The organism is Collinsella sp. AF37-9, from assembly GCF_003475115.1.
Taxonomy (GTDB): Bacteria; Actinomycetota; Coriobacteriia; order Coriobacteriales; family Coriobacteriaceae; genus Collinsella.
Genome location: NZ_QROQ01000015.1, coordinates 3321 through 55829 on the forward strand (window position 1 = coordinate 3321; position 52509 = coordinate 55829).

Genomic DNA, 52509 nt, shown 5'->3' on the forward strand with positions numbered 1-52509 from the left:
ATTCATGCCATGTCAAAAATGAAGCGCCCGCTTGCTGGGGGAGCAAGCGGGCGCCTGTGAGCGAATATGTTTGCGGCGAGAGCCGTAATGAGCGGTTGGGTTGCGACTAGTTGGTCGTACCGGAATCGTCGCCCGTGCTCGTGCCTGAACCCGAACCCGAGCCAGAAAGTGCAACCGTCAGCGTAATCGTGCTGTCGGTGGACTGCTTGCCGGTGGGGGAGACGCCCGTGACGGTGGCGTTTTCGTTGCCACTCACGGGGTTGCCGTTCTGATCGCAGAACGCGATGTTGTAGAAGCCGGCGTTGTTGAGCGCGGTGACGGCGGCGGAAATGCTCTTGCCGTACAGGTTGCCCGGGACGGTGGCCTTGCCGGACTTCTTGGCAATGACGACGGTAATCGTGGCACCGGGCTTCTGCTTGCCGCTGGGGTTCCAGCTGATTACGGTGCCCTCGGTAACCGAGTCGTTCTCCTGGTAGCTCACGTCGACGCCAAAGCCTGCCATATCGAGGGCGTTGCGCGCCTGGGCCTCGGTCATGTCGGTCAGGTCGGGGACGGACGTGGTATCCGGGCCGCTCGAGACCTTGTACGAGATGGTCGTGCCCTTCTCGACTTCCTTACCGGCGTCGGTGCCCTGCTCAAAGACCTGGCCCTCATCGGCCTCGTTGGCCTCCTCGGTGGCGTTGCCCTTTAGGCCAACGCTTGCCAGTGCCGCCTCTGCCTGGTCCTTGGTTAGACCGACAAGCTGGGGAACCTCAACCTTCTCGGAGGGCTTGGGGCCCTTGGAGATCACCAGGTTCACCTTGGTGCCCTTGGCCTTCTTGGTTTTGCCGTTGGGCGTCTGCTCGGCGACCTTGCCCTCGTCGATATCGTCGTTGTAGCTTTGGTCGATGGTGCCGACCTCGAGGCCGGCTTCCTTGATCTGCTCGACGGCAGTCTGCTGGTCCTTGCCCAGCACATCGGGCACGGTGACCTGCTCGCCGCCAAAGAGTCCTGTGGCAAAGGCCACCACGATACCGATGACGGCAACGGCTGCCACCACGGCGGCGATGATCTTGTTCTTGTTGGATTTGGGCTTTTCGACCTCGTAGGAGCCGGTGGAGCCCGAAACCGAGCTACGGGCGGTATTCTGGCCGCTCACGCCCGAGACGGGACGTACCATGGCGCGCGTCTGATCGGAAAGCTCGCGAGTCTTGGTGGCGCCCAGTTCACCGGGTGCACCGATGATGCGCGTGGGCTCCGAGATGTTGACGGCACGGCCCGACAGGTAGCTGTTGAGCACCTGACGCAGCTCGTCGGCGGTCTGGAAGCGGTTTGCCGGGTCCTTCTCCATGCACTTGAGGATGATACGCTCAAGGTCGGCGTCGACACCGGAGTTGATCTGGCTCGGCGGAATAGGCAGCTCGTTGACCTGCTTGAGTGCGACTGAGATGGCGTCATCACCGTCAAAGGGCACGCGGCCGGTGGCGCACTCGTACATCACGACGCCCAGCGAGTAGATATCCGAGGTGGGGCCGAGGTCCTGACCACGGGTCTGCTCGGGACTGACGTAGTGGGCGGTTCCCAGCACGTTGTTGTCTTGCGTGAGGTGGCTGTTCTTGGCGCGCGCGATGCCAAAGTCCATCACCTTGATGTTGCCGTCGGGCAGCACCATGATGTTCTGCGGCTTGATGTCGCGGTGGATGATCTCGTGCTTGTGGGCGACCGAAAGCGCGGAGCTGATCTGCGAGCCGATCTGGGCGACCTTCTTGGGGTCGAGGGCGCCGTGGCTCTTGATGCCGCTCTTAAGGTCGGTGCCGCGCAGGTACTCCATGACGATGTAATAGGTGTCGCCGTCCTTGCCCCAATCGTAGACGCCCACGATATAGGGGGAGGAGAGACCGGCTGCTGCCTGGGCCTCCTGCTTAAAGCGTGCGGCGAAGGTTGCGTCGCCAGCATACTGCGGCAGCATGATCTTGACGGCTACCGTGCGGTCGAGGACCTGGTCCTGCGCACGGAAGACGGTCGCCATGCCGCCTGTCCCCACCTTATCCTTGAGGAGGTATCTTCCCCCGAGGACCCTCTGTTCCATTCCTGCTCCTAACATAACTATTCGCTCAACGATGTGTGTAGTACCTACGATGTGGCCGCTGGGGCCGTGTGGCGCGTTGCCGCTAACTCTTCGGCCGCGGCGCGCCTCGGGTGTCCGATTCAATCATGGGCATCACGCTCCCTGTGCGGCGAGCGCCGCGGTCAGGACGATGCCGGCAATCTTGGCCGCCTTGACGTCGTGTTTGTCGTAATCCTCCAAGGCCACCGAGATGGCGACCGTGGGTGAATCGTAAGGTGCAAAGCCAACGAACATCGAGTTGACGTTGGTGCCGCCGATCTCGGCCGAGCCGGTCTTGCCGGCGACCTTGACGCCGGGGACCTGGGCATCGGTGCCGGTACCGGACTGGACGACGGCGAGCATGGCCTGCTTGACCTGGTCGGCCGTGGCGGAGCTGACGGCCTGACCCAGCGAGCGGGACTGCGTGGTCTTGACCACAGTTCCGTCCGGGGCGAGTACCTGGGCTACAAAGTACGGGTCCATGACCACGCCACTGTTAGCGATGGCGGCGGCAATCACGGCGTTTTGCATGACGGTGGTCTGCGGGCCGGGCGTGTGGTCCATGCCGACAGGCTGGCCGGCGCCGGCCCAAGCGGTCTCCCACTCGGTCATGAGCGACGGGTCTGCCATGATGGAGGCCGCGGAGGTCAGGTCCTGGCCGAGCTTTTGGCCGTAGCCAAAGGCGTTGGCAAACTGCACGAGCGTGTTTGCGCCAACTTCGTTTGCCACCTGGCCAAAGACGACGTTGGAGGACACGGCAAAGGCCTGCTGCAGGCTGATGGTGCCGTAGCTCTCGTTGGCATAGTTGGTGACCGGTGCGTTGCCGATGTCCATGGAGCCGGGCGCCTGGTAGGTGCTGGTAAGGCTGGCGGTGCCGGTCTCGAGTGCCGCGGAAAGCGTAACGACCTTAAACGTGGAGCCCGGCGTGTACAGCGCGTCCATGGCGCGATTGTACATAGAGCCGTCCTCGCCGCCGCCAGCCTGCAGTAGGGCGTCGATGTTGGTGTTGTCGTAGGTGGGCGAGCTGGCACATGCGAGCACCGCGCCGGTACGCGGGTCGATGACCACTACAGCGCCCTTAAAGCCCTTGAGTGCCTGCTCGGCCGCCGTCTGGATGCGCGAGTCGATGGTGAGCTTGGCGGTGTTGCCCGGCTGGGTCTGGCCCGCGAGCGACGCGATGGCGTTGTTCCAGCTGGAGTAGTCCTTAGAACCGGTGAGCGTGTCGTTCATGACGCTCTCGATGGCGGTGGTGCCATACTGCTGGCTCACGTAGCCAACCACGTGCGCTGCCAGGTTACCGTTGGGGTAGGAGCGTACGTAGGTGCCGTCCTCCTGCTGCAGCGACTCGGCCAGCGTCACGCCGTCGGACGTGATGATGGAACCGCGCTGGATGTACTTGGAGCGGGCGATGGTGTGGTTGTTGGTCGGCATGTCCTGATAGTCCTTGGCCTTGATGACCTGGACATAGGTGAGGTTGCCGATAAGGATGGCGAATAGCGCCGTAAAGGCGAGCACCGCACGGGTTAGACGGTTGGCGAGCGCAACGCGGCCGAGCACACCGGATTCAGGCGTGTCGAGCAGGCGACGGCGCATGCGCGAGCCGACGGAATGGCTGCCGCTGCCGTAGGAAGACGAGGTGGCAAAGCGCGTGCCCGTCGGGGCGGCGGCAGATGCGACCTGATCATCGGTGATGGCGGCCATAGTGCCGGTGCCGGTAAGCTCGGCCTCGCGTCCGGTCGCTTCGTCACCGGCGCGCAGCAGGAGCGCGACGATGATAAAGCTTGCCAGCAGCGAGGAACCGCCCTGGCTCATAAAGGGTAGGGTGACGCCGGTCAGCGGGATCAGGCGGGTAACGCCGCCCACGATTAAAAAGGCCTGGAAGCTGATGGCGGCCGTAAGGCCCGTGGCGCTAAAGGCGGCGAGGTCGGATTTAGCGCGGGCAGCCGTGGTGAGGCCACGCACGGCAAAGAGCATAAACAGGATGAGCACGGCGCCGCCGCCCAAAAGGCCCATCTCCTCGCCGATGGCCGAGAAGATAAAGTCGGACTCGACGACAGGGATGTTGTTGGCCATGCCGTTGCCGATACCAACACCGACCAGACCGCCATCGGCAAGCGAGAAGAGCGACTGGACGATCTGGTAGCCCTGGCCCTGGGCGTCCTTAAACGGATCGACCCAAACCTGGAAACGCACCTGAACGTGAGACAGGAACTTGTAGGCGCCCACGGCTCCAACGGCTAAGAGCGCAAGGCCGATAACGACATACGAGAATCGTCCCGTGGCAACGTAGAGCATCAGCAAGAAGATGGTGTAGAACAGCACGGCCGAACCCAGATCGCGTTCGAAGACGACGACGAGCAGGCACACACCCCACACGGCAAACAGCGGCAGCAGCAGTCGCAGGCGAGGGATCTTAAGACCTAAGATCTTGCGGTTGGAGATGGAGAGCAGCTCGCGGTTCTCGGCCAGGTACCCGGCCAGGAACAGCACGATAAAGACCTTGGCGAACTCGCCGGGCTGGATGGTAAAGCCCGCGATGCGAATCCACAGCTTGGAGCCCGAGATCGTGGTGCCGATAAAGATAGGCAGCATCAACAGAATGATGCCGATAATGCCAAAGGTGTACTTGTAGCGCATGACTACGTCGAGGTTCTTAACCAACGCGAGCGTTCCCACCATCAGGGCCACCGAGACAAACAGGATGATGAGCTGTGAGATGGCGAGAGCGGGGGCGAGACGCGTCACGAACGTGATGCCGATGCCCGAAAGCACAAAGACAATGGGCAGGATGGCGGGGTCGGCACCGGGCGCCAAGATGCGCACGGCAATGTGGGCCGCGGCAAAGGCGGCAAAGAGGCCGATCGGTACGGCGAGCGTCTCAAAGGAGATGGCAGCGCCCGCGGTGAGGACGTACATCGCATACAGCAGGATGACGGGGAACGCCGAGGCGATGAGCAAGAGCAGCTCGGTGTTGCGGCGACTCATAAGCGGCACTCCCTTTCTAGTTCTTTTCGGAGGCTTCGGCCTCGGCGGACTGTTCGGCGGTTTTCTCGGAATCTGATTCGGAGGTCGATCCCTGGCCGGTGTTGTCGCGAATCGTTTGCGCGTCGATCACCTGGCGGGTCTGCTCCTCGTCGATCTGGTGGCGGTACTTGGATATCGTGTCCTGCGCATCGTCGACACTTGTTTGCGGAATGCCCGCCTTGAGGCGGTTTTGCGTGTCTTCGGGCAGGTCGGACAGCTTGATACTGGTTTCGCTTTCGAGCCAGTGGAGCTTGAGTCCGAGCGGCTTGCCGGGCAGGCCGCGCCAGACGGCGACATTGCCCTGGTAGGTACCCAGGTAGTACGAGCCGGTGACACCCGTGTAGGCCCAGATGGCAGCCGCCAGCACCAAGACGAGACCTAAGACGACGCCGATGGTGACGTTGCGGCGACGCACGCGCTGCGCCTCGCGCATAACGCCATCGTCAACCAGGTCAACGACTACTACGGTCACGTTGTCGTGGCCGCCGGCGGCAAGCGCCGCGTCCACTAGGTTGTCGACGCAGATTTGCGCGGTTGAGGACTGCGTGGCGATGTTCTCGATATCGCTATCGGGAATCATGCTCGAAAGGCCGTCGGAGCACAGGATCAGGCGGTCGCCTTCCTCGATATGCAGAGTGAAGTGGTCGGCATACATGGCGGGGTCCGAGCCCAGCGCACGGGTGATGACCGAGCGGTTTGGGTGGACGCGAGCCTCGTCTGCCGTAATCTCACCGGCGTCCACGAGCTCCTCCACGTAGGAGTGGTCGCGGGTCACGCGGATGAGCGTGCCCTCGTGGAGCAGGTAGGCGCGAGAGTCACCCACGTGGGCGATGGCGAGCGTGTCGTTTTCGATATAGGCGCAAGTGGCTGTGCAGCCCATGCCGGGCTTGCCCAGGCCGTTCAGGGCCGCCTCGATTACGGCGGCGTTGGCTGCCTCGACGGCTGCGGCCAGGCGTGCTGCGTCGGCGGACTGCGGGGCCGTCTTGGCAATAGTCTCGACGGCAATGGAAGAGGCTACCTCGCCGGCGGCGTGACCGCCCATGCCGTCGCATACGCAAAAGAGCGGCGACTGCACCAGGTAGGAATCCTCATTGTGCGGGCGTACGCAGCCAACGTCAGAGCGGGCGCCCCACATGAGTTGCGTGGTGGTGCCGGCATCATAGGTCGAGTCGGTCTCGATGCGCTCCTCGGTCAGGGGCTCAAAGCTCATGGTCGACCCGGGGTCTTTGAGCTTGGCCTCAACGGCGGCAACGTCGATCTCGGCTGTGTCACCGGGAGAGACGGTGTCGGTCTCGGCGTTTGATTCGGAATCGCCGGTGTCCGGGGAGTCGGGCTCCTCGGAAACGCGGGCGGTCGGCTCGTCATCTTGCGGGCTGACGTCTATAGGCTCGGGCGCCGGCGTAGACGCGGGCGCAACCTCGGATGCCGGGGCTATGGGAAACGCCGGCGCGGCGGGCTCGGGTGCCGCAAACACCGCAGCGCTCTCGTTGATTGCCGCGGCGACGGGCTCTGCAAAGTGAGCCGGCGCCGGGGTTGCTTCGGGCGCTGTGGGCTGTTCCGCAGCATGTGCGCCGATGGGCGCCGCTACGGCATCCTCTTCGTCCTCGTTATCGGCGAGATCCGAAATATCATGCGTTACTTGCGAAAGAGGCAGGGAGAACACGGTGTCCTCGGGCTCCACGGGTGCGGAGCCCGCCGGAGCGGCGTGGGCCGGCGCAGCTGTGGCGGCGGCCGGTGCCTCGGTCATAGTTGCGGACTTGTTCTCCTCGTCGATCATCGACGGTTCACCTTCATGACCACGTCGCCAATCTGGACTTCGTCGCCCTCACGCAGCGTCGCGGGCTCCACGAGCTGGCGGCCGTTGACGAGCGTGCCGTTAAGCGAGTTGAGGTCCTCGATGATGAGCGCCGGGCCCTGCAGCGAAAAGCGCGCATGCGAGGCCGAGACGAACGGTTCGTTGATGCAGATGTCCGAAGACGGAGAGCGACCGACGATGACGGGGCCGAGCATGTCTACGTGGATGCCGCGGATACCGCGCGGGCCCTTGTCCACATCGATCGTCCAGATAGCCGAGTCGCGGCGCTGCCCGCGCACGAGTCCCACGCCGGTCTTCATGACGGCGAACAGGAAGATATAGAGCAGGGCGACCAGGACGATGCGGCCTGCAAAAAGAACGATATCGATGTTCATAAGCGACTATCCCCTAAATTCAAAGGTACTCAGGCCAAACGTCAGCAGATCGCCGTTGCGCAGCGGGCAGCGCGTAATGCGGCGGTTGTTGACGAGCGTGCCGTTGGTGGAATTGAGGTCCTCGATCGACCAATCCGAGCCCGTAAAGGTGAGCTGGGCGTGGCGGCGCGACACGTTGGGGTCGCGCAGGGCAATGTCGGAAACTGAGCGCTCGCGACCGATGGTCACCTGTGCGGAGGTGATGCTATGGCTCTCGCCGCTCACGACGTCGACGAGCTGGGCGAGCGGGCGCTGCGGGGCGCGAGTGCTCGCCATGTTGGAGGCGATACCGGCTGCGGCGCCTAGGCCCACGGCGGCACCGGTCGCGGCGGCTCCGCCCATGCCGGCAAGCGCGTCGCGCGAGACGGTCTGCGGCACCGGGATGGGTGCTGCGGCGGGGTCGGGGACGCTAGGCGCGAAGGGATCTGCTACGGCAAGCGGGTCGGGAGCGGCGGCACGAGGCGTCGGCTGCTGCTGGGGCATGGCGGCGGGGCGCTGCTGCTGCGGGGCAGCAAACTGCTGCTGGCCGGCGCGCGGGGCGCTGGCGGCACGGCTTGCCGCGGAGTTGTTTTGGCCCAGACCGTTTTGATAGGCGCGCTCTTCTTCGTACAGGCGGCCGAGCGTGGGGGCATCGACGTTCTCGGCAAAGACCGAGAACTTGCCGGCACGCAGCTGCGGATCGATCATAAAGCGCACGAGGGGCTCGCCGACAAAGACATAACGGCGCTTTTCGGCCTGCGCCTTCACGAACTCGCGGACCTCGCGCGAAAGCTCGGGGTAGAACGGGGCGAGCATGGGGTCGTCGTCGGCGGCGATCAGGATGGTATAGAGTGCCGGCGCCGTGTTGACGCCATTGATCACCAGAGTCTGATCCTCCATGTCGCGAGCGGCCTGCTTGGCAAGCTTCTTAAAGGAGAACGGGGCACGGGTGGCACCGAAGATGCCGGCCACGTGGTCCTCGAAGATGTTCAGGAAGTTCACGAAAGATCACTCTCCGTATAGGTTCTTTGGTATCCGAGCAAATATAGGCATATCCCAACGATTATAGAGGATAGGATTCCCGCAACCGCCGCCTTGGCGATGACCGCGGCTGCAAGGCTGGCAATTTCCATATGGTGTGCAAGACAGGACGCCGCTGCGCAGCCGATGCCGGTGACGGCGATGGCGGCGATTGCGGCAAGGTTTGATCCCTGATCGGCACGCTTGGCATGGGCATTGAGCAACGCGGATGATGCTGCGGCAGTTGCCGCGACCAGCACAAAGGCAGCCCAAAGGAGCGGGTCTCCCAGCGCTGCGGCAACGTTACCGAGCCCCAGCACGCCTTCGGCTGAAAGCGCGATCGTGGCCAGACGGGCAAAAAGCGCGCCCATGCCCGTTGCCGCGGCGGCGCTTGCCGGGCCGAGCCAAAATGACGCGACGCCGGCGGCGACCCCAGCTGCCAGGAAGGTATTGCCGGTCAGACAGCCAAGCGCGAGTGCACAGGTGAGCGCGGCGCTCGCGGCAGCCTCGGTGCGACCCCAGGCGATCCACCAACCGGACATGGCGGCAGCAAAGATCACCGCGACGGGCAGCATCGACAGGATGCCCTGTGCCTGCATGGTGGCGTTGGCCATGAGCACCAAAAAGCCCACAGCCGAGATGGCCGAGCCAATCTGGGGGGCCAGGCCAGCCGCCGCTCCGATCGCGATGGCCGCAATGACCAGGCCGGGAAGCGCCGCGACCCCGGCCGTTTGCATCAGCAAAAAGCTAAAGGTGCCGCACGTTAGCGCCGAGATAGCGCGCATGGTGTAGTCGCGCGCATGGCTCCAGCGCGTGCCCGCCCAGCCGAGTGCGGGGTCGACCTCGATGACGTCGTCCTCGTAGTGCGACGGCTCGATATCGTCGAGCTCCTGCTCGTCATCCGAAAGTTCGCCAACCATTTGCTCCAGGCTGCGACGGCCTTCGCGCACGCTGCCCAGACCGGCAAGGAGCTGGTCGCAAAATGCCTCGATGCTGTTGGGGCGGTCCTGCGGCATGGGGGAGAGCGCGCTCATGAGCGCGGCCTCGGCTCCCGAGGGAAAGTGTGGTATCAGCTCGCTGGGATAGGTGGCGCCGCCGATGATGCGGCCGAGCGAGTCGGCGGGCGTGGCCGCCATAAAAGGAGCGCTGCCGCACAGGCCCTCGTAGATCACACAGGCGAGGGCAAAGACATCGGCGCGCTCGTCGACCGTGCCGGTCTCGATATCGAGCTGCTCGGGCGGCATGTAGCCGATGGTGCCGCCGCGTGAGCCGCCAAAGCCGCCAGCAGACGACAGCCGCGCCATGCCAAAGTCGGTGAGCTTTACATTGCCCGAGTGGTCGATGAGCACGTTGGCGGGCTTGATGTCCAGGTGGAGCACGCCATTACTGTGGGCGAAGGTGAGCGCCTGGCCCAGGGCATCGGCAATGGCCGCGGCCTCGTCAAAGGTGAGCGAATGGCCGTCCGCGCGGTGCAAAAACTCGGCCAGCGACATGCCATCGACATATTCCATAACCAGGTAGGCATAGGCTGTGTCGTGCGTAAAGTCGATAACCTGCACGATGTTGGGATGTTGAAGCATGGCGGCAGTGTGCGCCTCGCGCAGGACATCCATGATGTCGCTAGCGGGCATGCCGGCACCGTTGATAAGGGGGATGCGTTTAATGGCGACGCGGCGGCGCAGGTGCGTGTCGCGGCAGATCTCGATGGAGCCAAAACCGCCGGTCGCAAGTGTCTCGAGCGGCTGGTACCGCTTGAGCAGCTCGCGAGAGCTGGTGCCCTCCAAAGGAACGTCCGGCGAGAACCGGGCGGTATGTTGCGAGAAAAGCGGCATGGCCAACCCTCGTGCGTTTAAAGTTCGTTTGCGAGCGGCGGGCGCGGGGCCGAGCCGTTCGCGGTGGCATAGATGCTGCTAGTGTAGCACGCTCGGGCAGATGGCGAGGATAGCGGGATGCGAGGTGGCCCGATCGATTCGGCCCGTTTCGGCTCGTTTGGAAAGCGCATCTCAGTTTTCAGCCAAATTATGGGATGCGCTTTCCAAATGGGGTGGGCTGCGGAAACTGCATCCCAGAATATTGCCCTGGAACGGGATGCGCTTTCCGAACCGGCGTCCAAAAGGAAACCGCATCCCGCTTTGATGTGGGGACTGCGAACAAAAGCCGGACCGTGATCTGGCGCGGATTGGAGTTCGCCTGAATCATTGATGCTGGCTGGTGTGAGAACAGAGATAAACGAGCGGCTCGAGCGATATAATGACACGCTATGGAGGCCGTATGCTCTTTTCCCGCCGTTCTGCTACATTTGCCTGCGCCATTGCGCTTGTCGTAATGGCGGTCACCCCTTATCACCGGTTTTCATCTTCAATCGGCCTAGCGTCAGGTGCAATGACCTGGCTCGTTATCCTGGGCGCATGCCTCGCGGCGTTTGTTCATGGTGCTGCGCTATGCAAGGGGGGAATGAGAAGGCCGAGGCATCTCGGTGCCATCGGTGTTTTCCTTGGTGTTATTGCAACGGTTCCCGAATGGGCCGACCTGGCTTTCTATGCTCGCGGAGACTCTATTCCAATCGTGTTTGCACCGATTTGGTTGTTACATGGCGTTTCGTGTGTCTCGTGCTTTGTTGGGTCGCTGCTTCTCTCATATGTTATTTGGGGCACGGCGGACTCTCCTTTGACGCAGAGGTCGACACGGACTGACGAAAGGGAAACTCGTCACCCGCAGGACGCGATTTTTACAGAAACAATAGCCGTCATGTCTTGCCTGCTGTTTTGCTGTCGAGTTTCATGGAGAGTCGTTCCCGAGCCATGGGGGATGCCCCCTGTAACGGCCGCGTCAATTGGCCTTGCGCTTTTAATTCCGTTGGTCTATCTCGCATTGACTGTGGCCCCGCCGTTTTGCCGCCCTCGTGCCTTTGGCCATGGGCGGCGCGACGTGTTTGCCTGTTCTGTGCTCGTAGCAGTTCCTATTGGTCTTATTCCGGCTGTTGAGGCGGCATACTTCGCAAGCGATGCCGTGGTCATTGCATTGCTGGCGATGGGGTCCGTTATCGCTGCTGCCTTCGTATGCATGTTGCTAAGGGGGAAACGGGACAACAATTCGGATATCGCCTGTGCGTCCGACACATTCGATGCGGGGGTGTTTTCCCCTGCCCTGTCGCCTAGAGAAGAGCAGTTTGTTCGACTGCTGCTCAAAGGGAAAACGCCGGCGGAAATTGCCAAGGAGACGGATACGAAGCCATCGACGGTGAGAACAACGCTTCACCGAGCATACGGGAAGGCGTCGGTTGCGGGCTCACGCGAGCTCGTGGCGCTGTTTGCGGGTGAGGGCGATACTGTAGGGCATGAGCTACCGCAGCGGCATGCTGACGATATAGTGGCATCAGCTCGAACGCGCCGGCTGTTTCGATACCTGCTCACATTATTCTTTATCCTCCTTGCGGCGGGGCCCTTGGTAATGGCGGATAGCGATTGGGGGTCCGGTGTTTCGCGGGCTGTCGCCTTTTCCCTCTTAAGCTACGCATTGGGTCTCGGACTGCTTCTGTCGCTATGCTACGCGGGTGGAAAAGCGAATCGTGGCGCTGCGCTGGATAGAGCGGGTGAAGCGATTTGGCTCGGAAGCCCGTACGTATGGGCGGTGCTATCTGCTGTGGAATGGTCTTTTATCTATATCGCGGCATTGATGTGCATACGCGTTCCGTTGATGGCTGTGCCGGTCCTGTTTTGCGGCGTGGCGTCTACGGCTTCGCTCGCTGTTGGGCTGCGTCCGTTTAAGGTGCATGCCCATGCTCGGGCTATCGTGCCGTTGGTGTCAATGGGCATGGTTGCCTTAATCTATGCGGTCGCTAGGGGGCGAATCCATGGACTTGCGGTGCTGACGGGGGTGCTGCTCACATATATAGTGATGCGAAGCTGTCCGCAGCGCAAAATGCTTGGGATATGGATGCTTTGCTTCGGGGCGACGGCTCCTGTTTGGGCTGTCTTGCTCAATATGGTGCAGGATCTGACGGTTTTCGAGCCGTTGTTCCTCGCGTCGTTGTTGGGGCAAAGTTCGGCTGTCAATGTCGTCGTGGCAACGGTGATTGTTTGCTGGTCTGTGCCCATGTTCGTTACGCACATCGCGCTCGCCCGCTCGGTTGAGGACGAGAAGGCCGTCTTGGAGTACCGGGCGAACGGGTCCACCGAAACGGCCCGCGTGCGCCAGCTGGCCCTGCTTACGTCGCGCTCCCTTTCTGATGTTCAGTCGCAAATTTTGCTGATGACGGCAGAGGGGGCAACGACAAAGGCCATTGCGGAGGATGTCGGTTACGCTGCATCTACGGTGCAAGCGCTGCGGTCTGCATCTTACCGCCAGTTGAAGATCAAGAATAAGGCGGAGCTAATTTTATTGTTATCGCAGGTAAATAACGTGTAAACGCCTGAGCAATCAACTCAATAGCGGGTGTTTACAGACATCTTTCTCTATTCATGCGAAGGTTGCCGTGCGTCGACGCATTGTTAACCGCTTTTGATTGGAGAAGGCCATGATTAAGCCAAGGAGCGCTATTGCTCGAATCGGAGTCGGCTTGGTGATTGCAGCTGGTCTGTCCCTAGGGGTTCCCGCTGCATCGTTTGCACAAGAGGAGTTTGACACCTCTCAGGTTTCCAGCATTACTCAAAACGCCGATACGGGAATTACGACCTGTACGAACAATGCCGATAAGGCATTTAGTTTTCAATGTGCCGGGACGAGTGCAACTGGCTACCGTCAAAAGGATGATTCCTCATCGCTCTATCTGGATATCCAGGGCCATACGGGAAATCCGCTTCGGTTATATACAGACGGTGCGTATAACACAAGCGGTAGCGGCAGCATGAATTGTACTCAGGGAACGTATCGTTCGAATCACAAGGGACAGTGGGAAATGTATAACCTCGTCCGTGAGAACGGGCGATCTGCGGCGCGACTGACTGCATGGGCGGAGTCTGGCTACGGCACTGTTATTGGCGTATGGAGCCCCGACTGCGTCGGGCATTTCCACAAGCTTCCCGCATAGTTGTTTGAAATGGCTCCCTTCCGGCTTTCTGGGTCGGAAGGGGGAGGAGGACGTATGAACCAAAAGCTCGCAAGATACGAACTGTCGAAAACGATTAGACGTCCAGCTTTTATCCTTGCTCTCTTGATTGCGGTCGCAGTTGCAATAGCTGCCGCGCTGGAGCCGTGGGCAAATTTGGAAAAAGAGCGCCACAACCTTCTTTCTTTTGGTTACGGCGTTGGCGTGCAAGCCGAAAATTATCTCGGTCAAACACGTGAAAGCAGCTTCGGTAACTGGATTGTTGTGAGCGCGAACGCGCCACTGTCTGCGTCGGTGTTTTTCTATGCACTGCCCCTGCTTGCAATGTTGGCTGGATCTTGGTCGTGTCTCTTTGAGCGTTTGAGTGGTTATGACATGCAGATATGCACGCGCGTTTCCAGAAAGGCGTACGTGAACGTAAAGATGCTGTCTGCTTTCCTCTCCGCGTTTACAGTGACTGCCATTCCTCTGCTCGTCAATTTCCTGATCGTCTCGATGCTTTTTCCTGCGTATCTTCCTCGGGTCGATGAGTCGACTTACGTAGGACTTTACCTGCATAGCTACTTCTCCGGTCTATTTTATTCGCATCCTTTGTCATATGTGCTCGCATACACGCTGTTCGATGCTGTCACGCTCGGGACTTTATCCATGGCTGTAACTGGCTTCTCAATTTTGTTTCGTAGCAGAATCAAAGCGATAATTGTCCCGTATCTGCTAATGGTTGCGTGGCATTTTGCAAATGGCTGGATCTTCGGCGTAATGGCTTGTGTGGGGTTTAACTGCAATATCCTCAACAGCATCAGGTCGGAATCGCTGAATAACTGGCCAGACATTCGAGCCGGTTTTGCGGAAATCATATTATTGACCCTTGCTTCGTTGGCTTTTTCTGGGGCGTGGAAAAGACGCGAGGTGGTCTGATGCTGTTTAGGCTGGTCGCCGCGGACCTGAGGACCGTTTTGAAGAAGAACATCATCACTTTTATTGCAATTGCGGCAGTGACCGTTGCGAACTTGGTGTACGCCTACGGATTGTCTTCTGTGTATGGGGTTAGAACGGATACCTTGGGGTTTGCGGATAATCTTGCGCTCGTGTTTGCCGGATCTGCTCCGTTTGAGCCTAGGCCCGGGGTCATGTTTGTGCCTCCGCTAGGATGGCTATTTCTCATTCTGCTTATTCTCTATACAACACTCGACTATCCGACCGAATCGTTGCACGGGTTTGGTTTGCAAGCGCTTGTTCGATGCCGGGCAAGAACCCTTTGGTGGGTCTCGCGTTTTATCTTGGTGGCGGCAGTAACGGCATTTTCACTGCTCGTGGTGGTTTGCTCTGTTGTGATTTGGAGCTTGGTGGTGAGCTCCTCGTTCAGCGCGGTCATTCATGGTGAGTCGCTTCAACTGGCTAATTTGGCGCCGTGGTTTCTCAAAGCTGCCGAGGCAGATGCGCTGCCGTTTTTCATAGGTCTCTTATTTGCTTTTGAGGCGCTTGCGTTTGCGCAGGCAGCGGTTGGGTTTGTGCTTGGGTCGTCAGTCTCGTTTGTGGTTTTAATGAGCTACCTGATCTGCTCGGCATATGCACGACATTGGGCGCTATTGGGTAACGCCTTGATGCTGTTGCGCTGGGGTGGAATTGTCAAAGAGGGAATCGCGGCGGGCTCGAGTGTCTTGTCATCAATTGGGCTTATGTCGTTATGCCTATCGTTGGGTGGACTGTGGTTTCGAAGGGCCGACCTTATAGAAAAGGGGGACAAGATATGAGTGTGATCGTAAGGGGCGTATCGAAGCGCATGGGTAAAAACGATGTCCTGCGCAACGTGTCCATCGAGGTTGACCCTGGGACTGTGGTCGGGCTTCAGGGGATAAACGGTTCGGGTAAGACCATGCTCATGCGAGCGGTTTGCGGGTTGATCAAGCCTACCGAAGGCGAAATCTCTATCGATGGCCAAAGGCTTGGGGCGGACATCTCGTTCCCGCCGAGTCTGGGGATGTTGATCGAGGCGCCTTCCTTTTTGGGATATCTGTCTGGCTACGACAATCTGAAGCTCATCGCTCAGATCAAGGGCGTTGCCACCCCCGAGGACATTCGCTCTGCCCTGCGGCTCGTGGGGCTCGATGCAGACGAAAAAAAGAAGTTCCGAGCATACTCGCTTGGGATGAAGCAGCGTCTGGGGATAGCTGCGGCAATTATGGAGAAGCCGAAGCTGCTTGTTCTCGATGAGCCAACGAATGCCCTCGACGAAGCGGGCGTTGAAATGCTCAAGCGCGTTGTGGCGATGGCGGCATCAACGGGTCGTGAGGTCCTTCTGTCCAGCCATGACGGAGAGGTGCTCGAGGAACTGGCCGATCGGGTTTACTGCATGCGCGACGGTGCCGTTGTGAAAGTTCGGGAAAGGTCGTGAGCGCGATGAAGAAGACCCTGTGGACGAGAAGATCGGCGCTCGCGCTTTTTTGCTGTGCTGCTGCCGGCCTTGCGGGCATGAGGGTGAGCGTCGTTAACGGGAACCGGACGGTCATTCCTGAGAAATATTACGCGGAGGGCGAATGGCTCTCGATGGATGGAGCGTTTCTGGGGTCGAAGGATGTGGTGACTGATGGGTATTCGTTTTGCATAGACGGGGCAGAGTTGCTCACGCCGCGCGAGTATCTCAAACGAGCACATGACGATTATTCAAAATATGGCACCGTGGATACGAAAACGAGACTGAAGGATGCCGACATCACGTGCGTTATCGCCGTAAAGATGCGTGTCAGAAATAGGGATAATATCGACGGTGGAATCAAAGCGTATGTTTGGCATCTGGTTCCGGAGTCTGCGCCAAACTATGATTTTGTAGTCAATACCGATCTGATAACGCAAGCCATGCCGGTCCTTGGCGGCTCTGCTGCGTTTGCCGTGGAGGTTGGGGCAGAAAACGAGTTGCTCGTCCCATTTATGATGCAGAACACCAACGACTATTTCGAAGGTTACGAGACCGTCCGTTTTGAGAAAGCATTTCCCGGGACTTACACGATGAAGATGACCGATCTGCCGGAGCGGAGGCTCTTAAGGTTTGAAGTGAAATAGCTCGAGAGCAAGGCAAAACGGGTCCATTGGCGGTACGCGCGCCCGATTCCAGGCGCCCCGGCCCGGAATCGGGCGCGGGACGAGGCGCCTTCGGTGTCGGCCGGCCTACCGCTTCTTCTTGCTCTTCTTCTGCTTGCGCTGCTTGCCCTTGGTCTCCTGGGGCTTGTCGCCCTGTTTTGCTTCGGCAGCGGCCTTTTCTGCCTTCATCTTCTTGCGTTTGGTCTCGATGCGGAGTTTTTTGTTGATGCGCGCCTTAAGGAAGGGACCGAACTGCTCGGCATCGCCGCGGACAAAGGTGTCCTTAGGGATCGTCACGCCCTGGTCGGCGAACATGGCCACAAAGATGCGCTCGCCGTCGAGCACGTGGTCGAGCTTTTCAAACGGGAAGAACTGCGACTTGCCGCTCGTGCCCCAAACCATCAGGCCGTCCTCGTTGGCGGCGACGCGGCGATAGCGGCCACCCATGGACTCGTCGGCCTCAACGGCGTCGATAAAGTCGCGGGCGAGGGTGTGGTGCAGGTTTTTGCTCCACCAGGCCAAAAAGGCGCCGAATACGATCAAGACGACGCCAAACTTGATCCAGTTGCCGCCGGCCACCAGCATGCCGATGCCGATGAGCGCGGCAATTGCCGCGGCGACATACAGCGAGCCGCGACGCCTGGGCGAGGCGACCAGGCGGGCGAAGTCGGTGACGAGGTCGTTTTCGTATTGGTACTCGTTGAGGTACAGGATGCCGTCGTCGGCTGCGGCCTGCTCCTCGAGCGCGACCTCGACCTGGTCGGCTGCTTCGGAGGGAACGAGGTTGCTCTCTGCGTCTGCCATGCTCTTTGGACTCCTATCGCGGCGGGCTCGCCGTACGGGTTATTATGGAATGCAGTATGCCGTGCGACCGCATGGCCGCCGCGGCAACAAGACTCAGTATACCCGGGGGAGCACCCATGGAATCGTTGTACCGAAAGTATCGCCCGCTCACCTTTGACTCCGTGGTGGGCCAGCAGCATATCGTCTCGACGCTCGAGCACGCCATCACCGAGGGGCGCCTGTCCCACGCCTACCTGTTCTGCGGACCGCGCGGCACGGGCAAGACCACCATGGCGCGCATTCTGGCCAAGGCGCTGCTGTGCCGCAATGCCGAGGCGGCGCGCGCCGAGGGTGCAAGCGGCTGCATGCCCGACGGTACTTGCGAGGAGTGCGAGCTCATTGCCGAGGGTAACCACCCCGATGTCTACGAGCTCGATGCCGCCTCCCGCACGGGCGTGGACAATGTGCGCGAGGAAATCATCAACTCCGTCAACTTTGCCCCGGTGCGCGGCAAGTACAAGATCTATATCATCGACGAGGTCCACATGCTCACGACGGCGGCGTTCAACGCGCTGCTCAAGACGCTCGAGGAGCCGCCGGCACACGTGATCTTTGTGCTGTGCACCACCGACCCGCAAAAGATTCTGGAGACCATCCTCTCGCGCTGCCAGCGTTTCGATTTCCATCGCATCGGCAACGAGGATATCGAGCGTCGCCTGGCATACGTGTGCGAGCAGGAGGGCTTCGATTACGACGATGAGGCGCTGGCTATCGTGGCGCGCCATGCCAAGGGCGGTATGCGCGACGCGTTGTCCACGCTGGAGCAGCTGAGCGTCTTTGGCAACGGTTCTGTGCATGCGGACGACGCCCGCTCGCTTTTAGGCGAGGTTTCGGACCAGATTCTGGGCGAGTTTTCCCGCGCCATTGCCGATCGCGATGTTGCCGAGCTCTATGGACTGATCCGTGCGCAGGTCGAGGAAGGAAACGACCTGCTGGAGCTGACGCGCGACCTGGTGGCGCATGTGCGTGACGTGTACGTTGCCTGCGTTGCCGGTGCCCGTGCCGAGCTGTTTGAGGGCGGCTCCGAGCAGGCCGAGGCGCTTGCTGCCGAGGCCGCTGCCTTTGGCGAGCATCCTGCCGACCGCCTGGCCCGTGTGCTGACGGTGCTCGACGATGCCGCACTGGAGATGAGGGGCGCGAGCGACGTGCGCCTGGTGCTCGAGATCGCCTGCACGCGCCTGGCACGTCCCGAGGCCGATTTAACGATTGAGGCATTGGCCGAGCGCGTGGCCCGCTTGGAGGCCATGGTTGCCAACGGCGCCGTGCCGGCGAGCGTGGCTGCTGCTCAGGCCGCCGCGCCTGCAGCATCCGTACCCGCTGCTGCCCAACAGCCGACGCTCATTTCGGGCGCTCGTGCTGCCGCTCCGGCGGCATCCGCTGCCCCCGCTGCTACGTCCGCGCGCCAGGGCGGTATGCCTTGGGACCGTGGTGCTGCTGTTCCGGCTGCCCAGCCTGCGTCCCGTTCTGCGTCCGTGTCAGCTTCCAAGCCTGCAGCGCCTGCACCTCAGCCTGCGCCGACTCCGACGCCTCAGCCCGTTGCGGCTCCCGCGCCTGCCACCGCTCCGGCACCTAAGCCCCAGTCCAACAATGCCGCCCAGGTTGCCGCCGCCGGTACTGCCGAGACGCCCGCGGTCGAGGATGCCGGAGAGCTGCAGCGCAAATGGGCCGAGGTTGTCGAGCGTGTCAAGGCGCGTCAGGCTTCCTACGCGGGGCTTTTGCTCAATGCCCGCGCCACGGCTGACGACGGCTCCAGGCTCACGGTCTCGTTCCCCGCGGGCTCGACCTTTGCCATCAAGATGCTTGGACGCGCCGACACGCAGTCGGTGGTCCTGCCGACAGTCAGTGCGGTCTTCGGTCGTCGTACCGTCGACTATGTCCTGGATGGGGGTGGCACGCCGGCTCCTCAACATGAGGAGCATTCTCCATCTGCACGGGCTGCGGTATCTGCGGACCCGCAACCCGTGTCCTCGGCGGCCCCTGCATCCTCGAGCGCCAGCGCGACGCAGCCAAAAGCAGCACCGATAGCGGCGCCGACCCCGTCGGCGCCTAAGCCCGTCATGGCCAAACCGGCTGCTCCGACACCCGCGCCCAAGCCTGCCTCGCCCGCGCCCAAGTCGTCTGACCTGGGCAAAGCCCCCTGGCTGCGCTCCGACAACCCCGCCGGCGCTCCTGCCACGGGCAAGCTCCCGACCGAGCCCGCGCCCCGAGCGCCCGAGCGCGCGTCCGCTCCCAAGGCTCAGCCCGCCGCGCCGTCTGCGCCATGGGAATCCGAGCAGGTTCCCTACGACGATGCCATGGTTGGCGGTTTTGTTGCCGATGCTGGTGGGGACGATCTGCCTCCGTTCGACGTGCCGGGTGCGGCGTCCGCGCCCAAGTCCGCTGCAACTGCCCCCAAAGAGGAGGACGCTCCTGCAGCTCCCTGGGAGTCCAACTCCGGTGCGGGCGGCCCCTTCGGCCATCAGGGTGCAGCCCCGAGCATCCCGCAGACCGAGGACGAGGCCAAAGCCCTCATCCGCAGCGTCTTCGGCCAGTCCACCATCTTCAAGCCGGTGGAGTAGCTGCGCAGGCGGGTATACTGCTCAAGAAGAGAACCCCTTGCCCGGGCGCATCTGTATTTCGGACATGTGCAACGTGGTGCCGCGTATATCGCATTCGAGCAGACAGGCGCGTGACGGTCGGCCTAGGATGCTGAGGTCGATACGATACGTCGCATGGCTGTCCGTGTACTCGACTTGCTCGGCGTTGACGGTTGCTCCGATTGTAAATAAAGAGCCCAGTTCGGCATCGACAATCTTGGAGTCCTTTATCTTGACCTTGAACTCTTGGTAGAGGGACGGGCTGTTGTAGTAAATGGTTCGGGTTCCGTCGGTGCATTCATCGGTCGTCTCCCATTTGACGACGGGCTGGTCCGAGCTGGCTATCAGCAGTTCTGCTCCAAAAGCTATGGCATGGGTGATGATAACCAGTAATACCCAGACGACAAAGAGATAGAGAACCACATATGCAACGGGGTGTTTTGAGCGGATGTTTTGGAGTACGGCTGGGACATTCACGAGGGCACCTCCAAATCGTCATCTATGACAATCAAATTATACCCAGCCGCCATGCGTGCCGCCTCGAGCAGCGGCTCGGCATTTTGCCATGTAGCCTTGTAGCCCTACGCATAAACTGCCTGGTTCCAGCTCTGCTAGATGTAGCTTGAGATAATTATGCAACCTTGCATAATTCGACCTTGCATAATCTTGGGCGTGCGTCACGCTCAAGGACATGTATATCGACTGAGGTAGCGTGTCCGCCCCGCTTGCTTGCCCCGCGCCGTGGTACGATTTTTGAGTTTGAAAGTCCCGTCGCGCTCCGGCTGCCCTTGCAGCTTGTCGCGCGGCCGCACGTAAAGGAGCCATCATGGCCGGTATGAACATGCAGCAAATGATGAAGCAGGCTCGCAAGATGCAGGAGCAGCTTGCCGCCGCGCAGGAAAACCTTAAGTCCCAGACCGTCGACGCCTCTGCCGGCGGCGGCATGGTCAAGGTGACCGTTAACGGCGAGATGGAGCTCGTCAACCTCACCATCGACCCCGATGCCCTCGATCCCGAGGACGTCGATATGCTGCAGGACATGATCATGGCTGCCGTCAACGAGGCCGTCCGCGGTGTCAACGAGCTCGCCAACAAGCAGATGGGCGCCATCACCGGCGGCCTCAACATCCCGGGCATGCCGTTCTAAGACACGCATATATATGAGTGCCAACCATAGTCTGCAAAAATTGCTCGATGAGCTGGGCCGTCTGCCGGGCATTGGTCCCAAGTCGGCCCAGCGCATCGCCTATTACCTGCTCGAGGCCGATGCCGAGGAGGCGCGCCGCCTGGCCGAGGCTATCCTGGAGGTTAAGCAGGAGGTTCACTTTTGCAGCCGCTGCTTTAACTACGCCACGGCCGACGAGTGCTCCATCTGCCAGGATTCGATGCGCGATACCACTCGCATTTGCGTGGTGGGCGAGCCGCGCGATGTCCAGGCGATTGAGCGCACGGGCAGCTACCACGGTCTCTACCACGTATTGGGCGGCGTGATCAGTCCCATGGACAAGATTGGTCCCGAGCAGTTGCACATTCGTGAGCTGCTGGCACGCTTGGGCCACGAGGACATCCACGAGGTCATCATCGCCACCAACCCCAATATCGAGGGCGAGACCACGGCGAGCTACCTGGCCCGCACTATCAAGCCGCTGGGCGTTGAGGTGTCGCGTCTGGCGAGCGGCCTTCCCGTGGGCGGCGACCTGGAGTATGCCGACGAGCTTACGCTTGGGCGCGCCATCGAGGCCCGTCGCACGATTTAGGTGGCGAGCCTGCTCCTGCCGTATGTCTTCATCGCGACGCACGGGGTAGCCATAATTTCCCCGTGCGACTGTAAGTTTGTTGTGCAACAAAGATGCTTTGTATCCGCTTATCGCATGGATGCTTCCACTCGCATCCTTAATTTGCCCATTCGTTGCGGAACCTTTTGGGTTCGCTGATACACTCAAATATGGATTCGAATGAATGCGCCGCTCCCGAGCGGCGTGTTTTTGTTGGAGGAGAACGCATGCGGCCCGGTGGCACTCAGACAAAGCGCGGCGCCGCGGTGCGCATGCGACGCCGACTGGGCTTGGCGCCGCGGGCGTACGCACTGCTGTCTTGCTCGCTGGTGCTGGTCATAGCTGGCGTTTCTGCCTATGGCATGACCGTGCCGTCCATGATGCAGGCACATGCCGCACGCGAACCGCGCGTGGGGCATGAGGTCAAAAGTGACCTGGGGACCACGACTGGATATGCTTGGGCAAGTGTGGTCGCGCATATTGTGTTTGGCACCGGCGACGCGGACGGCGCCGAGGCCCCGGACAACGAAGTCACGCTTGCCAATGGCAAAACCATCGTGCTCACCAACACCAAGATCATCGATCGGTTGTCCAACAATAGCGTGGCGGCAACGGTGAATAAGGTCGAGCAGCAGAAGGAGCAGGACGCCCAGCAGTCCGGAAAGCCCGGTAGCTCGGATACTTCTGGCTCCGGCTCGGATTCGTCGAGTTCGGGCGGTGGCTCTGGGTCGGGTTCCTCTGCCGGAGGGTCTGGAAACGGCGGCTCGACGGGCGGCAACACTGACAACGATGCAAACTCCGGTGGCCTTTCCGCTGCTGAGGAAGAGAGCATTCACAGCTGGCTTGTGACCAAGTACAACATGCTCGACGGCTATGTTTCTCGTGCCAATGACGTGGTCTCGACCTATAACTCTACGGGAGATCCCAGGCCGTGCGACAGCCTGGTCGGGGAGATGTTTGTCATTCGAGCCGAGTTCGGTCGTCAGACATTCTCGCCCCGGTCAAAGTGGTATCAGCAGTATGCCAATCTGTGGGGCTGTTACACCAACCTATGTCAATGGGTCGGCCATTACGGCGATGATGACGTCGCGCTCGGTAACTTCAACAATAACGTGGCGGCGCTTGCCCTATGATGACCGATCTTGCATCCACCACACCACAATCGCTCGGTCGCGATCCCATGGTCGGCCTGCGCCTGGCGCGTGTCGACGGGTTTGAGCCGGCCATTGCGCTCGGTCAGGACGAACTGCCTGCCTATCTGCGTCGTTTTACGATACTGTTTGCCGACGATGCCACCATGCGCCGTGGCGGTATCGGCCGCGTGACGCGTGCCGTCAACGCCCAAGGCGAGGCCGTGGCACTCAAGCAGCTCATCTTGCCAACGTGCGATGAGTTTGACGATGCCGCCGCCCATGAGGCGCTGGTCGCCAAGTTCAAAGCGGCGTTTCGCGAGGAATACGAATGCCATCGCGCCCTTTCGGGCCTTAAGGGCTTTCCCCGCCTCTATGGCTGGGGCGAGGTCGACGGTGTGCCTGCAATTGTCATGGAATGGGTCGAGGGCGAGACGCTCGCCCGCTTGCGCTCGCGCTTTGCCGTGGACGATGCCGGCCGCCTATCGCCGCTTGTGGCGGCGCGTCTGGGTCGCGACCTGTTCGATCTGCTCTGCCGTATGAGCCTGGTGGGCGAGGGCTTTGTCCATCGCGATATCTCGCCCGCTAATATTATGGTGCGTACGGCGCGTCTACCGCTTGACCGGCAGCTTGCCGAGGGCACCTTTGACCTGTGCCTGATCGACTTTGGCTCGTCGCTGGCGCTTGAGCCTGCGTCGGCCGTGGCCGGTACCGGCGGCAAGGCGTCGTTTACGGAGCGCTATGCCACGCTGCGTCGCGCGACGGTTGCCTATGCCCCGCCCGAGATGCTCACCGACGATATTCCCGACCTGCGCGCTTTGCGTATGTCGCCGGCGATCGACGTCTATGCCGCAGCAAGCACGGTTTACGAGCTCATTGCCGGCGCCGCGCCATACGAAGCCGCGCCGAGCACTTCGGGCACCTCGGGTTCGCGCAAAAAGACGCGCGACATCGCCAGCCCCTACCGTCTCAAGATGGACACGCTGCCCGACTATCCCATTGGTGCCCATGCGCCCGGTTGCGATTTGACTCAGCTGCTTCGTCGTGAGCCCGATGTGGCGCTCGCTGCGGCCGAGCAGGCCCAGCAGCTGGGGCTTGAGCCGGATTCCGAGGAGCTACGCGATGCGCTGGCGTTTGTCGATGCCCAGCTGTTCGACGTGGTGATGGCCTGTCTGTCCAGCCATCAAAAAGATCGTCCCGAGCCGGCGGCGGTCGAGGCGGCGCTCTCGGCGTTTTGTGACCACTATGCGCAAAATGTCGGTCGTTCGCTCCGCGGCGAGCCGCTCACGCCGTGCCCCATGGATGCGTCTGGCCGCGCGGTTCGTCGCGCGCTGATGGTCGGCGCGACGGTCGTCTGTGGCGTGGTTTGGGCTGTGGTCGTGGTTTCGGCCGCGCTGCTGGCGTCGGGCGCTCGCGTGACGGCGACTTTGGGATCGCTCGTGTGGTCTGGGTCGCTACCGGGTATTATTGCCGCACTGGCGTTGGCGCTGCCAGGCATAGCCGGCGTTGCCGCGGGGGCACTTGCGCGCGATCGGCGCTCGGGCTTCCTGCAGGGTGTGCTTGCGCTTTCTGCCTGCGAGGTTCCGGTGCTGGTTGTGGCTGCATGTAGCGTATTTTCCCAACGCGCCGTGATGGGCGGCCTTGTTGCCGCTCTGGTTGCAACCTATACGCTTACGTGGTTTTTGCTTGCGATGGGCTTTGCCTTTGAACTTCCCGTTTCGGCACCGCGACGCACAAAAGTCCAGATGGCGACTCCGCTTGCCGGTGGAGCCGCAGCTGCCCGTACTTTTGGCGGACCTGTCGAAGTATCGTCCGATTCTATTTCTACGACCAAGGAGGCCTAGGTCATGGCATCTCAAGTTGAGCTCACCCCATGTGGGGCCATGTTTGACATCTTTAAGCGCGCGGCGCATCTGAGCCATATCGAGCTGTGCGGCTTGGTGCTTTCGTCCCGTCCGCTCGCCGACGGCCGCAGCCCGCAGAGCCGGGCCGCCGATCGCTCTTGGGTTTCCCGCTTTATCGTTCGCGCGCCGGTCGGCACGCTTCAGCAGCGCTACTTTGCCGAATACGGTACCTCGGCTGCGCGTATTATGTCGCAACTGGCCCTGCGCCAGCGAAATCCCATGGACTCCACGGCTGTGATCAATATGGTGTGCGGTCCTGCAGGTGAACTGATGGTACGCGCGCTCGAAGAGTGCCACCAGGACACGAATCTCTATCGCAACGCGCTCGATCGCCTGTCCCAGGCGGCGGAACTCATGCCCGCCGAGCGCGCCGAGGCCGTGCTGGTGCTGTTTGTCGCCGTCGGTTGTTCGGCGGATGTGCGGTCCTCGGTGAACTATGCCATCGACTACGCGCACGCGACCTGTGGCGGAGGCACCTCCACGCCGCGTTCGCTTGGCATGTCGATGACCGCAGGCGAGCGCGAACCCGCCCCGGCGCACCCCTTGGGCTTGCTGCGCGTGCAAAACAGTTTTGTCGTGAGCGCCCCGCGCTGGATTCAGCCGAGTGAGCAGGGTGTTGAGATTGGCGCGCTGGCCACTGGTGAGGGCGATATTACCGACGTCGGCGACGATGTCTCGGCCCGCCATGCCCATATCTGGTGCGATGCTCAAAATATCTGGCACGTCGAGGACTTGTCGTCTACCAACGGAACCGTGGTGGTAAACGGGGCCACGCGCGTCTGCATTCAGGTCGAGCCCGGCCGTTCCGCCCAACTCAATCCCGGCGACGAGCTCAAGCTCGGCGAATCCACTACCTACGCCATCCTCTTCGGTGCCCTCTAGCCAGTCCCGCCAAATGGTCCCTCCGTCCCCAAGGGATCATTTTGCTCCCGGCAGTCACCCGAGGTAAACCTTTACCGCCCGCCTATATTTGCCGAAATTACACTTGACGGCGGGGTACAATAAACCCGCATGCGGATTTCCGTTGCGGGCGCTTCCCATCGCCGGGGCGTGCCCGGGAGCATCCGGCATGCGGCCTTTGCGGCGCTCGGTCATGTGCAAGACGGGCGGTCGGGTCTGTGGGGCGCATCAACTGCCCCTCGCCTCGGCATGTCTTCTCTCCACGCCATGTACCTGCTGCTGAGCCTGCCTGCCAGATGATTGGAAGCAACAGCGTAAATCCCATCACGCCAACATCCCGGCGATCGCCGGGGCCTGTATACCTATATGAGAGGAGAGGGGTATATGGCGCGTAAGTTTAAGTCTATGGACGGCAACGAGGCGGCCGCATATGTTTCGTATGCGTACACCGAGGTAGCGGGAATCTATCCCATTACGCCGTCCAGCCCGATGGCCGACCATGTCGACCAGTGGGCGGCCCAGGGTCGCAAGAACATCTTCGGCACCCCGGTCAAGGTCGTCGAGATGGAGTCCGAGGCAGGTGCGGCCGGTACCGTTCACGGTTCGCTGGGCGCCGGTGCTCTGACCACCACCTACACGGCTTCTCAGGGTCTGCTCCTGATGATCCCGAACATGTACAAGATCGCGGGCGAGCAGCTCCCGGGCGTCTTCCACGTCTCCGCGCGTTGCGTCGCCTCCCACGCCCTGAACATTTTTGGCGATCACTCCGACGTCATGGCCTGTCGTCAGACCGGCTTCGCCATGCTCGCCGAGGGCAACGTCCAGGAGGTCATGGACCTTTCGCCGGTGGCTCACCTTGCCGCCATCGAGGGAAAGACCCCGTTCCTTAACTTCTTCGACGGCTTCCGCACCAGCCACGAGATCCAGAAGGTCGCCATGTGGGACTACAAGGATCTGGCCGAGATGTGCGACATGGACGCCGTCCAGGCTTTCCGCGACCATGCGCTCAACCCTGAGCACCCGCACACCCGCGGCAGCCACGAGAACGGCGATATCTTCTTCCAGAACCGTGAGGCCTGCAACAAGGTCTACGACGAGCTTCCCGCCGTCGTCGAGGGCTACATGAAGAAGATCAACGAGAAGCTCGGCACCGATTACGGCCTGTTCAACTACTACGGCGCTCCCGATGCCGATCGCGTCGTCGTGTGCATGGGCTCCTTCTGCGACGTGCTCGAGGAAGTCATCGACTACCTCAACGCTCACGGCGAGAAGGTCGGCCTGGTCAAGGTTCGTCTGTTCCGTCCGTTCTCTATCAAGCACTTCGTCGACGTTCTCCCCGAGACCGTCCAGAAGATCGCCGTCATGGACCGTACCAAGGAGCCGGGTTCCATCGGCGAGCCGCTCTACCAGGACGTCGTCTCCGCTCTCTACGAGGCCGGCAAGACGGGCATCAAGGTCGTCGGCGGCCGTTATGGCCTGGGCAGCAAGGACACGCCTCCCGCGTCCGCGTTCGCTGTCTTCGAGGAGCTCAAGAGGGACGAGCCCAAGCGCGAGTTCACCATTGGCATTGTCGATGACGTGACCAACCTGAGCCTGCCCGAGGCCGAGGATGCGCCCAATACCGCAGCCCCCGGCACCATCGAGTGCAAGTTCTGGGGTCTGGGTGGCGACGGTACCGTCGGCGCCAACAAGAACTCGATCAAGATCATCGGCGACCACACCGACAAGTACGTCCAGGCCTACTTCCAGTACGACTCCAAGAAGACCGGCGGCGTCACCGTCTCGCACCTGCGCTTTGGTGATTCCCCGATCCGTTCGCCGTACTACGTGACCAAGGCCGACTTTGTCGCCTGCCATAACCCCAGCTACATCGTTAAGGGCTTCAAGATGGTCCGCGACGTCAAGCCGGGCGGCACCTTCCTGGTCAACTGCCAGTGGAGCGACGAGGAGTTCGCCGAGCACATGCCCGCCGTGGCCAAGCGCTACATCGCGAACAACAACGTCAACGTCTACCTGATCGACGCTATCGACCTGGCGGCCAAGGTCGGCATGGGCAAGCGCACCAACACGGTGCTCCAGTCCGCCTTCTTCGCGTTAGCCAAGGTCCTGCCCGCCGAGGATGCCCTGCAGTACATGAAGGACGCGGCTACCAAGTCCTACATGAAGAAGGGCCAGGCTATCGTCGACGCCAACCACAAGGCCATCGATGCCGGCGCTACCGCCTTCCGTAAGTTCGAGGTTCCGGCCGACTGGGCTACTGCCGAGGATGCCGCCCCCGTCGAGCTCTCCGAGGAGACCAAGTCCGCTATCGCCCAGCAGGTCAAGAACCTGCTCGAGCCCATCGATCGCATGGACGGTGACAGCCTGCCTGTTTCCGCCTTCGTCGATTGCGCCGACGGCCAGTTTGAGCTGGGCGCCTCCGCATACGAGAAGCGCGGCGTCGCCGTGGTCGTTCCTCACTGGGACGAGACCAAGTGCATCCAGTGCAACCAGTGCGCCTATGTGTGCCCGCATGCCACCATCCGTCCGTTCGCGATGACCGAGGACGAGGCTGCCGCCGCGCCCGAGGCTACCCGCACGCTCGACGCCATGGGCCCCAAGGCCAAGGGCATGAAGTTCACCATGGCTGTGTCCCCGCTCGACTGCATGGGTTGCACCAACTGCGTCAAGGTCTGCCCCAAGGGCGCCCTCGAGATGGTTCCCACCGAGCAGGAGATGGACCAGCAGCCCGTTTGGGACTACATGGTCGAGAACGTCTCCGAGAAGAAGGAGCTCATCGCGGCCAACGTCAAGGGCAGCCAGTTTAAGCAGCCCTACCTGGAGTTCTCGGGTTCCTGCGCCGGCTGTGCCGAGACCGCCTATGCACGTCTGGTGACCCAGGTCGCCGGCGACCGCATGTTCATTTCCAACGCCACCGGCTGCTCCTCCATTTGGGGTAACCCCGCTGCCACCGCTCCTTACTGCAAGGACAAGGACGGTCACGGCCCGGCGTGGAACAACTCCCTGTTCGAGGACAATGCCGAGCACGGTCTGGGCATGGCCGTTGGCTATGAGGCCGTTCAGCACAAGCTGATCGCCGCTACCCAGGACATCATCGCTGCCGATGGTCCGTCCGATGAGCTCAAGGCCGCCGGTCAGGCTTGGATCGACTCCGTCAACGACGCCGAGGCCTCCAAGACCGCTGCCGCTGCCTACGTTGCCGAGCTCGAGAAGTGCGGCTGCGACGCTTCCAAGGCAATCCTCGCCGACAAGGCTTACCTCACCAAGAAGTCCTTCTGGATCTTCGGCGGCGACGGCTGGGCCTACGACATCGGCTTCGGTGGCCTGGACCACGTCCTGGCTTCCGGCCACAACGTCAACGTCTTCGTCTTCGACACCGAGGTCTACTCCAACACCGGCGGTCAGGCCTCCAAGGCCTCGAACCTGGGCCAGGTCGCTCAGTTCGCCGCTGCCGGTAAGGTGACCAAGAAGAAGTCTCTGGCCGAGATCGCCATGAGCTACGGCTACGTCTACGTGGCACAGGTTGCCATGGGCGCCAACCCGGCTCAGACCCTCAAGGCCATTCACGAGGCCGAGGCCTACGACGGCCCGTCCCTCATCATCGGCTACAGCCCCTGCGAGATGCACTCCATCAAGAAGGGCGGCATGCAGAACTGCCAGGCCGAGATGAAGAAGGCTGTCGAGTGCGGTTACTGGAACCTCTTCCGCTTCAACCCCGAGGCTGCTGCCGGCAAGAAGTTTTCGCTCGATTCCAAGGAGCCCGCGGGCGGTTACCAGGAGTTCCTGATGAACGAGGCCCGTTACGCTTCGCTGACGCGTTCCTTCCCCGAGCGCGCCGAGGAGCTCTTCAAGGAGAACGAGCAGGCCGCCATGGACCGCTACGCTCACCTGCTGAAGCTCAAGACGGTGTACAACGAGGCCTAAGTCTCCCACCGCAGGATCTGAGGGCTGACCTTCGCGGACGTCCTCGGACATGAAAGAACCCCCGCTGCGCACTACGTGCGGCGGGGGCTCTTTCGTCCTGCGGAATGTCCGCGAAGGTTAGCCCTCAGATCCTGCTACGACTACGTCCTCGGATTGTGGGGCTGAATGAAGGACGTGGTTGTGGGGGTGCCTTGTCCCGGTCGCTGTTTCGCGGCGTGGCCGCGAAACCACGCGCCACTTTGGGCATGGAGGGCTAGCTGATTGTGGCCTTCTGCTGCCCCAGTGCTGTTTCGCGCTTTGCGCGAAACATCGCAGCACTTTGGGCATAGTGGGGGAGTTGGTTGTCGCTGCCTTCTATCCCCTTGCTGTTTCGCGCCTTTGGCGCGAAAGGCGCAGTACTTTGGGCGTGGGGGCTGGCTTGCGGACTCAGATGACCTAGAGAGATATGGGTGCAAACGAGAAATCGTTGTTGGGGTCGTCCTTTTCCATAAACTCATCGAGACAGAATGTCATATAGATTGGAACGTAAAGGATCTTGCCCTCTTTGCAAAGGTTTTCGTGGCTCAGCACAACGGCCTCGGGAATTTTGTACTCGCCCACACTCATCAAACGGTCGAGGGCTGCATGTGCTCGAACTTTCTTGCCCGATTTGACTTCGATTGGGACAACATGCCCGCGGGCACCTTCGATTACAAAGTCGACTTCACCGACCTCACGCGTTTGGTAGTACCACGTATCTGCTCCGAGGGCAACGAGTTCCTGTGCGACCACGTTCTCATAGAGGCCGCCGAGGTTGGGGGTTTTCATGTCAAGGTAGACGGCGCGTGCCGTGCTGCCGGGGTACCGCGATGCGAGCATACCTGTATCGGACTCGTATAGTTTAAAGGCCGTCGTTTTCTCCGTCCTCTTGAGAGGACTTCGTGCCTCCGTCACCTGGGGGACCATCAATCCAACGCCTGCGTTCACCAGCCATAGGAAATCCTGCTCGTATTTTTGAAGACGAGCTCCCTCGCCTAGAGACGAGACGATAAAGCGATGGGACTCCGCCTCAAGCTGAACGGGAATTTGCTCGAAAATGGAGCGAACGTTAAACGCTCGAGTCGATGCATATTTAGAGATATCGCTTTTGTACTGATCGACTAGCTGAATTTGAAGCTCACGCGTTCTCACGAGCGAATAGCCCGAATCGATATAGTTCTGAACGACCTCCGGCATGCCGCCGCAAACGATATAAGCTCTAAAGTTTTTGAGCATCGCCTCATGAATAAAATTTTCGACGGGACGCCTCTCGACAAGGCAGCTGCGGATGTCTGCAAGCACATTCTCGCTGATGCTGTTTGCCCAACAAAACTCTTCAAAATCCATTGGCCGCATAACAATGTGCTCGACATACCCCACCGGGAAAGAAGAGATCCCCTTAAACTCAGTCCCAAGCATAGACCCCGAGAAGACATAGCTAAAGCGTCCGTCCTCGACCAGCGCCTTCATAAGTGTAACGATCTGCGGATACTCCTGAATCTCATCGACAAAGATAAGCGTATCTCCCTCAACAAGCGGTGCATCCGCAAGAAGGGCCACACGGTTGATGAAGTCAATGGAGTTCTTAGCGCCAACAAGTACGTCTCTTGCCTCGGCATCAAGTAGCAGATTGACCTCATAATACGAAGCGTAGTTGCTCTTTCCAAACGCGTGAATCGCATAGCTCTTGCCAATCTGACGCGCACCGGTAACAAGCAGGGCCTTATGGGAGTTATTCTTCCAGCTCAAAAGCCTATCAGTGACTTTGCGGCGTAGCATTAAAACACCTCATTGACAAAAATTGGCAAATAGATTTGCCCCTAATCATACAAAAATTGACAAATAGATTTGACCCAAATCATACAAAAATTGGCAAATAGCAAAGCTCACTTAGGCCTCAAAGCCAGCGAGCCAGCACGGTACTTTGCGAAAAGGCTGGCGGCGCCGTTGTTGAGGGTGGCCAGGTTGACAGTGGCGCCGTTAGCGTTCTCGGCTGCTTGGGCGCGCAGGAGCGAAAGGGCGTCGGTAGCGTTCATGCAGAAGCCGACGGTAAAGTTCCATACTGCGAACTCGCAGTCGCTTGCCGCGGGGTGAAGCGCGATCGGCTATCCCTTATGTTGGATGAAAAGCCCCTTGTTTTTGCAGGGGTGCATACTCAACTTATAAGTGCATAGAATCTCGTATAGTGCGAGTAAGATATTGCGCTGTCCGTTTTGTGTTTAGCAGAGATGTAGTTTGCATAATCCGACATAATCCTCGCTGCATTTAAATAAAGTTGCACGTAAATGGCGTAGATATGTCTGAGCTGGGGTTCTGTACGCTGAGCGGATAAAAACGACCGTTCACCGTTCCGCTATTTTCAAAATGAATAAAATGAGCGATAAAGAGAATATAAACCTTAATAAACTCGCGTATCGCACGGACGCGGGTTATTAATGGGTTGTAGGCCTTTTACAGAAAGGATTCCAGCAATGTCTAAGCCTCTTGGCAAGCCCGATCGTATTGTCGTCGCCCTCGGCGGCAACGCCCTCGGCAACAACCCCGTCGAGCAGATCGAGGCCGTGAGCAACACCGCCCACGCTCTCCTTGGTCTTATCGAGCAGGGCAACGAGATCATCATCACCCACGGCAACGGCCCGCAGGTCGGCATGATCCAGAACGCCTTCGCCGCTGCCCACGATGCCATCGGTACCCCCGAGATGCCGCTGCCCGAGTGCGGCGCCATGTCCCAGGGCTACATTGGTTATCACCTGCAGCAGGGCATTGGCCGCGAGATGCACAAGCGCTATAAGCGTTGGCACGCCGCCACCGTCGTCACCCAGATCGAGTGCGATCCCGACGATCCCGCGTTCAAGAACCCGACTAAGCCGATCGGCCCCTTCTACACCGAGGAGCAGGCCAAGGAGTTCATGGCCGAGGATCCCTCCAAGGTCTTCGTCGAGGATTCCGGCCGCGGCTGGCGTCGCGTCGTCGCCTCCCCCGATCCCAAGAAGATCGTCGAGGCTGACTCCATCCTCAACCTGCTCGACAACGAGTTCATCGTCATCGCCTGCGGTGGCGGCGGCATCCCCGTCGTCCGCGACTACGAGAACAAGGGCTGCTACAAGGGCGTTCCCGCCGTCATCGACAAGGACCTGGGCGGCGAGCTGCTGGCCGAGGACTGCGACGCCGACGTCCTGTTCCTGCTGACCGCCGTCGAGCATGTCGCCATCAACTTTGGCAAGCCCAACCAGGAGGAGCTCGAGGACCTCACCGCCGACGAGGCCGAGCGCCTGGCCGACGAGGGTCAGTTCGGCAAGGGCTCCATGGAGCCCAAGGTCCGCGCCGCCATCAAGTTCGCCCGCTCCCGCAAGGGCCGCACCTGCATCATCGGCGCCCTGGACAAGGCCGCCGAGACCATGGCCGGCCTCTCCGGTACCCGCATCCACGAGTAGTCCCTACTCCGTTGCCTCTCCCGTGGGCGCCAGGCAAGACGCCCACAAACTAGCCTCTCTTCACGAGCCCCGCAGTCCGCTCCGGCTGCGGGGCTTTTGCTGTTCACCTAGTCATTGGGGACGTTCTTAAATTACTAGTCAAACAAGAGCGTCCCCAATGACCACTCATTTAAGTCTGTCCCCAATGACTGCCCAATGGCTGGGAAGGCGCATCCCACACCGACGCATTGCCTTCGGGCCCTCTCCCCAGGCTCTCCATAGCTCAGCTGGACTCCCCGCAACCTGTTCCGAGTTGGCGGAACGAGCGCGACGTGGAGTGTCATTCTTTACCGCGTTAGACTAGACGCAGGGAAAGGAGGAGGACATGGATGCTCGCGTCAAGCAGCTTGTAAATATGATCGAGGACGCTCAGCCTGTCGCTGTCGCGGTACTTGCCAAGCGTCTCGAGGTAAGCGAGCGCGCCGTGAGAAACTATATCCATCGCGCAAACGACAGCCTTGCAGGGGTTGCACGCATCGTTGGCAGCAAGGGGCAGTATCGTATCGATGTTGCACGTGCAGATGAGCTTGCTCGCTTGCTAGACGGTGCGGCTCTGGCCCATCCGGGCATTCCTGATACGCGCGATGGCCGTGTGTCCTTCCTTCTTAACGACCTCCTCATGCGGTCCCAGTGGGTGACGATTGAGGAGTATGCGGATTTACTCTACGTTTCGGCGCGAACTCTGTCCAATGACATGCGTCTGGTAGAGCAGAAACTCGCCCAATTTGACTTAACGCTCGAAAAGCGCCCACGCTACGGAATCCGCGTTGCGGGCGGGGAGTCACAACGGCGCCTGTGCCTGGCCTCGCTGGTGAGGCCCGTGTTGCCCGACGCCGACGATGCAAAGCTCGCCGAGCGCCTGCGGGCCATCGCCGCATGTGTGGACGATGCCCTGACGGCCTCGCCCGTCACGGTGAGCTCGCTGGCATCCCGCAATCTCATCATGCATCTTTACATTGCTCTTGGCCGCATCGAGCAGGGCTGCTATGTCCCAGCTGCAGAATCGGACGTTCAAAAACTGGAGGGAACGCGCGAATACGCCGCGGCTTTCCAGATTGCCGCAAACATCAAGGATGCCCTGGGCGTGAGCATGCCCCGAGAAGAGGTTGCCTTTATCGCAATCCATTTGCTCGGCAGGGGCACGGGCGTGCCCGAGAAGGGCTCTGCCGTTATCTCGGACGAGATGTGGGAGATTGCTTCCGAGATGGTACGTGCGGTCAACGATGAGTTTAGGTTTGACTTTAGCGGCGATCTTGAACTTCGCATGAACCTTGCTCGGCATATCGGCCCTCTGGGCTATCGCCTTGAATATCACATGCATATGGATAACCCCATGCTGCCCGATATCAAGACGAGGTTTCCGTTGGCCTATTCGATGGCAGCTGGCACCTCGCAGGTACTCGAGCGTCATTTTGGCAGCCAGCCCTCTGATGAAGAGCTCGGCTACATCGCCATGGCATTTGCCCTGGCCCTCGAGCAGCAAGCCGACCAGCCGCGTCGCAAGCGCATCCTGATCGTGTGCGCCTCGGGAGCGGGAAGCGCCCGTATGCTCGAGCACCAGTACCGCAAGCAGTTTGGCATGTATATCGATTCGATTGAGACATGCGATGTCGCCCGCGTGGGAACGTTCGATTTTTCGCACATCGACTACGTGTTCACAACGGTGCCGCTCAACGTCAAGTTGCCCGTGCCCGTCCGCGAGGCCGATTTCTTCTTGGAGACGAGCGATGTCAACGCTATCCGCAAGGTGCTGAGCGACGACACTGCGCAATCGGACTCCGTAAGCTCTTTCTTTAGCCGTGCCCTGTTCTTCAACCGCGTTGAGGCGTCGTCGAAGCAGGCCGTTCTCCGATATCTCTCCGAGCGCGCCGTCGAGAGCGGCCGTGTCGATGCCCAGTTTGCCCAAGAGGTCGCCGAGCGCGAGAGCGCGAGTGCCACCTCGTTTGGCAATGGGGTAGCCATGCCCCATGGGATGCATCCCTTGAGCGCCGAGGCCTTTGTTACCGTGGGCCTGCTCGAACATCCCATTCTTTGGGACGAATACGGCCATGAGGTCGATATCGTCTTTATGGTGTCGTTTGCCCGGTCGGGCGGCGATGAGGCGCGGATTTTGAGCTCACTGCTCGCCGAGATCTTTATGGACCGCCAGGGGGTCGAGCGCCTACGCGAGCGCCGGTCCTGGCATGAGCTGATGGCGCTTGTGCAAGCGCATACGGCTTAAGACTTCTTTTGTCGATAACCCTGTCTGTCTACCTGCAATAAACCTCGAGGATTGCGGGCGGGAGATAGGCGTTTCGAATATTCAAGTACAAACCAAACATCACGGGAGAGGAGACCGTTATGGACGATCAGGGAACCGAGATGGTTTCGTTTCAGCTGGTCGCTGCAGCGGGAGAGGCACGCAGCCTTGCCTTCGAAGCCCTTGAAAAGGCAAAAGCGGGGGATTTTGACGCCGCCGCCAAACTCATGAAGCAGTCAAAGGATGCGGGAATCAAGGCTCACCACATCCAAACGCAGCTGCTTTCGACTGAGGCAGCGGGCGAGCATCTGTCGGTGGATGTGTTGCTGGTCCATGCTCAGGACCACCTCATGTGCTCCATGCTTGCTCAGGAGCTCGTGCAGGAGCTGATCTGCCTGTATGAGTGCACTGCAACCAAGAACGCCTAGCGGCGTGCGGTGACTATCCAACCAATCAATGCGAAGGGAATCCCTTATGAAGATCCTTCTTGTTTGCGCAGCTGGTCTGTCTACAAGCATTCTGATGAAGAAACTCGAGAAATATGCGGAGCAAAACGGCATCGAGCTCGATATCGATGCGGTGGGTATCGGCGAGTATCAGGAGACGTGCGCCAATTATGACGTGCTGCTCTTGGGGCCGCAGGTGTCCTACCAGCTCAACACCGTCAAGCAGGGGAGCGGTAAGCCGACCGCGGTCATCCCCGCACAGGACTACGGCATGGGCAACGCCGCCAACGTGCTGGCACTCGCCCAGTCGCTGTTGGGTTAGGAGGCAACCATGGAGAAGTTCATGACCCTGCTTCAGGAAAAACTGACCCCTATCGCCAATTTCTGTGGCACCGAGCGCCACTTTGCCTCCATGCAAAAGGGCTTTATGAGCGCGATCAGCTTCATCTTGGTATCTGCCGTCTTTATGATCCTCGCCAACCCGCCGGTCACGGCCGACCTGGTGGCGCAGGGCGGGTTCTGGTCCGTCTTTGGCCCTTGGCTCGATTTTGCGACGGCCAATAAGCTCACGCTGCTCATCCCCTTCAATATGACGATGGGCATACTGTCGGTGATCGTGACGTTCGCAATCGCCTATAACCTGGCGGGCACCTACAAGATGCCCAAGCTTAACGCCGGCATGACCTCGCTGGTGATGTTCCTGATCGCCGCGGCGCCGTCGTCCTACTACCAGCTTGCTGACGAGTCCGTGCTCCAGGCGGTCCCCTGCACCTATCTGGGTGCGCAGGGCCTGTTTACCGCCATCATCGTTGCCTTGGTCTCCGTCGAGGTCACGCGCTTCTGCCAGACCAAGGGCATCACCATCAAGATGCCCGATGGCGTGCCGCCGTTTTTGTCCGAAACCTTTGGCGCCATCGTACCTATGCTCGCCAACATCCTCATCTTCTTTGGCGGCAACCTGCTGATCCAGATGATCGATCCCGCGCTGTCCATCCCCTCGGTTATCGAGAAGCTGCTCGCTGCCCCGCTTTCCGTCGCAGTTGACTCTGTGCCCGGCGCACTGCTTATCTGCTTCATGACGCTGCTGTTTTGGTGCTTTGGCGTCCACGGCAACATGATCGTAATGCCCATCACCGCCCCGGTCTCGCTTGCCGCCTTTGCCGCCAACGCCTCGCTCTATGCTGCCGGGCAGCCGCTTGAGTTCCACCCGGTGCTCATGTCGTTGGCCATCAACCTCATCGGCGGCACGGGTAATACGTTCTCTTTTGTGGCGCTCTGCGCGTTTAGGGCAAAGTCGCAGCAGCTCAAGGCATTTGGCAGGGCATCGATCGTGCCGAGCTTCTTCCGTATCTCCGAGCCCGCGATCTTCGGCGCGCCCATCATCTTCAACCCGATCCTCATGATTCCGTTTGTGCTAGGCGGCATGATCTCGGCCCTGCTGTATTGGGGTGCGGTCTCACTGGGTCTTGTCTCTAACTTCTACATCTTGGTGAGCGGCACGTTCCCCATCTTTGTTCAGGGCTTTGTCCAGTGCCTCGACCCGCGCATCTGGGTGTTTACGATCGTTTTGATCGTGGTCATGGCTGTGGTCTGGTACCCGTTCTTTAAGGTGTACGATAACCAGCTCCTGGCTCAGGAGCAGGAGAACGCCGCGGCAGCTTCTGCCGAGGATGCTGAGTAGCATGAGTTACTTTGACAGAACGTCTGCCGCCGGTATGCCCGAGGGCTTTTTGTGGGGTGGTGCCCTCGCCGCCAACCAGGCCGAAGGGGGCTGGAACGAGGGCGGCCGCGGCATGTCGCACTCCGACCTGATCCCACAGGGTTCCGACCGCTGGGATGTAATGTTTGGCAGGCAAAAGCCCGTGGACGATCCGGACAGGCTGTATCCATGCCGCTGGGGCAACGACTTCTTCCATCATTGGCACGAGGATGTCGAGCTCTTTGCCGAGATGGGCTTTAAGTGCCTGCGTCTTTCAATTTGCTGGAGCCGTATTTTTCCCACAGGGATGGAGACCGAGCCCAACGGCGAGGGCTTGGAGTTTTACCGTCAGGTATTCGAGGCACTGCGCGAGCATGGAATCGAGCCGCTTGTGACGCTGTCGCACTACGACTATCCGTTGGCTCTGGTCGAGCGCTATGGTGGCTGGCAAAGCCGAGAGATGATCGAGCGGTATGCGCACTACGTCGAGACCGTCGGACGCGCGTACCAGGGCCTCGTGCGTTATTGGCTTACGTTCAACGAGATCAACAGCGTGGCGCTGTCCTATCTCAACGCGGGTGTCACGCTCGAGGATGAGCGTGACCGTGCAGCCGTGACCGCGGCGTTCTCGCACCATATGTTTATGGCGAGCGCTCGCGCTGTCGAGATTCTGCACAAGATCGATTCCGCAAACAAGGTGGGTTGCATGGTCGCTGCCGGTGCGACCTATCCGTACCGTTGTGCGCCCGAGGACGTATGGCTTGCGTATGAGGAGGACCGCGGCCGCTACTTCTACACAGACGTGATGGCTGCGGGCGCCTATCCTGCTTGGAAGCTGCGTGCACTCGAGAAAGAGGGTGTTCACGTGCCCTTTGAGCCGGGCGATACGGAGTATCTGGCAGAGCATACGGTCGACTTCATCTCGTTCTCGTACTATTGCTCGCGCTTGGTGTGCGCCGATGATCAGGTGATCGCCGAGAAGGCGGAGGGCAACGTGTTCCCGACGTTGCGCAATCCGTACCTCAAGGATAAAGAGACTGCCTGGAAGTGGCAGATCGATGCGCTGGGTTTGCGCGTGACGCTTGCCGGCTACCACGATCGTTACCATCTTCCGCTCTTTATCGCCGAGAACGGTGTGGGCGGACTCGATGCGCTGGAAGACGGCAAAGTCCACGATGCGTATCATATTGATTACCTGCGAAGGCATATTCTTGCGCTGCGCGATGCAATTGTCGAGGACGGTGTTGACCTGATGGGATACACGCCGTGGGGCTGTATCGATTTGGTGTCGGCCTCGACGGGGCAGATGAAGAAGCGCTATGGCTTTGTTTATGTTGATGCCGATGATATGGGCAAAGGCACGTTCGATCGCTACCGAAAGGACAGCTTCTGCTGGTACCAAAAGGTCATTGCATCAAATGGCGAGGACTTGAGTTAACTCTTGCAGGTCTGTTGCCCCCGCGGTCCGCTTCGGCCGCGGGGGCTTTTGTTATTGAGGCGGCTGTTCATGAGGAGCATTGCAGGCTGCGGAAACCCGGCACTTGGGGACGTTCCTTTCCTGCCGGCAGCTTGGGACAGTCCTTAAAGGCCGCATCGATCAACTGCGGAAAGCACATCCCAGAATGAGCGTCCAACATGGGGTGCGGTTTCCCTTGAGGCCCTCAATCGGAAAATGCATCCCGGATTATTGTCGAAAAGCGGTCCCTAGTTTCCCAAACGGGCCGCTAACGGAAAGCGCACCCCGCTATTGGGCCCCAAAGCAGGATGCGCTTTCCGTGCTGGCAGTTCCAAGCAGTTCGGGATGGCCCTTTTCGTCTGCTCTCGGCCGGCGTCCGTAAGGCTGTCCCCGACGACCACTCATTTAAGCCTGTCCCCAATGATTTTTAAGCCTGTCCCCAATGATTAGTAGTAGGCCCACATGGCTTCGACTTCGTTAAGGACCTCTACGACACCCCAGCGGCGGGCGCTGCGGCTGGCCGAGTTGGGGTCGAAGACTTCAATCTGGTCGGCGTCGTCAATACCGTAAAGCACAATGTAGTGGCCCACGTTGGTAAAGGTGCCCGGCCGAACGGCGGCGATGACGGGCGCTCCCGAACGCAGCGCCTGAGTCATCGAGTCACGATCGTTATGGAGTTCCGTTCCGTTAAGTCCCAACTGCCACGCGCCGCTCGTCATAAAAGACCATTCGGTTGCACCGGTGGGGGCGTAATTGCCCGCCTCGGAAAGCGCGCACATATCGACGGGGGTCATATCGGTGCGTCCCGTCTTAAAGATATAGACCATGGTGAGGCACGTGGGCCCGCATGCATTTTGGCGGATGGTGCCGCCGGCGTAAGGCAGCTCCGACCACGCAGGGTCGATCTGATAGATATGGGGCATCGTGCCGGCTTGCCATTGCGAGCGCGGGGTCGAAAAGGCGAAAGAATAACCGGGCGCGACGGGGGCCTTGAGCAGCTTGTCCTCGGCGGTGGGCTCGAGACCGGCCGAGCCGTGGGACATACAGGAGCTCATAAGCACAAAGACCAGACAGGTGAGGATAGAGCACAGTGCGAGGCGAAGCCGACGAGCCGGCAGGGCGGGGGCATTCACGTACGATGTCGAGCGGTAAGGCTTGCCGTCGCGTCCGCCTTGGGGATGCGACAAGAAGCGGTTGATATGGATGCCGGGCTGACGCGCGCCGTTGCGGCGCAGTTGCGGAACCTCGGCCTGGCGCTGTCGAGTGCGCGCGCCCAGGCGGCTATCTTGCTGCGCGCTTGTGCCCGTGCTCGGACGGCCACTCTGCCGTGTTCTGCTTGTCTGCTGCCGAGACGAAGGCCTGGGTTGCTCTTGAGGGCGTTGCGGATTGCTGCTCGTGGCACTTCTTGGCGTCGGCGTGGTACGGCCAGCAAGGCGAACGCTTTGTCGCCGTCGATCACCGTCGTTGTATCCGTATGCCATTCGTACCGCCTTGTCTCATGTATAACCTGTCTATCCTACAAAAAAGATGCGCAACAAATGGGTCTGCGCGTCAAAAGCTCGGTAAACGGTACGAAAGGCGTAAAACACACGGCCTTAAAAACATCTCTCTATGCGTCCGATGAGCGTACGCCCGTCGGACGGGCGGCAACAATGAGCGGCAAACCGTGCCGTTCGTCCCAAAAACGGCGCCGCTCGTTTTGCAGTTCTGCCTTCGGTCGAGCCACAAGCGGCGCTGCTGTGCCAAGGCCGTATTGTAAAGCCACGAAATAAAAGCGCGCGGCAAAACAGACCGCGCAAGGGGTGACGCCAAAGAGGCGTCAATAAGGAAAGGAGGGGAACAATGGCGGACAAGAACGCAGAAGTTGCAGTCGAAGGTAACGGTGGCATGAAGAAAACGCTTTCGCTCTGGAACTTCTTCACCATCGGTTTCGGTGCCATCATCGGTACCGGTTGGGTTCTGCAGGTCGGCGACTGGATGGTCGTGGGCGGCGGTCCCGTTCCCGCTATGATCGCATTCCTCTTGGGTGCAATCTTCCTCGTGCCCGTCGGAGCTGTTTTCGGTGAGCTCACGGCTGCTATCCCCATCTCGGGCGGCATCGTCGAGTATGTCGATCGTAGCTTTGGCCGTACGCTGAGCTACATCACCGGTTGGCTCCTGGCCCTGGGCAACGGCATCCTGTGCCCGTGGGAGGCAATCGCCATCTCGACCCTCGTGTCCGAGATGTTCGGCAGCCTGCCCGGTCTTGAGTGGCTGCGTGCCGTCAAGCTTTATACCATCCTGGGTGCCGACGTTTACCTGTTCCCGACGCTGATCGCGCTCGGCTTTGCAGTCTACGTCATCTTCCTCAACTTCCGCGGTGCCAGCTCGGCCGCCAAGCTCCAGGCCTTCCTGACCAAGGCCCTGCTCTGCGGCATGCTGCTTGCCATGGGCGTCTCGCTGTTCACCGGTTCGCCGGAACACGCCATGCCCGTGTTCTCCCAGGTCACCGGCGCTGGCGGCGGCAAGCCCGCTACCGAGGGCACCAGCCTGTTCGCCGGCATCGTGTCGGTCCTGGTTCTGACCCCGTTCTTCTACGCCGGTTTCGACACCATTCCTCAGCAGGCTGAGGAAGCGGCCGAGGGCCTCAACTGGAACAAGTTCGGCAAGATCATCTCCCTAGCCCTGCTGGCCGCAGGCGGCTTCTACATGGTCTGCATCTACTCGTTCGGCACCATCCTCGACTGGCATGAGTTTGTTAAGAGCCCGGTTCCCGCGCTTGCCTGCCTCAAGGGCATCAACATGCTTCTGTACCTGGCCATGCTCGTCATCGCCACGCTTGGACCCATGGGCCCGATGAACTCCTTCTACGGCGCCACGAGCCGCATCATGCTCGCCATGGGCCGCAAGGGCCAGCTGCCCGAGAAATTCGCCGAGGTCGATCCCAAGTCCGGCGCTCCCAAGCTCGCCTGCGTCGTCCTGGGCGTCATCACCGTCATCGGTCCGTTCCTGGGCAAGAACATGCTCATTCCTCTGACCAACGTGTCGGCCCTCGCCTTCATCTTCTCCTGCGGCATGGTCGCCCTCGCTTGCCTGCGCATGCGCTTCACCGAGCCCGACCTGCCTCGTCCCTACGAGGTGCCCGGCGGCAAGTTTGGCATCTGCCTCGCTGTCGCTGCCTGCGCCGTCATCATCGGCCTGCTCGTGATCCCGTTCTCTCCCGCCTCCCTCAACATGGTGGAGTGGAGCATCGTGATCGGCTGGCTGGCCATTGGCCTGGCCCTCATGGCCTTCACCAATTCCCGCAAAAAGTAACGCCTAGCCGGGGCGGATCGGGTGCGCGGGATCCTCTCTTCCGCGCACCGAACCCGGCACCACTTGGGTAGTTTTGTGAGGCCTTAACCCAACACGGCCTCGCCCACTATATGGATCCATAAGGAGGAACCATGTCCACTAAGTATGCAATCGTTGGCGGCAAGCTCATCGACGGTACCGGTGCCGAGCCGGTCGAGAACTCCCTCGTTCTCGTCGACGACAACGGCAAGATCGAGTACGCCGGCACTATGCAGGACCTTCCCGAGGGCGTTGAGGTTATCGACGCCGCCGGCAAGACCGTCCTTCCCGGCCTGATCGACACCCACCTGCACTTCTCGGGCAACCTGACCGACGATGACACCGATTGGGTCATGCAGCCGCTCCTCGAGAAGCAGGCCGTCGCCGTCAAGCAGGCCTACGACTGCCTCACCCACGGCCTCACCACCGTCTGCGAGATCGGCCGCTTTGGTATCCAGATCCGTGACTGCATCGACAAGGGCGTCTTTAAGGGCCCGCGCGTTCTGGCCACCGGCCTGGGCTTCTGCCGCGTTGCCGGTCACGGCGACTCCCACCACTGCACCCAGGAGCTCAACAAGGAATCCCACCCCTGGGGCGACCAGGTCGATGGTCCTTGGGATCTGCGCAAGGCCGTCCGTCGTCGCCTGCGCGAGAACCCCGATGCCATCAAGATCTGGGCTACCGGTGGCGGCATCTGGCGCTGGGACTCCGGTCGCGACCAGCACTATTGCTCCGAGGAGATCCAGGCCGTGGTCGAAGAGGCAAAGATGGTCGGCATCCCCGTGTGGAGCCACTGCTACAACAACCACGCCGCTGCCTACGATTCCGTTCGCTTTGGCTGCGAGCAGCTGATCCACGGTTTCGATATCGATGAGCGCACCATGGACCTCATGGCCGAGCAGGGCACCTTCTTCACGCCGACGATCGCCTTCCTGCCCACCTGGTACGCCACCTATCCGCCCGTCTACGTCCCCGAGCTGCACGACAAGTACGAGGGCACCCTGGTCGAGAAGGAGCTGCAGCGCAACTACGACTGCCTGCGCGAGGCCAAGAAGCGCGGCGTCGTCATGACGATCGGCTCCGACTCCTTCTCCTTCGTCACCCCGTACGGCACCTGCTCCATCGAGGAGATGTACGAGTTTGTCGACAAGATCGGCTTCACCCCGGTCGAGACCATCACCTGCGCTACCCTCAACGGTGCCAAGATGTGCCACATCGAGGACGAGACCGGTTCCATCGAGGCCGGCAAGTGCGCCGACCTGCTGGTCGTCAACGGTGACGTCGCCGCCGACATCCACGTGCTTAACACCGACAACATGGACGTCATCATGAAGGACGGCTGGATCGTCGAGGCTGGCACCTTTGGCGAGGCCAACAAATACAGCGCCTAAGATACCGTTTGTCGATGGCTGGATGTAAAACACAGTTTTTGATTGCATAATGCAATGGAGAGGGTCGCTTGCGGCCCTCTTTATTGCTATGGGTGCTACGGACAAGAGGGGATGACGGTGGATTTAAACAGGCTGATTCTGGGCAAGAGCTACAACTCTACCAAGGTCTTTCGTACGGCCCAGCATGTGGTTCAGGCCATCCTGCTCGGTGTTGTCGTTCCGGCGCTTATCCTGCTGCTTATCTGGGATTTAACCGATAATCCCAATCCCGTTCCGGGCGTTGTCGTTATTGCCGGCCTGGTCATGCTGTGCTTCTTTTTCTCGTATGTCTTTGTGGTCCCCGACGACCTCACATCGAGCGCAACCGACCGTACGCTCGCCATCGCATCAAAAATATTCGCCTACACGTCGCGTGGCCTTACGCCCGAAGCTGCCCTGGGCGCCTCCAAAATCATTCTGTCCGAAACTATCGCCTCGGCCATCTGCTTCACCGACGGCAAGCAGGTGTTGGCAAGCTGGGGCGAGGACTCGGCAAAGTGCCCTGCCGGCACCCCGGTCGTGCTCAAGACCACGCTCAACGTGATCGAGTCCGGCGAACAGAGTGTATTTTCGCGCGACGCCTCCAATGAGACGGGTGGCTATTTTCCCCGCCTGCGCGCCGGTATTGTCGCACCGCTTACCGTGCGCGGGCATTGCGTGGGTACGCTCGAGCTATACTATCCCCGCCTGAGCAGCATCGATATGCGCCAGACGGCGTTGGCCTCGGGCTTTGCCGATCTTATTTCCACGCAGCTCGCCAGCTTTGAGCTCGAGCGCCAGGACGAGCTTACGGCCCGCGTGGAGCTGCGCGCCCTGCAGTCGCAGGTCGACCCGCATTTTCTCTTCAATACCATCAGCACGATCGTGTCGCTCGTGCGAACCGAGCCCGACAAGGCGCGATCGCTGCTGATCGACTTTTCCAATTACTATCGTCAGACGCTTTCTGACTCCGATACGCTCACCACGCTCGAGCATGAGGTGGAACAGGGCACTCGTTATATCAATCTTATGCAGGCCCGGTATGGCGACGGCCGTCTGCGCGTCTCGGTCGACATCGACTTTGAGGTGCGCGACAGCCTGGTACCGCCGTTTATCTTGCAGCCGCTGCTCGAAAACTGCATCAAGCATGCGCAGCGCGAGACCGAGCCGCTTACTATTCATGTTAGGGCTTTTGAGACCGATGACGGCCTGGAGATCATCGTCGAAGATGACGGCATCGGCATGAGCGAAGAAGTCTGCGCGCACCTGTTTGAGCAGCATCGTCGAGAGGAGCCCGAGAGCATTACCGCCGACGGCTCCATCAAGCGAGGCTGCGGCCTGGCACTCTTCAACGTGCTTCAGCGCATCCATTTCTTTTACGGAGAAGATTCTGGCATGCGCGTGAAGTCCCAGGAGGGCGTGGGGACGCAGGTCATCGTTGAGTTGAACGGCGAGCCGCATGAGCCGGCGCCGATGACGGTGTAGCGCGCGGTTGGATTGAGAGAAAAAAGAGGGGAAGCGCATATGTCCGAGGGATGGAACATCTTGGTGGTTGATGACGAGCCTCCTATTAGGGCTGAGCTACGTTATCTGTTGGAAAAGGATGCGCGTGTGGGCCAGATTGCCGAGGCGGGCAATGTCACCGAGGCTGTGGAATCGATCCTGTCGAACAAGCCCGACGTCTTGTTTTTGGATATCACGATGCCCGGCCGCTCGGGAATCGAGCTTGCCGAGACGCTGCAGAACCTAAAGACGCCGCCGGTCGTGGTGTTTGTGACGGCATTTGCCGAGTATGCGGCCGATGCCTATAACCTCGATGCCGTCGATTACATCGTCAAGCCAGTCGAGGATGCCCGCCTGTCAAAGGCGCTCGACAAGATCGAGACCGCTCTGGGCGCTCGCCGTGTCGTCCATGCTCCGAGCCAGCCATTGCGCCTGACGGTGGATCGTGGGGGTAAAAAGGTGTTCATTCCCGTGGCGGATGTCTGCTACTTTGAGGCACGCGCCGATTTTTGCAACGCCGTCTGCGCCGAGGGAACATACCTGATCAATGAGTCGATTTCCTCGCTCGAGCGGCGCCTGGCCTCCGAGGGCTTTATCCGTGTCCACCGCAGTTATCTGGTCAATTTGGAAGACGTGCACAATGTCGAGATCGGCTCCACGGGCCTGATGGAGCTCAGGTTCGATCGCGTGACCTCGACGGTGCCCGTGTCCCGCCGTCGCGCCGCCGAGGTTAAGACGCACCTGGGGCTTGCGTAAGCGGTCCGCACGCCACCGTTTACCGCCGCAGGTTTGGCACGGGCGCGCGGTGGGCATAATGGGTGGCATCGAATGAAATCGAAAGGATCATTATGCCTGCGCTCATTACGCATCATCTGTTTGGCGAGGAAAGCATCGACCGTCTTCCGCAGGGCGTTATCACGTCCGACGAGGAGCGTATTGCCTTTATCCTGGGCAACCAGGGCCCCGACCCGTTTTTCTTCCACATGCTCACGCCGCGCGTTTCCGATTGCACGTTGCTTGCTCAGGTCATGCACCGCTCGCGTATGTCGCGCCAGTTCTCGTGTCTGCGCGACGGCGTGTCGCACCTGCAGCCGCGCGATGCCAACCTGGGTCGCGCCTTTGCGCTGGGCCTGCTGTCGCACTATGTGCTCGACCGCAATGCCCACCCCTTTGTCTACGAGCAGCAGTTTGGCATTGTGGACTCCGATCCCGAGCTCGAGGCTTCGGGCAGCCAAGTTCACGCCGTGCTCGAAAGCGACCTGGACGTGCTGATGCTGCAGCTCAAGCGCGATGGGGCAACGGTCGAGGATTATCCGCCGGCGGGCGAGATCGTCACGACCGACCGCATCAATCGTGTTGCCGGCGTGCTGATGAGCTACGTCGCCGGGCGCGTGTACGGTATCGATATCCCGGCGGGGGAGTACGCCGGCGCCGTAGCCGACATGCAGCTGCTCTACCGCACTATCGAGCCGGCCGGTTCGGCCAAGACGCGCGCGATTGCCCTGATCGAGGGCTTGGTGCACGATTATTCGCTGCTCGACGGCCTTGCGCACCGTGTGACGACCGAGCTGCCCGAGCGTACCGGCAACCTGGGCCACTTGGCATGGAAGAACCCCTTTACCGACGAGGTCTCGAACGAGAGTTTCCCCGAGGTCTTTGACCGCGCGCTGGTCGATTACGAGTGCACGGTCGCCCGCTTTATCGAGACCGGCGATATGGAAGCCGTGACCAACCACGTCAATTACAGCGGTCGCGTGCTCGACGTCGACGAAGAGTTCGACCGCGAAGAGTAGGGCTCGTGCGTGCCCCTTTGCCGAATCCTTACCGGCGCCTCTGGACAATTGGGGTACGATGAACTAACTGCATATCGGGCGAATACGAAGGGGCCCTGTCCATGAAATACACCAAGCTCGAGCGTAACTGGGTTATGTACGATGTGGGCAACTCGGCCCTCGTGCTGCTCAATACCTCGGTGGTGCCCATCTACTTTAACGCCATCAATACCGGTGCTTCCTCGGCAGACCTGGTGGTCGCTTGGGGCAACGCGCAGACGATTGCCTCGCTAGTCATTGCCATGCTCATGCCCATTCTGGGCGCGCTTGCCGATTACGCCGGCAACAAGATCAAGTTCTTCTTGGGCTTCTTCCTCACGGGCCTGGTCCTTTGCCTGGCGCAGGCTATCCCAATGTCCGCCATGGCATTTTTGACCGTGTACGTGCTGTGCACCATCGGCCTTAACTCTTCTATGACGTTCTACGACGCCATGCTGCCCGACATTACCACCGACGAGCGCATGGACGCCGTGTCCAGCTCGGGCTATGCCTGGGGTTACATCGGTTCCACCGTACCGTTCATCATCTGCCTGGCGCTTATCATGGGTGGCCCCGCTCTCGGCGTCCCCACCATGCTGGCAACGCGTCTGTCGTTTATCATTACCGGTGCCTGGTGGCTCATCTTTACCCTGCCGCTCATTCGCACCTATAAGCAAAAGTACGGTCGCGAGCGCGGTCCCCAGGACACCATCGGCCACATCGTGGGCGGTGTGTTCTCCGAGGTCGGACACACCATGCGCGAGATCGCCCACAACAAGACCGTGCTGGTCTACATGATCGCGTTCTTCTTCTACATCGACGGCGTGCACACGGTCATTTCCATGGCAACCAGCTACGGCTCGGCTCTGGGTATCGATTCGACCCAGCTGGTGCTGGCGCTGCTCGTCACGCAGTTTGTGGCCTTTCCGTCCGCCATCATCTACGGCAAGCTCGCCGGACGCGTGGGCACGCTCAACATGATTCTGGTGGCGGTCGCCGCCTACATGGGCATTGTGCTGTTCGCCGCGTTCTTCCTAAAGACCGCCTTTGAGTTCTGGGTGCTTGCCATTATGGTCGGCCTGTTCCAGGGCGGCGTGCAAGCGCTCAGCCGTAGCTACTTTGGCCGCATTATTCCCAAGGAAAAGTCCAACGAGTACTACGGCTTCTTTGACATCTTTGGTCGTTATGCAAGCGTTATGGGCACCTTCCTGGTGTCGGTCGTCACCTCGCTGACCGGCAACCCGTCGCTGGGCGTCCTTTCCATTGGTGTGCTGCTGGTCGTTGGCTTTATGCTGCTGGTCCGCCTGTCCCGCATGACTCGGGCGGCAGAGCATGCCGCATAGGAGCGAGCGGCTATTGTGCCTGTCCACGGTACTCTTTTGGGGTTATCCGCAATAAACATTGCGACTTGCGAGCAATGATTTGCCCAAGTGGGTATGATGGAATCAGCTAGGTCGCGGGGCGTCGCCTGTGTTTGGCGGCGTCCCGTTTTTGTGTTGCAGGGAGGGTAAGGCATGAACGCCACGGTCGTGATTCCAACGTATTGGGCGGGTGATGACGCTTGCGCAAACGCCCCTGGCACCTATGATCATTCGACGCGACTCAACGCCGACAATCCCGAACTCGACCGCTGCCTGGCCTCGCTTGAGCAGGTACGTGACATCCCGCGCATCATCCTTTTGGTGGTCTGTCCCGTTTCTGCCACAGCCGATGTGTCGCTGCGCGTGCACGAGATTGTCGACGCGCATCCCACGCTCAAGGTCACCGTTGTCACCAACACCCAGGCCTCGCGCATCGCAGACCGGGTTGCTCAGATCGCGCCTAAGGGTTCGGGCGAGTGCGTGAGCCTGCGAGGCTACGGTGCCATCCGCAACATGGGGCTAGCTTGTGCCGCTGTGCTGGGGCATGACGCGGTTATCTTTTTGGATGACGATGAGACTGTCATCGATGCCGACTTTATGAAGCGCGCGACCTACGCGCTGGGTCAGCAGACGCGTCAGGGCCTGCCGATCTTGGTCAAGAGCGGCTATTTCTACGATCGCGACGGCTCGCCGCTGGCTCCCACGGACAAGGCGGGCATCTGCCATCGTTGGTGGACCAAGCGCATCGAGTTCAACCGTTGGATGAAAAAGGCGCTCTCGGGCACCCGCATCTCGCGCTCCAACTACGTGTGCGGCGGCCTGATGGCCCTGCACGCCCGCGCCTTTACGCGTGTGGCCTTTGACCCGTTTATCACCCGCGGCGAGGACTTGGATTACCTCTTTAACATGCGTATGTTTGGCTACGACGTGTGGTTTGATAACGAGTGGACCGTGCGCCATCTGCCTCCGGAGTCCGAAAAGCGCTCACCGCGCTTTATGCAGGATGTATACCGTTGGTACTACGAACGGGCCAAGTTGACGTTCGCCGCGCATCAAAAGGAGCTCATCCCCGTTACGGCGGCATCGCTCATGCCCTACCCGGGCCCGTGGATTTCGCGCGAGCTCGACGACCGCGTGCGCAAGACCGCTATGGTCCGCAGCGTGTTTACCCGCGAGCATGAGGGCTACCTGCGCATTTGGCGCCATGGTATCGGCGAGGCAAAGGCCTATGCGCGCCAAAACGCTGCAAGCTACCTGCGTTTCCAGAGCTTTTGGCCCAAGATCATGGACGGGCTTTGGCGTGACGCACAACTGATCAGTATCCTGGAGGGGGCCGAATGATCGACCGCCGCGCCCAGTGCGATAGTTCAATATCAATCTTTCGCATCATTGCCGTTGCATGCGCCATTTGCGTGCTGGTGTACTTTATTTTTGCCTTGGTGACCGGTATCGAGCCGATCGCCACGGTGATTGCCTGCGCGCTGCTGTGCATCTTTCTGTGCATCTTTATCTTTTTGACGCTCAATCCCGATTCGGTGCGCTCCCAGTACACCGAGGAGACGCTCTCGGTGGCCTCGGCCATGCTCGAGGACATTAAGGGCGGTCTGACGCAGGAGTCGGCGCGTTTGGTGTGCCGGCGCATTTTGCCCGAGACGCGCGCCATGACGGTGGCCATCACCGACGAGGACAACGTGCTTGCCTGCGCGGGCGAGTTTGAGGAAAAACTGCTGCCCGATACTCCCATCCACACGCTTGCCACACGCTACGTTATCGAACATGGCATCGTGCAGTCGTTCAACCGTATGGTGGATGTCGTGGGCTCGGACGGCTCGCACAACCAAGTTCCCGCCGGCATTATCGCCCCCATCAAGGTGGGCGATCGTACCGTCGGCACGCTCAAGTTCTACTACAAGACCCCGCGCGCCGTCGACCGTACCCAGTATGCGCTTGCCTCGGGCTTTGCCGAGATCTTGTCCACGCAGCTCGCCATCCACGAGCTCGAGGTGCAAAAGGAACTCACGGCGCGCGCCGAGGTGCGTGCGCTGCAGGCGCAGATTAACCCGCACTTCCTGTTCAACACGCTGAACACCATTGCATCGTTTACGCGCACCGACCCGCTGCGGTCCCGCGAACTGCTTCGTGAGTTCTCATCGTTCTATCGTGCTACACTCGACAACTCGGGATCGCTTATTCCGGTCTCGCGCGAGGTCGCACAGACCAAGCGCTACCTTACCTTTGAGAAGGCCCGCTTTGGCGAGGACCGCGTGCTTGCGACGTTCGATGTGTCCGAGGACGTGGAAGATACGCTGGTGCCGGCGTTCGTGATCCAGCCGATTGTCGAGAACGCCGTACGTCATGGTATGGGCGATGACGACGCCCTGAGGATCGACGTGACCGTTCACCAAGACGGCGAGGATGCAATCTTGATTGCCGTGGCCGATAATGGCGTGGGCATGGATGAGGGTACCGCCGCCAGACTGTTTGACGAGCGCTCTGCCCGTCCCGACGCCAGCTCTCCCCAGGGTGGCGGCGCCGGTGTGGCCATGCACAATATTTCGGAGCGCATCCATCGCTTTTATGGGCCGCACTCCTATACGCGTGTCGAATCGGCGCCGGGCAAGGGCACCAAAGTGCTCCTTCATCTTGATTTGTCAGAGAGCATCTTTGACATTCAAGAGTAAAATAAAAGGCTACGGGCTCAACGTCATGCGACGGATGCCCGGCGTAGTTAGTTGACGAAAGGTTTTATCCCTATGCTGCGTGCGATGATTGTGGATGATGAGGCGCCGGCTCGCTCGGAGCTTCGCTTCCTGCTCGAGCAAACGGGCAAGATCGGCACGATCACGGAGGCGTCGAGCGTCCGCTCCGCCATCGAGATGCTTATGGAAAGTCGCGTGGATGTCGTGTTTCTCGATATCTCGATGCCCGGTGCCTCGGGCCTGCAACTTGCCGAGGCGCTGCATAAGCTCAAAAATCCGCCGGCGATCGTGTTTGTGACTGCGTATAGCGACCATGCGGTCGAGGCATTCGACGTGGATGCCGTCGATTATCTGATGAAGCCGGTCGAGGAAGCTCGCTTGGATCGCGCGATCGAGAAGGTCATGCAACGCGCCAAGCCGGTTACGGACAGCAAGGTGACCATCGAGCGTATCCCGGTGGAAAAGGGCGGCCGCAAGGTGCTCATTCCCGTGGACGACATTCGCTTTATCATGGCCAAGGACGATTACTCCTGCATCTATACCGTCGATGATCGCTTTTTGTCGACGACCTCGCTGGCGCAGTTTGAGGCCAAGCTCTGCGACTTTGGCTTCTTCCGTGTTCACCGCCGCTATATCGTCAACTTGGCGTGCGTTACGGACGTCGAGACGGTGCCCTCGGGCGCCATCCAGCTGGGCATTACGGGCGTCGACGAACGCGTGCCGGTTTCGCGCCGCCGCGTCGTGCCGCTCAAGAAGGCCTTGAGTCTCTAGCACACTGGCCCCGCAGCCCTGTAGACCCATCGTCTGCGGAGCCGTGGGGCCTTTTTTGTATGTATCTGCCGAATCGTTTTTTGCGGAAGGGATCCCATGAACAGTGCAAGCGCCAAGCGTATCGACATCATCTCGGACACCCACGGCTATTTATCGCCTGCGCTCTTGGATGAGCTTGAGGGCGCAGACCTGATCATCCACGCCGGCGACCTTACGTCAGAGATGGACTACGAGCACCTATGCACCATCGCCCCCGTGCGGGCCGTACTGGGCAACAACGATTGCTACCGCGACTACGGCCCCGATGTAGACCGTCTTGCGCTCTTTACTTACGAAGGCCTCAAATTCGCCGTAGCCCACTACCGCGAAGACCTCCCAGTGGGATCGGTGGACGTAGCCATCAACGGCCACACCCACGTAACCAAAGAAGCCCAAGTGGGCCGCTGCCTAGTTCTCAACCCGGGCAGCGCCAGCTACCCCCGAGGCACCCGAGGCCCCACCATGGCCAGAATGCTCGTCAAAGACGGCAAGATTATAAGCACCAAGTTTATTGACCTAGACTAACCGCAACAAAAACGGGGGATGCAGATGCGTTCCCCGTTTCCATTTGAGCCAATGGCCGAGCTTCAACAAAAACCTTAGACACCCCCGCCGCGGAGAACGGGGCCGCCGAGCCGCGAAGCGGCGAGCAACAACAACGGCTCGAACAATGTGACGGCAGGGAGGGTCTCCGGGGCCGGCGGGCGCGGGTTAAGTTTGTCGCGAGTTCCGCACGCAAAGGAAAGCACTTAATGTGC

At 60.3% G+C, this 52509-nt stretch carries 40 protein-coding genes; 29 read left to right on the forward strand and 11 right to left on the reverse strand.

All coding sequences use genetic code 11. From position 1 onward, the window contains the following. Positions 1-106: 106 nt before the first annotated feature. The 6 genes from pknB to DW024_RS05825 form a co-directional block, all read right to left on the reverse strand. Positions 107-2068, reverse strand: coding sequence for a Stk1 family PASTA domain-containing Ser/Thr kinase (gene pknB / locus DW024_RS05800; RefSeq protein WP_118377204.1), 1962 nt, complete (start codon positions 2066-2068; stop codon positions 107-109). 132 nt (positions 2069-2200) lie between these two features. Continuing rightward, a complete protein-coding gene (locus tag DW024_RS05805; RefSeq protein ID WP_118377205.1) occupies positions 2201-5071 on the reverse strand; it encodes an FtsW/RodA/SpoVE family cell cycle protein in 2871 nt (956 codons plus the stop codon). A gap of 16 nt (positions 5072-5087) precedes the next feature. Beyond that, entirely contained in the window at positions 5088-6887 is a 1800-nt protein-coding gene (locus DW024_RS05810; RefSeq protein ID WP_118377206.1) for a Stp1/IreP family PP2C-type Ser/Thr phosphatase, read from the reverse strand. Further along, on the reverse strand, positions 6884-7300 hold the full coding sequence (locus DW024_RS05815) for an FHA domain-containing protein (RefSeq protein WP_006235180.1): 417 nt from the start codon (positions 7298-7300) through the stop codon (positions 6884-6886). The genes DW024_RS05810 and DW024_RS05815 overlap by 4 nt, the downstream gene beginning before the upstream one ends. A 6-nt stretch (positions 7301-7306) precedes the next feature. Then, positions 7307-8320, reverse strand: coding sequence for an FhaA domain-containing protein (locus DW024_RS05820; RefSeq protein WP_035136732.1), 1014 nt, complete (start codon positions 8318-8320; stop codon positions 7307-7309). Then, complete coding sequence (locus tag DW024_RS05825) at positions 8317-10170, reverse strand: serine/threonine-protein kinase (RefSeq protein ID WP_118093964.1); 1854 nt, start codon at positions 10168-10170, stop codon at positions 8317-8319. Before DW024_RS05825 ends, DW024_RS05820 begins: the two co-directional genes overlap by 4 nt. Before the next feature lie 439 nt (positions 10171-10609). Between DW024_RS05825 and DW024_RS05830 the strand changes: the two genes are divergently transcribed. The 6 genes from DW024_RS05830 (at position 10610) to DW024_RS05850 (ending at position 16445) form a co-directional block, all read left to right on the forward strand. Continuing rightward, complete coding sequence (locus DW024_RS05830; protein WP_158567659.1) at positions 10610-12745, forward strand: LuxR C-terminal-related transcriptional regulator; 2136 nt, start codon at positions 10610-10612, stop codon at positions 12743-12745. Between the two features lie 109 nt (positions 12746-12854). Next, positions 12855-13367 (forward strand): hypothetical protein, encoded by a 513-nt coding sequence (locus DW024_RS09995; RefSeq protein ID WP_124785772.1) that lies wholly within the window; start codon positions 12855-12857, stop codon positions 13365-13367. A gap of 54 nt (positions 13368-13421) precedes the next feature. Next, the gene (locus DW024_RS05835) at positions 13422-14303 is read left to right on the forward strand and encodes a hypothetical protein (protein ID WP_089573265.1); all 882 of its coding nucleotides are present in this window, start codon (positions 13422-13424) and stop codon (positions 14301-14303) included. A gap of 38 nt (positions 14304-14341) precedes the next feature. After that, a complete protein-coding gene (locus DW024_RS05840; protein WP_147326479.1) occupies positions 14342-15139 on the forward strand; it encodes a hypothetical protein in 798 nt (265 codons plus the stop codon). Beyond that, the gene (locus DW024_RS05845; protein WP_089573263.1) at positions 15136-15780 is read left to right on the forward strand and encodes an ATP-binding cassette domain-containing protein; all 645 of its coding nucleotides are present in this window, start codon (positions 15136-15138) and stop codon (positions 15778-15780) included. The genes DW024_RS05840 and DW024_RS05845 overlap by 4 nt, the downstream gene beginning before the upstream one ends. A gap of 5 nt (positions 15781-15785) precedes the next feature. Further along, positions 15786-16445, forward strand: a complete 660-nt coding sequence (locus DW024_RS05850; RefSeq protein WP_117584193.1) for a DUF5028 domain-containing protein — start codon at positions 15786-15788, stop codon at positions 16443-16445. A 105-nt stretch (positions 16446-16550) separates the two neighbouring features. Here DW024_RS05850 and DW024_RS05855 read toward each other — a convergent pair whose 3' ends face one another. After that, positions 16551-17267 (reverse strand): hypothetical protein, encoded by a 717-nt coding sequence (locus DW024_RS05855; RefSeq protein ID WP_089573261.1) that lies wholly within the window; start codon positions 17265-17267, stop codon positions 16551-16553. Positions 17268-17383: 116 nt separating this feature from the next. Here DW024_RS05855 and dnaX point away from each other — a divergent pair, with 116 nt between their 5' ends. Further along, complete coding sequence (dnaX, locus tag DW024_RS05860) at positions 17384-19864, forward strand: DNA polymerase III subunit gamma/tau (protein ID WP_158551940.1); 2481 nt, start codon at positions 17384-17386, stop codon at positions 19862-19864. Between the two features lie 21 nt (positions 19865-19885). On the opposite strand, the gene DW024_RS05865 is transcribed toward dnaX, so the two are convergent. Then, positions 19886-20359, reverse strand: coding sequence for a hypothetical protein (locus tag DW024_RS05865; protein WP_117648547.1), 474 nt, complete (start codon positions 20357-20359; stop codon positions 19886-19888). 349 nt (positions 20360-20708) lie between these two features. Here DW024_RS05865 and DW024_RS05870 point away from each other — a divergent pair, with 349 nt between their 5' ends. The 6 genes from DW024_RS05870 to nifJ all read left to right on the forward strand — a co-directional run bounded on the left by DW024_RS05870 (position 20709) and on the right by nifJ (position 29515). Further along, the gene (locus tag DW024_RS05870; RefSeq protein WP_006235174.1) at positions 20709-21029 is read left to right on the forward strand and encodes a YbaB/EbfC family nucleoid-associated protein; all 321 of its coding nucleotides are present in this window, start codon (positions 20709-20711) and stop codon (positions 21027-21029) included. Between the two features lie 13 nt (positions 21030-21042). Continuing rightward, entirely contained in the window at positions 21043-21639 is a 597-nt protein-coding gene (gene recR / locus DW024_RS05875) for a recombination mediator RecR (protein WP_089573257.1), read from the forward strand. Positions 21640-21884: 245 nt separating this feature from the next. Next, positions 21885-22790, forward strand: coding sequence for a hypothetical protein (locus DW024_RS05880; RefSeq protein ID WP_117564927.1), 906 nt, complete (start codon positions 21885-21887; stop codon positions 22788-22790). Continuing rightward, positions 22787-24631 (forward strand): hypothetical protein, encoded by a 1845-nt coding sequence (locus tag DW024_RS05885; protein WP_118377207.1) that lies wholly within the window; start codon positions 22787-22789, stop codon positions 24629-24631. Before DW024_RS05880 ends, DW024_RS05885 begins: the two co-directional genes overlap by 4 nt. Before the next feature lie 3 nt (positions 24632-24634). Next, on the forward strand, positions 24635-25573 hold the full coding sequence (locus DW024_RS05890) for an FHA domain-containing protein (protein WP_118377208.1): 939 nt from the start codon (positions 24635-24637) through the stop codon (positions 25571-25573). A 402-nt stretch (positions 25574-25975) separates the two neighbouring features. After that, positions 25976-29515, forward strand: a complete 3540-nt coding sequence (gene nifJ / locus DW024_RS05895; RefSeq protein WP_118377209.1) for a pyruvate:ferredoxin (flavodoxin) oxidoreductase — start codon at positions 25976-25978, stop codon at positions 29513-29515. Positions 29516-29950: 435 nt separating this feature from the next. Here nifJ and DW024_RS05900 read toward each other — a convergent pair whose 3' ends face one another. Next, complete coding sequence (locus tag DW024_RS05900) at positions 29951-31312, reverse strand: ATP-binding protein (RefSeq protein ID WP_117778773.1); 1362 nt, start codon at positions 31310-31312, stop codon at positions 29951-29953. Between the two features lie 107 nt (positions 31313-31419). Beyond that, positions 31420-31569 carry a hypothetical protein gene (locus DW024_RS10080; RefSeq protein WP_158549138.1) on the reverse strand — a complete coding sequence of 50 codons (150 nt, stop codon included), beginning with the start codon at positions 31567-31569 and terminating at the stop codon, positions 31420-31422. 435 nt (positions 31570-32004) lie between these two features. Between DW024_RS10080 and arcC the strand changes: the two genes are divergently transcribed. From arcC to DW024_RS05930, 6 genes are all read left to right on the forward strand, one after another. Then, positions 32005-32967 (forward strand): carbamate kinase, encoded by a 963-nt coding sequence (gene arcC / locus DW024_RS05905; protein ID WP_006235166.1) that lies wholly within the window; start codon positions 32005-32007, stop codon positions 32965-32967. A 364-nt stretch (positions 32968-33331) separates the two neighbouring features. Next, the gene (locus DW024_RS05910; protein WP_118377210.1) at positions 33332-35227 is read left to right on the forward strand and encodes a BglG family transcription antiterminator; all 1896 of its coding nucleotides are present in this window, start codon (positions 33332-33334) and stop codon (positions 35225-35227) included. A 119-nt stretch (positions 35228-35346) separates the two neighbouring features. Continuing rightward, complete coding sequence (locus DW024_RS05915; protein ID WP_117648559.1) at positions 35347-35673, forward strand: PTS lactose/cellobiose transporter subunit IIA; 327 nt, start codon at positions 35347-35349, stop codon at positions 35671-35673. 46 nt (positions 35674-35719) lie between these two features. After that, the gene (locus DW024_RS05920) at positions 35720-36013 is read left to right on the forward strand and encodes a PTS sugar transporter subunit IIB (protein WP_117648560.1); all 294 of its coding nucleotides are present in this window, start codon (positions 35720-35722) and stop codon (positions 36011-36013) included. Positions 36014-36022: 9 nt separating this feature from the next. Next, positions 36023-37372 (forward strand): PTS sugar transporter subunit IIC, encoded by a 1350-nt coding sequence (locus tag DW024_RS05925; protein WP_117776361.1) that lies wholly within the window; start codon positions 36023-36025, stop codon positions 37370-37372. Position 37373: 1 nt separating this feature from the next. Further along, positions 37374-38828, forward strand: a complete 1455-nt coding sequence (locus DW024_RS05930; protein WP_118377211.1) for a family 1 glycosylhydrolase — start codon at positions 37374-37376, stop codon at positions 38826-38828. 464 nt (positions 38829-39292) lie between these two features. Here the strand turns inward: DW024_RS05930 and DW024_RS10270 are convergent, their stop codons facing one another. Further along, complete coding sequence (locus DW024_RS10270) at positions 39293-40327, reverse strand: C39 family peptidase (protein WP_233541345.1); 1035 nt, start codon at positions 40325-40327, stop codon at positions 39293-39295. A 361-nt stretch (positions 40328-40688) separates the two neighbouring features. Here DW024_RS10270 and DW024_RS05940 point away from each other — a divergent pair, with 361 nt between their 5' ends. From DW024_RS05940 to DW024_RS05985, 10 genes are all read left to right on the forward strand, one after another. Continuing rightward, complete coding sequence (locus DW024_RS05940) at positions 40689-42140, forward strand: APC family permease (RefSeq protein WP_117629718.1); 1452 nt, start codon at positions 40689-40691, stop codon at positions 42138-42140. Positions 42141-42271: 131 nt separating this feature from the next. Continuing rightward, positions 42272-43549 carry an amidohydrolase family protein gene (locus tag DW024_RS05945; RefSeq protein ID WP_055310078.1) on the forward strand — a complete coding sequence of 426 codons (1278 nt, stop codon included), beginning with the start codon at positions 42272-42274 and terminating at the stop codon, positions 43547-43549. 117 nt (positions 43550-43666) lie between these two features. Next, positions 43667-45052, forward strand: coding sequence for a sensor histidine kinase (locus tag DW024_RS05950; RefSeq protein ID WP_233541346.1), 1386 nt, complete (start codon positions 43667-43669; stop codon positions 45050-45052). Positions 45053-45091: 39 nt separating this feature from the next. Next, a complete protein-coding gene (locus DW024_RS05955) occupies positions 45092-45826 on the forward strand; it encodes a LytTR family DNA-binding domain-containing protein (protein ID WP_118377213.1) in 735 nt (244 codons plus the stop codon). Positions 45827-45918: 92 nt separating this feature from the next. Further along, positions 45919-46863, forward strand: a complete 945-nt coding sequence (locus DW024_RS05960) for a zinc dependent phospholipase C family protein (protein ID WP_118377214.1) — start codon at positions 45919-45921, stop codon at positions 46861-46863. 101 nt (positions 46864-46964) lie between these two features. Continuing rightward, on the forward strand, positions 46965-48224 hold the full coding sequence (locus DW024_RS05965; protein WP_118377215.1) for an MFS transporter: 1260 nt from the start codon (positions 46965-46967) through the stop codon (positions 48222-48224). A gap of 171 nt (positions 48225-48395) precedes the next feature. Next, on the forward strand, positions 48396-49583 hold the full coding sequence (locus DW024_RS05970) for a glycosyltransferase (RefSeq protein ID WP_117803913.1): 1188 nt from the start codon (positions 48396-48398) through the stop codon (positions 49581-49583). Continuing rightward, a complete protein-coding gene (locus tag DW024_RS05975; RefSeq protein WP_118377216.1) occupies positions 49580-50923 on the forward strand; it encodes a histidine kinase in 1344 nt (447 codons plus the stop codon). Before DW024_RS05970 ends, DW024_RS05975 begins: the two co-directional genes overlap by 4 nt. A gap of 72 nt (positions 50924-50995) precedes the next feature. Then, the gene (locus DW024_RS05980) at positions 50996-51712 is read left to right on the forward strand and encodes a LytTR family DNA-binding domain-containing protein (RefSeq protein WP_006235156.1); all 717 of its coding nucleotides are present in this window, start codon (positions 50996-50998) and stop codon (positions 51710-51712) included. 96 nt (positions 51713-51808) lie between these two features. Then, a complete protein-coding gene (locus DW024_RS05985) occupies positions 51809-52276 on the forward strand; it encodes a YfcE family phosphodiesterase (protein WP_118377217.1) in 468 nt (155 codons plus the stop codon). The last annotated feature ends 233 nt before the right edge of the window (positions 52277-52509 follow it).

Excerpts from the sequence above, each read along its gene's own strand:
- pknB (WP_118377204.1), bottom strand. The coding sequence starts at position 2,068 with ATGGAACAGAGGGTCCTCGGGGGAAGATACCTCCTCAAGGATAAGGTG.
- DW024_RS05805 (WP_118377205.1), bottom strand. The coding sequence starts at position 5,071 with ATGAGTCGCCGCAACACCGAGCTGCTCTTGCTCATCGCCTCGGCGTTC.
- DW024_RS05810 (WP_118377206.1), bottom strand. The coding sequence starts at position 6,887 with ATGATCGACGAGGAGAACAAGTCCGCAACTATGACCGAGGCACCGGCC.
- DW024_RS05815 (WP_006235180.1), bottom strand. The coding sequence starts at position 7,300 with ATGAACATCGATATCGTTCTTTTTGCAGGCCGCATCGTCCTGGTCGCC.
- DW024_RS05825 (WP_118093964.1), bottom strand. The coding sequence starts at position 10,170 with ATGCCGCTTTTCTCGCAACATACCGCCCGGTTCTCGCCGGACGTTCCT.
- DW024_RS05830 (WP_158567659.1), top strand. The coding sequence starts at position 10,610 with ATGCTCTTTTCCCGCCGTTCTGCTACATTTGCCTGCGCCATTGCGCTT.
- DW024_RS09995 (WP_124785772.1), top strand. The coding sequence starts at position 12,855 with ATGATTAAGCCAAGGAGCGCTATTGCTCGAATCGGAGTCGGCTTGGTG.
- DW024_RS05835 (WP_089573265.1), top strand. The coding sequence starts at position 13,422 with ATGAACCAAAAGCTCGCAAGATACGAACTGTCGAAAACGATTAGACGT.
- DW024_RS05845 (WP_089573263.1), top strand. The coding sequence starts at position 15,136 with ATGAGTGTGATCGTAAGGGGCGTATCGAAGCGCATGGGTAAAAACGAT.
- DW024_RS05850 (WP_117584193.1), top strand. The coding sequence starts at position 15,786 with ATGAAGAAGACCCTGTGGACGAGAAGATCGGCGCTCGCGCTTTTTTGC.
- DW024_RS05855 (WP_089573261.1), bottom strand. The coding sequence starts at position 17,267 with ATGGCAGACGCAGAGAGCAACCTCGTTCCCTCCGAAGCAGCCGACCAG.
- dnaX (WP_158551940.1), top strand. The coding sequence starts at position 17,384 with ATGGAATCGTTGTACCGAAAGTATCGCCCGCTCACCTTTGACTCCGTG.
- DW024_RS05870 (WP_006235174.1), top strand. The coding sequence starts at position 20,709 with ATGGCCGGTATGAACATGCAGCAAATGATGAAGCAGGCTCGCAAGATG.
- recR (WP_089573257.1), top strand. The coding sequence starts at position 21,043 with ATGAGTGCCAACCATAGTCTGCAAAAATTGCTCGATGAGCTGGGCCGT.
- DW024_RS05880 (WP_117564927.1), top strand. The coding sequence starts at position 21,885 with ATGCGGCCCGGTGGCACTCAGACAAAGCGCGGCGCCGCGGTGCGCATG.
- DW024_RS05885 (WP_118377207.1), top strand. The coding sequence starts at position 22,787 with ATGATGACCGATCTTGCATCCACCACACCACAATCGCTCGGTCGCGAT.
- DW024_RS05890 (WP_118377208.1), top strand. The coding sequence starts at position 24,635 with ATGGCATCTCAAGTTGAGCTCACCCCATGTGGGGCCATGTTTGACATC.
- nifJ (WP_118377209.1), top strand. The coding sequence starts at position 25,976 with ATGGCGCGTAAGTTTAAGTCTATGGACGGCAACGAGGCGGCCGCATAT.
- DW024_RS05900 (WP_117778773.1), bottom strand. The coding sequence starts at position 31,312 with ATGCTACGCCGCAAAGTCACTGATAGGCTTTTGAGCTGGAAGAATAAC.
- DW024_RS10080 (WP_158549138.1), bottom strand. The coding sequence starts at position 31,569 with ATGAACGCTACCGACGCCCTTTCGCTCCTGCGCGCCCAAGCAGCCGAG.
- arcC (WP_006235166.1), top strand. The coding sequence starts at position 32,005 with ATGTCTAAGCCTCTTGGCAAGCCCGATCGTATTGTCGTCGCCCTCGGC.
- DW024_RS05910 (WP_118377210.1), top strand. The coding sequence starts at position 33,332 with ATGGATGCTCGCGTCAAGCAGCTTGTAAATATGATCGAGGACGCTCAG.
- DW024_RS05915 (WP_117648559.1), top strand. The coding sequence starts at position 35,347 with ATGGACGATCAGGGAACCGAGATGGTTTCGTTTCAGCTGGTCGCTGCA.
- DW024_RS05920 (WP_117648560.1), top strand. The coding sequence starts at position 35,720 with ATGAAGATCCTTCTTGTTTGCGCAGCTGGTCTGTCTACAAGCATTCTG.
- DW024_RS05925 (WP_117776361.1), top strand. The coding sequence starts at position 36,023 with ATGGAGAAGTTCATGACCCTGCTTCAGGAAAAACTGACCCCTATCGCC.
- DW024_RS05930 (WP_118377211.1), top strand. The coding sequence starts at position 37,374 with ATGAGTTACTTTGACAGAACGTCTGCCGCCGGTATGCCCGAGGGCTTT.
- DW024_RS10270 (WP_233541345.1), bottom strand. The coding sequence starts at position 40,327 with ATGGCATACGGATACAACGACGGTGATCGACGGCGACAAAGCGTTCGC.
- DW024_RS05940 (WP_117629718.1), top strand. The coding sequence starts at position 40,689 with ATGGCGGACAAGAACGCAGAAGTTGCAGTCGAAGGTAACGGTGGCATG.
- DW024_RS05945 (WP_055310078.1), top strand. The coding sequence starts at position 42,272 with ATGTCCACTAAGTATGCAATCGTTGGCGGCAAGCTCATCGACGGTACC.
- DW024_RS05955 (WP_118377213.1), top strand. The coding sequence starts at position 45,092 with ATGTCCGAGGGATGGAACATCTTGGTGGTTGATGACGAGCCTCCTATT.
- DW024_RS05960 (WP_118377214.1), top strand. The coding sequence starts at position 45,919 with ATGCCTGCGCTCATTACGCATCATCTGTTTGGCGAGGAAAGCATCGAC.
- DW024_RS05965 (WP_118377215.1), top strand. The coding sequence starts at position 46,965 with ATGAAATACACCAAGCTCGAGCGTAACTGGGTTATGTACGATGTGGGC.
- DW024_RS05970 (WP_117803913.1), top strand. The coding sequence starts at position 48,396 with ATGAACGCCACGGTCGTGATTCCAACGTATTGGGCGGGTGATGACGCT.
- DW024_RS05975 (WP_118377216.1), top strand. The coding sequence starts at position 49,580 with ATGATCGACCGCCGCGCCCAGTGCGATAGTTCAATATCAATCTTTCGC.
- DW024_RS05980 (WP_006235156.1), top strand. The coding sequence starts at position 50,996 with ATGCTGCGTGCGATGATTGTGGATGATGAGGCGCCGGCTCGCTCGGAG.
- DW024_RS05985 (WP_118377217.1), top strand. The coding sequence starts at position 51,809 with ATGAACAGTGCAAGCGCCAAGCGTATCGACATCATCTCGGACACCCAC.